Source organism: Pantoea sp. At-9b (assembly GCF_000175935.2).
Lineage (GTDB): Bacteria > Pseudomonadota > Gammaproteobacteria > Enterobacterales > Enterobacteriaceae > Pantoea.
On the sequence record NC_014838.1, the window covers coordinates 114205 to 170332 of the forward strand.

The 56128-nt window shown below is 56.2% G+C and carries 56 protein-coding genes (2 of these 56 running past the window's edge); 21 read left to right on the forward strand and 35 right to left on the reverse strand.

Annotation, left to right across the window (positions count from 1 at the left end):
- Nucleotides 1–591: the 3' portion of a D-2-hydroxyacid dehydrogenase gene (locus tag PAT9B_RS20725; protein ID WP_013511226.1), read on the forward strand. It extends 351 nt beyond the left edge of the window; the window shows 591 of its 942 coding nt (coding positions 352–942); the start codon falls outside the window, past its left edge; it ends in the stop codon at nt 589–591.
- A gap of 9 nt (nt 592–600) precedes the next feature.
- On the opposite strand, the gene glsB is transcribed toward PAT9B_RS20725, so the two are convergent.
- Complete coding sequence (gene glsB, locus PAT9B_RS20730) at nt 601–1524, reverse strand: glutaminase B (RefSeq protein WP_041526081.1); 924 nt, start codon at nt 1522–1524, stop codon at nt 601–603.
- 145 nt (nt 1525–1669) lie between these two features.
- Here glsB and PAT9B_RS20735 point away from each other — a divergent pair, with 145 nt between their 5' ends.
- Both PAT9B_RS20735 and clcA read left to right on the forward strand, forming a co-directional pair.
- On the forward strand, nt 1670–2020 hold the full coding sequence (locus tag PAT9B_RS20735; RefSeq protein ID WP_013511228.1) for a cupin domain-containing protein: 351 nt from the start codon (nt 1670–1672) through the stop codon (nt 2018–2020).
- Between the two features lie 17 nt (nt 2021–2037).
- The gene (gene clcA, locus PAT9B_RS20740) at nt 2038–3423 is read left to right on the forward strand and encodes a H(+)/Cl(-) exchange transporter ClcA (RefSeq protein ID WP_013511229.1); all 1386 of its coding nucleotides are present in this window, start codon (nt 2038–2040) and stop codon (nt 3421–3423) included.
- A 6-nt stretch (nt 3424–3429) separates the two neighbouring features.
- Here the strand turns inward: clcA and PAT9B_RS20745 are convergent, their stop codons facing one another.
- Nucleotides 3430–4623, reverse strand: coding sequence for an L-talarate/galactarate dehydratase (locus tag PAT9B_RS20745; protein WP_013511230.1), 1194 nt, complete (start codon nt 4621–4623; stop codon nt 3430–3432).
- 191 nt (nt 4624–4814) lie between these two features.
- Between PAT9B_RS20745 and PAT9B_RS20750 the strand changes: the two genes are divergently transcribed.
- Nucleotides 4815–5828: a LacI family DNA-binding transcriptional regulator gene (locus PAT9B_RS20750; protein WP_013511231.1), complete on the forward strand. Its 1014-nt coding sequence runs from the start codon at nt 4815–4817 to the stop codon at nt 5826–5828.
- A gap of 84 nt (nt 5829–5912) precedes the next feature.
- The gene (locus PAT9B_RS20755; protein ID WP_013511232.1) at nt 5913–6377 is read left to right on the forward strand and encodes a heme-degrading domain-containing protein; all 465 of its coding nucleotides are present in this window, start codon (nt 5913–5915) and stop codon (nt 6375–6377) included.
- A 37-nt stretch (nt 6378–6414) separates the two neighbouring features.
- On the opposite strand, the gene PAT9B_RS20760 is transcribed toward PAT9B_RS20755, so the two are convergent.
- The 5 genes from PAT9B_RS20760 to PAT9B_RS20780 all read right to left on the reverse strand — a co-directional run bounded on the left by PAT9B_RS20760 (nt 6415) and on the right by PAT9B_RS20780 (nt 12390).
- The gene (locus PAT9B_RS20760) at nt 6415–7728 is read right to left on the reverse strand and encodes a cytochrome c (protein ID WP_013511233.1); all 1314 of its coding nucleotides are present in this window, start codon (nt 7726–7728) and stop codon (nt 6415–6417) included.
- Nucleotides 7729–7730: 2 nt separating this feature from the next.
- Nucleotides 7731–9500: a GMC family oxidoreductase gene (locus PAT9B_RS20765; RefSeq protein ID WP_013511234.1), complete on the reverse strand. Its 1770-nt coding sequence runs from the start codon at nt 9498–9500 to the stop codon at nt 7731–7733.
- Nucleotides 9501–9518: 18 nt separating this feature from the next.
- The gene (locus PAT9B_RS20770) at nt 9519–10247 is read right to left on the reverse strand and encodes a gluconate 2-dehydrogenase subunit 3 family protein (RefSeq protein ID WP_013511235.1); all 729 of its coding nucleotides are present in this window, start codon (nt 10245–10247) and stop codon (nt 9519–9521) included.
- Between the two features lie 289 nt (nt 10248–10536).
- A complete protein-coding gene (locus PAT9B_RS20775; RefSeq protein WP_013511236.1) occupies nt 10537–11361 on the reverse strand; it encodes a sugar phosphate isomerase/epimerase in 825 nt (274 codons plus the stop codon).
- A 15-nt stretch (nt 11362–11376) separates the two neighbouring features.
- Nucleotides 11377–12390, reverse strand: a complete 1014-nt coding sequence (locus tag PAT9B_RS20780) for a LacI family DNA-binding transcriptional regulator (RefSeq protein ID WP_041526033.1) — start codon at nt 12388–12390, stop codon at nt 11377–11379.
- Between the two features lie 390 nt (nt 12391–12780).
- On the opposite strand from PAT9B_RS20780, the gene PAT9B_RS20785 reads away from it, so the two are divergent.
- The 4 genes from PAT9B_RS20785 (at nt 12781) to sfnG (ending at nt 17260) form a co-directional block, all read left to right on the forward strand.
- Nucleotides 12781–13704 (forward strand): substrate-binding domain-containing protein, encoded by a 924-nt coding sequence (locus PAT9B_RS20785; RefSeq protein ID WP_013511238.1) that lies wholly within the window; start codon nt 12781–12783, stop codon nt 13702–13704.
- Nucleotides 13705–13751: 47 nt separating this feature from the next.
- The gene (locus PAT9B_RS20790; RefSeq protein WP_013511239.1) at nt 13752–14930 is read left to right on the forward strand and encodes a Gfo/Idh/MocA family protein; all 1179 of its coding nucleotides are present in this window, start codon (nt 13752–13754) and stop codon (nt 14928–14930) included.
- 9 nt (nt 14931–14939) lie between these two features.
- On the forward strand, nt 14940–15881 hold the full coding sequence (locus PAT9B_RS20795; RefSeq protein WP_013511240.1) for a sugar phosphate isomerase/epimerase: 942 nt from the start codon (nt 14940–14942) through the stop codon (nt 15879–15881).
- A gap of 272 nt (nt 15882–16153) precedes the next feature.
- Entirely contained in the window at nt 16154–17260 is a 1107-nt protein-coding gene (sfnG, locus tag PAT9B_RS20800) for a dimethylsulfone monooxygenase SfnG (protein WP_013511241.1), read from the forward strand.
- Here sfnG and PAT9B_RS20805 read toward each other — a convergent pair whose 3' ends face one another.
- Nucleotides 17261–18451, reverse strand: coding sequence for an MFS transporter (locus PAT9B_RS20805; protein ID WP_013511242.1), 1191 nt, complete (start codon nt 18449–18451; stop codon nt 17261–17263). It abuts the gene before it with no gap.
- A gap of 222 nt (nt 18452–18673) precedes the next feature.
- The gene (locus PAT9B_RS20810; RefSeq protein ID WP_013511243.1) at nt 18674–18862 is read right to left on the reverse strand and encodes a YjfB family protein; all 189 of its coding nucleotides are present in this window, start codon (nt 18860–18862) and stop codon (nt 18674–18676) included.
- Between the two features lie 257 nt (nt 18863–19119).
- Here PAT9B_RS20810 and PAT9B_RS20815 point away from each other — a divergent pair, with 257 nt between their 5' ends.
- Nucleotides 19120–19602, forward strand: a complete 483-nt coding sequence (locus tag PAT9B_RS20815; RefSeq protein ID WP_013511244.1) for a cold-shock protein — start codon at nt 19120–19122, stop codon at nt 19600–19602.
- A 42-nt stretch (nt 19603–19644) separates the two neighbouring features.
- Here PAT9B_RS20815 and blc read toward each other — a convergent pair whose 3' ends face one another.
- The 5 genes from blc to PAT9B_RS20835 all read right to left on the reverse strand — a co-directional run bounded on the left by blc (nt 19645) and on the right by PAT9B_RS20835 (nt 23229).
- Entirely contained in the window at nt 19645–20169 is a 525-nt protein-coding gene (gene blc, locus PAT9B_RS20820) for an outer membrane lipoprotein Blc (RefSeq protein WP_013511245.1), read from the reverse strand.
- A gap of 208 nt (nt 20170–20377) precedes the next feature.
- Complete coding sequence (locus PAT9B_RS29850) at nt 20378–20749, reverse strand: DUF4440 domain-containing protein (protein WP_369700786.1); 372 nt, start codon at nt 20747–20749, stop codon at nt 20378–20380.
- 209 nt (nt 20750–20958) lie between these two features.
- Entirely contained in the window at nt 20959–21186 is a 228-nt protein-coding gene (locus PAT9B_RS20825; protein WP_013511247.1) for a non-oxidative hydroxyarylic acid decarboxylases subunit D, read from the reverse strand.
- A gap of 10 nt (nt 21187–21196) precedes the next feature.
- The gene (locus PAT9B_RS20830; protein WP_013511248.1) at nt 21197–22624 is read right to left on the reverse strand and encodes a non-oxidative hydroxyarylic acid decarboxylases subunit C; all 1428 of its coding nucleotides are present in this window, start codon (nt 22622–22624) and stop codon (nt 21197–21199) included.
- 2 nt (nt 22625–22626) lie between these two features.
- Nucleotides 22627–23229 (reverse strand): non-oxidative hydroxyarylic acid decarboxylases subunit B, encoded by a 603-nt coding sequence (locus PAT9B_RS20835; RefSeq protein ID WP_013511249.1) that lies wholly within the window; start codon nt 23227–23229, stop codon nt 22627–22629.
- A 206-nt stretch (nt 23230–23435) separates the two neighbouring features.
- Between PAT9B_RS20835 and PAT9B_RS20840 the strand changes: the two genes are divergently transcribed.
- Genes PAT9B_RS20840 through PAT9B_RS20850 form a run of 3 tightly spaced genes read left to right on the forward strand, consistent with a single transcriptional unit; the run spans nt 23436 to nt 25048 of the window.
- Nucleotides 23436–23864: a MarR family winged helix-turn-helix transcriptional regulator gene (locus PAT9B_RS20840; protein WP_013511250.1), complete on the forward strand. Its 429-nt coding sequence runs from the start codon at nt 23436–23438 to the stop codon at nt 23862–23864.
- On the forward strand, nt 23861–24550 hold the full coding sequence (locus PAT9B_RS20845) for an alpha/beta fold hydrolase (RefSeq protein WP_013511251.1): 690 nt from the start codon (nt 23861–23863) through the stop codon (nt 24548–24550). The genes PAT9B_RS20840 and PAT9B_RS20845 overlap by 4 nt, the downstream gene beginning before the upstream one ends.
- Nucleotides 24551–24562: 12 nt before the next feature.
- Entirely contained in the window at nt 24563–25048 is a 486-nt protein-coding gene (locus PAT9B_RS20850; RefSeq protein ID WP_013511252.1) for a sterol desaturase family protein, read from the forward strand.
- Here PAT9B_RS20850 and crtB read toward each other — a convergent pair.
- Genes crtB through PAT9B_RS20870 form a run of 4 tightly spaced genes read right to left on the reverse strand, consistent with a single transcriptional unit; the run spans nt 25039 to nt 29527 of the window.
- A complete protein-coding gene (gene crtB / locus PAT9B_RS20855) occupies nt 25039–25977 on the reverse strand; it encodes a 15-cis-phytoene synthase CrtB (protein ID WP_013511253.1) in 939 nt (312 codons plus the stop codon). The two genes, PAT9B_RS20850 and crtB, sit on opposite strands and share 10 nt — an antisense overlap.
- Entirely contained in the window at nt 25974–27455 is a 1482-nt protein-coding gene (locus tag PAT9B_RS20860; RefSeq protein WP_013511254.1) for a phytoene desaturase, read from the reverse strand. The genes crtB and PAT9B_RS20860 overlap by 4 nt, the downstream gene beginning before the upstream one ends.
- Complete coding sequence (gene crtY, locus PAT9B_RS20865) at nt 27452–28621, reverse strand: lycopene beta-cyclase CrtY (RefSeq protein ID WP_013511255.1); 1170 nt, start codon at nt 28619–28621, stop codon at nt 27452–27454. The genes PAT9B_RS20860 and crtY overlap by 4 nt, the downstream gene beginning before the upstream one ends.
- On the reverse strand, nt 28622–29527 hold the full coding sequence (locus tag PAT9B_RS20870; RefSeq protein WP_013511256.1) for a polyprenyl synthetase family protein: 906 nt from the start codon (nt 29525–29527) through the stop codon (nt 28622–28624). It lies immediately after the preceding gene.
- 240 nt (nt 29528–29767) lie between these two features.
- On the opposite strand from PAT9B_RS20870, the gene PAT9B_RS20875 reads away from it, so the two are divergent.
- The 3 genes from PAT9B_RS20875 (at nt 29768) to PAT9B_RS20885 (ending at nt 33133) form a co-directional block, all read left to right on the forward strand.
- Nucleotides 29768–30709 carry a 2-hydroxyacid dehydrogenase gene (locus tag PAT9B_RS20875; protein ID WP_013511258.1) on the forward strand — a complete coding sequence of 314 codons (942 nt, stop codon included), beginning with the start codon at nt 29768–29770 and terminating at the stop codon, nt 30707–30709.
- Nucleotides 30710–30828: 119 nt separating this feature from the next.
- Nucleotides 30829–32007: an FAD-binding oxidoreductase gene (locus tag PAT9B_RS20880; protein WP_013511259.1), complete on the forward strand. Its 1179-nt coding sequence runs from the start codon at nt 30829–30831 to the stop codon at nt 32005–32007.
- A gap of 103 nt (nt 32008–32110) precedes the next feature.
- A complete protein-coding gene (locus PAT9B_RS20885; protein WP_013511260.1) occupies nt 32111–33133 on the forward strand; it encodes a Gfo/Idh/MocA family protein in 1023 nt (340 codons plus the stop codon).
- Between the two features lie 83 nt (nt 33134–33216).
- Here the strand turns inward: PAT9B_RS20885 and PAT9B_RS20890 are convergent, their stop codons facing one another.
- The 7 genes from PAT9B_RS20890 to PAT9B_RS20920 are packed head-to-tail and all read right to left on the reverse strand — an operon-like array spanning nt 33217 to nt 40103.
- On the reverse strand, nt 33217–34146 hold the full coding sequence (locus tag PAT9B_RS20890) for an ABC transporter ATP-binding protein (protein WP_013511261.1): 930 nt from the start codon (nt 34144–34146) through the stop codon (nt 33217–33219).
- The gene (locus PAT9B_RS20895) at nt 34139–35119 is read right to left on the reverse strand and encodes an ABC transporter ATP-binding protein (protein WP_013511262.1); all 981 of its coding nucleotides are present in this window, start codon (nt 35117–35119) and stop codon (nt 34139–34141) included. The genes PAT9B_RS20890 and PAT9B_RS20895 overlap by 8 nt, the downstream gene beginning before the upstream one ends.
- Nucleotides 35119–36012, reverse strand: coding sequence for a D,D-dipeptide ABC transporter permease (gene ddpC / locus PAT9B_RS20900; protein ID WP_013511263.1), 894 nt, complete (start codon nt 36010–36012; stop codon nt 35119–35121). Before ddpC ends, PAT9B_RS20895 begins: the two co-directional genes overlap by 1 nt.
- A complete protein-coding gene (locus tag PAT9B_RS20905) occupies nt 36009–37031 on the reverse strand; it encodes an ABC transporter permease (protein ID WP_013511264.1) in 1023 nt (340 codons plus the stop codon). The genes ddpC and PAT9B_RS20905 overlap by 4 nt, the downstream gene beginning before the upstream one ends.
- A gap of 45 nt (nt 37032–37076) precedes the next feature.
- Nucleotides 37077–38639, reverse strand: a complete 1563-nt coding sequence (locus tag PAT9B_RS20910) for an ABC transporter substrate-binding protein (RefSeq protein ID WP_013511265.1) — start codon at nt 38637–38639, stop codon at nt 37077–37079.
- Nucleotides 38640–38652: 13 nt separating this feature from the next.
- Entirely contained in the window at nt 38653–39228 is a 576-nt protein-coding gene (gene ddpX, locus PAT9B_RS20915; RefSeq protein WP_013511266.1) for a D-alanyl-D-alanine dipeptidase, read from the reverse strand.
- Between the two features lie 8 nt (nt 39229–39236).
- Complete coding sequence (locus PAT9B_RS20920; protein WP_013511267.1) at nt 39237–40103, reverse strand: MurR/RpiR family transcriptional regulator; 867 nt, start codon at nt 40101–40103, stop codon at nt 39237–39239.
- 341 nt (nt 40104–40444) lie between these two features.
- On the opposite strand from PAT9B_RS20920, the gene PAT9B_RS20925 reads away from it, so the two are divergent.
- Complete coding sequence (locus PAT9B_RS20925) at nt 40445–40663, forward strand: hypothetical protein (protein WP_369700787.1); 219 nt, start codon at nt 40445–40447, stop codon at nt 40661–40663.
- Nucleotides 40664–40707: 44 nt separating this feature from the next.
- On the opposite strand, the gene PAT9B_RS20930 is transcribed toward PAT9B_RS20925, so the two are convergent.
- On the reverse strand, nt 40708–41712 hold the full coding sequence (locus tag PAT9B_RS20930; RefSeq protein ID WP_013511269.1) for an NAD(P)-dependent alcohol dehydrogenase: 1005 nt from the start codon (nt 41710–41712) through the stop codon (nt 40708–40710).
- A 98-nt stretch (nt 41713–41810) separates the two neighbouring features.
- Between PAT9B_RS20930 and PAT9B_RS20935 the strand changes: the two genes are divergently transcribed.
- Nucleotides 41811–42713, forward strand: coding sequence for a LysR family transcriptional regulator (locus PAT9B_RS20935; protein ID WP_013511270.1), 903 nt, complete (start codon nt 41811–41813; stop codon nt 42711–42713).
- Here the strand turns inward: PAT9B_RS20935 and PAT9B_RS20940 are convergent.
- Complete coding sequence (locus PAT9B_RS20940; RefSeq protein ID WP_013511271.1) at nt 42700–43557, reverse strand: helix-turn-helix transcriptional regulator; 858 nt, start codon at nt 43555–43557, stop codon at nt 42700–42702. The two genes, PAT9B_RS20935 and PAT9B_RS20940, sit on opposite strands and share 14 nt — an antisense overlap.
- 115 nt (nt 43558–43672) lie before the next feature.
- Between PAT9B_RS20940 and PAT9B_RS20945 the strand changes: the two genes are divergently transcribed.
- Both PAT9B_RS20945 and bamA read left to right on the forward strand, forming a co-directional pair.
- Entirely contained in the window at nt 43673–45082 is a 1410-nt protein-coding gene (locus PAT9B_RS20945; RefSeq protein ID WP_013511272.1) for an MFS transporter, read from the forward strand.
- Nucleotides 45083–45313: 231 nt separating this feature from the next.
- Complete coding sequence (bamA, locus tag PAT9B_RS20950; RefSeq protein ID WP_013511273.1) at nt 45314–47752, forward strand: outer membrane protein assembly factor BamA; 2439 nt, start codon at nt 45314–45316, stop codon at nt 47750–47752.
- A gap of 200 nt (nt 47753–47952) precedes the next feature.
- On the opposite strand, the gene PAT9B_RS20955 is transcribed toward bamA, so the two are convergent.
- Genes PAT9B_RS20955 through PAT9B_RS20975 form a run of 5 tightly spaced genes read right to left on the reverse strand, consistent with a single transcriptional unit; the run spans nt 47953 to nt 52982 of the window.
- On the reverse strand, nt 47953–49041 hold the full coding sequence (locus tag PAT9B_RS20955) for an ABC transporter ATP-binding protein (RefSeq protein ID WP_013511274.1): 1089 nt from the start codon (nt 49039–49041) through the stop codon (nt 47953–47955).
- A gap of 2 nt (nt 49042–49043) precedes the next feature.
- Nucleotides 49044–49991 (reverse strand): carbohydrate kinase family protein, encoded by a 948-nt coding sequence (locus PAT9B_RS20960; protein WP_013511275.1) that lies wholly within the window; start codon nt 49989–49991, stop codon nt 49044–49046.
- Nucleotides 49988–50827: a carbohydrate ABC transporter permease gene (locus tag PAT9B_RS20965; protein ID WP_013511276.1), complete on the reverse strand. Its 840-nt coding sequence runs from the start codon at nt 50825–50827 to the stop codon at nt 49988–49990. The genes PAT9B_RS20960 and PAT9B_RS20965 overlap by 4 nt, the downstream gene beginning before the upstream one ends.
- The gene (locus PAT9B_RS20970; protein WP_013511277.1) at nt 50817–51725 is read right to left on the reverse strand and encodes a carbohydrate ABC transporter permease; all 909 of its coding nucleotides are present in this window, start codon (nt 51723–51725) and stop codon (nt 50817–50819) included. The genes PAT9B_RS20965 and PAT9B_RS20970 overlap by 11 nt, the downstream gene beginning before the upstream one ends.
- 9 nt (nt 51726–51734) lie before the next feature.
- A complete protein-coding gene (locus PAT9B_RS20975) occupies nt 51735–52982 on the reverse strand; it encodes an extracellular solute-binding protein (RefSeq protein WP_013511278.1) in 1248 nt (415 codons plus the stop codon).
- A gap of 253 nt (nt 52983–53235) precedes the next feature.
- On the opposite strand from PAT9B_RS20975, the gene PAT9B_RS20980 reads away from it, so the two are divergent.
- Nucleotides 53236–54405, forward strand: a complete 1170-nt coding sequence (locus PAT9B_RS20980) for an ROK family protein (RefSeq protein ID WP_013511279.1) — start codon at nt 53236–53238, stop codon at nt 54403–54405.
- Nucleotides 54406–54408: 3 nt separating this feature from the next.
- Here the strand turns inward: PAT9B_RS20980 and PAT9B_RS20985 are convergent, their stop codons facing one another.
- The 3 genes from PAT9B_RS20985 to PAT9B_RS20995 form a co-directional block, all read right to left on the reverse strand.
- A complete protein-coding gene (locus tag PAT9B_RS20985; protein WP_013511280.1) occupies nt 54409–55128 on the reverse strand; it encodes a dienelactone hydrolase family protein in 720 nt (239 codons plus the stop codon).
- Between the two features lie 149 nt (nt 55129–55277).
- Nucleotides 55278–55805 carry a GNAT family N-acetyltransferase gene (locus PAT9B_RS20990; protein WP_013511281.1) on the reverse strand — a complete coding sequence of 176 codons (528 nt, stop codon included), beginning with the start codon at nt 55803–55805 and terminating at the stop codon, nt 55278–55280.
- Nucleotides 55806–55854: 49 nt separating this feature from the next.
- Nucleotides 55855–56128 carry the end of a metallophosphoesterase gene (locus tag PAT9B_RS20995; RefSeq protein ID WP_013511282.1) on the reverse strand. It continues 464 nt past the right edge of the window, so only the last 274 of its 738 coding nucleotides appear in the window; the start codon falls outside the window, past its right edge; it ends in the stop codon at nt 55855–55857.

Genomic DNA, 56128 nt, shown 5'->3' on the forward strand with positions numbered 1-56128 from the left:
GTCAACAGCACGCGCAGCGCCTGGCCTGCCGCTAAGCATTTCTGTGTGCATCGTCAGCCGATACAGGATATCTATGGCGCGACGCTGGGCATTATTGGCAGGGGAGATATTGGCCGTGCGGTGGGGGAGATGGCACAAGCGTTGGGGATGAAGGTGCTGTACGCCGACCGTCAGGGCGCGGATGAAGTCCGTCCTGGCTATACCCCTTTCGAACAGGTGTTGGCGCAGAGCGATGTGCTGACGTTGCACTGCCCGCTGACACCGGAAACAAAGCAACTCATCAATCTGGCGGCACTGGCGCAGATGAAGCCGTCAGCCTGGCTGATCAACACCGCGCGCGGCGCGCTGATTAACGAAAGCGAACTGGCCCATGCGTTGCGGCAGGGGGTGATTGCCGGGGCGGCGCTGGATGTACTGAGCAGCGAACCTCCCGCGCCTGACCATCCCTTGTTGCAGGCGGATGTGCCGAATCTACTGCTGACCCCGCATGTTGCCTGGGCCAGCCAACAGGGCGTTGCTAACCTGCTGCGCGGCATTGAAAGCAACCTGGAGGCCTTTTGGCAGGGAACGGCGCGGAATGTGGTGAGTTAAGGGCCGAATCTAAAAAATCGACCGCCCCAGTCGCTCCGTCAATTTCTCCAGCATTACCGTGCCGGCCAGTGAGTTGCCCGAGCTATCCAGCGCGGGTGACCACACCGCGATACTCATTGCGCCGGGGATCACCGCCACGATACCGCCGCCGACACCCGATTTAGCTGGCATCCCAACGCGCCAGGCAAATTCCCCGGCACCGTCGTACATGCCACTGGTCATCATCAGCGCATTCACCTGACGGGCATGGCGCGGAGAAATCAGCGTGATGTCATCGTCGAGGCTGCGCCCGTGATTGGCAAGATAGAAGAAGGTACGCGCCAGCTCGTTACAACTCATCGCCAGCGCGCAGTAATGGAAATAGGTTTCCATCACTTTACTGACGTCATTGTGGAAATTACCGAAGGATTTCATCAGCCAGGCAATCGCCGCGTTACGTGCCGAATGTTCATACTCGGAACGTGCCACCACCCGGTCATAGTTGATGTCATTTTGCTGCGCCAGACGCCGCACAATCTCCAGCATACGCAGGCGCGGTGCCGTCAGACGACTCTCCAGCAGGTCACACATCACCAACGCCCCGGCATTAATAAACGGGTTACGCGGCTTGCCCTGTTCCAGCTCCAGCTGTACCAGCGAGTTGAACGCCTGGCCGGAGGGTTCTTTGCCAACACGCTGCCAGATTTCCGGCTCGTCATATAACGTCAGCGCCACCGTCAGTGACAGCACTTTCGAGATCGACTGAATAGAAAAACGTGTATCGGCATCCCCGGCCTGATAGTGGCTGCCGTCTGCGGCATAAATTGCCATGCCGAGCTGATCGGGCGAGATACCGGCCAGCGCAGGGATGTAGTCCGCCACTTTTCCCTGGCGGGTCAGTGGCCGGACTTCTTCAATAATTTCTTCCAGCAATGCGTTACTGAGTTCTGACACTGTAATGCTCCGTGCATAGCCATTCTGGGCGGGGATGATCGGGATTTGTGTGTTGAACGTCAATTGGTGCAACAAAAAACTGTGAGCAATCAGGGTGAAGCCTGCGTTACAGTGCAGCATATTTTCAGCCATGATGGGACCCCGCATGTTAACTAATCTGTTGCAGGCATTTCCTGCCGCTGCGCAGGCAGGCAGTGCTGAAACCTTTGAATCCCTCCTTTCCAGACCCAATTTGCTGATCGAACGTATTGTCTCTACTGGCCAGGCCAGCCCGCCGGATTTCTGGTATTGCCAGACGCAAGGTGAGTGGGTGTTGATCATCCAGGGTGAAGCCGGATTACAGCTGGAAGGTGAGTTGCAGGAGCGACACCTGCGGGTGGGGGATTTCGTTGATATTCCCCCGGGCTGCCGTCATCGCGTTAACTGGACGTCAGCAGCACAGCCAACCGTATGGCTGGCCGTGCATTACGGAGACATCGCCGACACGGCGGCGTAAAAAAACTGAGGATGGGTATGTCTGTTACAGAGAATTCGGCACAACCGATAATGCGTGAAGGACGCTTTTTGTTGCTGCAACGTTTATTGCGGCGCGATAAAACACCGGTGGCGTTGTTATTGTTGGCGGCGCTGGTCGGTGTGCTGACCGGGTTGGTGGCGGTGGCATTCGATAAAGCAGTGAACTTTATTTTTGCTACACGTGTGAACTGGCTGGCGGATCAGGCGGATCATCCGCTGGTGAAGGTGTTGTGTGCGTTTTTCGCTGCCGCTCTGCTTGGGGCGCTGGGCTACTGGCTGGTGCGGCGCTTTGCGCCAGAAGCGGGAGGCTCGGGTATCCCTGAAATTGAAGGGGCGCTGGAGGAGTTAAGACCGGTGCGTTGGTGGCGCGTGCTGCCGGTGAAATTTATCGGCGGTATGGGCGCGCTGGGCTCCGGCATGGTATTGGGACGTGAGGGGCCGACGGTGCAACTGGGCGGCAATATTGGCCGCATGTGCCTGGATATGTTCCGGGTGAAATCTTCTGAATCACGTCACACCTTACTGGCAACCGGCGCGGCAGCAGGCCTCTCGGCGGCGTTTAACGCACCGTTGGCAGGTATTCTGTTTATCATTGAAGAGATGCGCCCGCAGTTTCGCTACAGCCTGATTTCGATTAAAGCGGTGTTTGTCGGTGTGATCATGTCGAGCATCGTGTTTCGGCTATTTAACGGTAATGAAGCGATTATCAATATCGGCCAGTTGCAGGATGCGCCGACGCAAACACTGTGGCTGTATTTGCTGCTGGGCGTGCTGTTTGGCGGCTGCGGCGTGGCATTTAATCGCCTGATTTTTTGGACGCAGGACCAGTTTCAGCGTCTCCATCAGGGACGCACGTCCCGCTGGGTACTGTGGGGAAGTGTGCTGGCGGGCATTTGTGGGGTGCTGGGTCTGGTGCTGCCGGAGGCGATCAGTGGCGGCATCACGCTGATACCCGATTTCTCCGGTGGTCACTTTACCACCTCTGGTTTGTTTGCGTTGTTCGCCCTGCGCGTGGTGATCACCATCTGCTGTTTTGCTTCTGGTGCTCCCGGTGGGATTTTCGCGCCGATGCTGACGCTGGGCACGTTGCTGGGCACCTGTTTTGGTCAGCTGTGCGCCCACTGGTTCCCCGGTTATCAGCTGGAAGCGGCGACCTTTGCGGTCGCCGGGATGGGGGCGTTGTTTGCCGCGTCAGTACGTGCGCCACTGACCGGAATCGTGCTGGTGCTGGAGATGACCAATAACTATCAACTGATTTTACCGATGATCATTACCTGCCTGGGCGCAACCTTAGCGGCACAATTCTTCGGTGGCAAACCCCTGTATTCCTCGCTGCTGGCCCGCACACTGGCAAAAGCGCAACGCAGCGAGAATATGGCCTGACCGGGGTTAAGGTCGTTTCCCCACGCTATGGGTCAGGGTGGTCCAACGGCGCGCCTGTTCGCTCAGGCTAAAACCGAGGCCGTGGCGGTCCGAGATCCACATCCGACCGTCACGCAGCTCCAGCTGTTCATTAAACAGCGGATTCAGCCACTCAAAATGTTCCAGCCAGGGTTCGATCGGATAGGTGGCGGCCAGATGGATATGGATCTCCATGGCGAAATGCGGTGCCAGTTTGCGCCCGTGGCGGGCCGCGAGGTCCATAATCTTCAGGAAGGGCGTGATGCCGCCGACCCGTGGTGCATCCGGCTGAACAAAGTCGCTGGCGTTGCCGAGAATCAGCTGTTCATGTTCGCGGAAGCTGGTGAGCATTTCTCCGGTAGCGATCGGGGTATCCAGCGCGGCAGTCAGAGCAGCGTGGCCTTCCACATCGTAAGCGTCCAGCGGTTCTTCAATCCATACCAGATTGAATTGTTCCATTTTACGCCCCATACGAATCGCGGTTTCCCGATCCCACTGCTGGTTGGCGTCGACCATCAGCGGGAAATCGTCGCCCAGCGTCTGGCGCACTGCCGTCAGGCGGCGCAAATCTTCTGCGGTATTGGGTTGCCCGACTTTGATCTTGATGCCGCCGATGCCGTTTTCACGTGAAATCGCCACGTTCTTGATCACCTGATCCAGTGGGGTATGCAGGAAACCGCCGGAGGTGTTGTAGCACTGTACTGAATCGCGATGTGCACCAAGGAGTTTCGCCAATGGCAGTTTGGCGCGGCGGGCTTTCATATCCCACAGTGCGATATCGAACGGCGAAATCGCCTGCACCGCCATACCACTGCGGCCAACGGAGGCTCCTGCCCACAGCAATTTAGTGTAGATTTTGTCGATATCGTTGGGATCTTCTCCCAGCAGGGCATCGGCAATTTCACAGGCGTGGGCATAGATACCCTGACCGCCGGCACGTTTGGAATAACTAAAGCCGATCCCCTCGAAACCATCGCGCGTGACGATCTCCGCCACGATGATCGCCACTTCGGTCAGCGGTTTTTGCCGCCCGGTCAGCACCTTGGCATCGCTCACTGGGGTTGCCAGTGGCAGGAAGGCCAGCGACAAATTGACCCAGACAATGCGATCGCCACTTTCAGCGGCCGTGCCTGTACCCTGAACTTTTGCGTAACTCACGGCGGTGGAATTGACACCTGACATACGATTCTCCCATTAAATGATTGCGCTAACATTTATTCAATGGCAGGACTATGCGCCATAAATAGCGTGCATTAATGCTGCGATGATCACACTTTCGGCATTGAAGGGATTTAAATGATAGCCCTAACATTAGCCGGGTTACCCTGTTTTGCAGTATGATGGACACCTTTCCTGATTCGATCTGAGCTGCCATGAAACAACGCAACCCGGCGCGCAAAGGTGCGCCTACGCTGGAAGATGTGGCGCGTGTCGCCGGGATTTCGCCGATGACCGTCAGCCGGGCGTTGAATTCGCCCCAGCAGGTGCGGCCTGCCACCGTGGAGAAAGTACTGGCGGCGGTGAGTGCCACGGGGTACATCCCCAATGCACAGGCGGGCAGCCTCGCCAGCAATCGCAGTCGTCTGATTGCCGTGGTGGTACCACAAATCAACAACAACATGTTTGTCGATACCATCCAGAGCCTGAACGATACATTGAGCGCCAGCGGCTACCATATGCTGTTGTGCGTCACCGGTTATGAAACGGAAACCGAGGCGGAAACCGTAGCCACGTTGCTGTCGCGGCGGCCAGATGGCATCGTGCTGACCGGCATCCATCACAGCAGCCAGTTGAAGAAAGTGTTGCTTCAGGCTGATGTGCCGGTGGTGGAGATTTGGGACATGACGCCAACACCGATTGATATGCTGGTGGGTTTTTCGCATGAGAAAGTCGGTGCGCGTGTCGCGGATTATCTCGCCGAGCGGGGTTATCAACGTCCGGCATTGATCTGGACCGATGACCGGCGTGCGCTGCAACGTAAACAAGGTTTACTGGAAGCACTTCAGGCGCAGCGAATGACCGTGCTGGCCGATGCCGCGGTTGCGCTTCCGGCGCTGATGGCGCGTGGGCGTGAGGCCTGTGCCGAGCTGCTGGGCGTGCAACCCACGGTGGATGTGCTGGTGTGCAGTTCCGATACCCTGGCGCAGGGCGCATTGATGGAGGCACAGGCGCGTGGTCTGGCGGTGCCGCAGCAACTGGCGGTGATTGGATTTGGCGATCTCGATTTTGCTGCCGCCAATTTTCCGGCCATCTCGACGGTGCGCATTGACCGGCAGGCAATGGGGCGACTGGCGGCACAGCAGCTTCTGACGCGTTTGCAAGGTGCAACGGTAGCGTCACCGATTATTGATATGGGCTTCGAGATGATTTCCCGCACCTCCGGTTGAGGCCTGTGATCCTTCTCACGCATGAAAAATATCTTCCATGTTATAAAATGTGGAAATTTTATTTCATATGGAGAGGAAGTCGCTATGTCATCATCGCCAAGTCTGGAAACCCTGTTACAGCAGGAAGCGGAACATCGTCTGCCGCAGTTTGATTTCGATCTCGCCTGGCAAATCGGTCAGAGTATTCAGCAACGTGCGCGCGAAGCGCAGGCACCGGTGTCCATTGAAGTGTATGGCTTTGGTCAGGTGTTGTTTCTGGCGGCTTTGCCGGGTTCCTGTGCGGAAAATCTGGAGTGGATGCGCCGTAAACGTAATACCGTGCTGCGTAGCGGCCACGCGTCGCTGTACGTGGGGCTGCTGAATGAGCAGAAGGGGGAACGGATGGATAAACACGCGTTTATCAATCAGGCGGATTACACCGATCACGGCGGCTCTTTCCCGTTGCTCAATCCCCAGGGCGCGGTTTTCGGTGCGGTGAGCGTCAGCGGGTTGCCGTCGGAAGAGGATCACGCATTAGCGCTGTGGGGCATCGCTCAGCTGCTGCGCTAATCGCTGATGACCGCGCGTCGCGCGGTCATCCTATCGATTACTTCATGGCCGGGGTGTGGAGTTTGTCTCCCGCAGCTGTCGTCTGGCGCAATGCCGCGACATCGCTGGCCTTCACTTCATTGGCCTGATTGCCCCAGGAGTTGCGCACGTAATTCAGCACATCCGCCATCTCCTGATCGTTTAACTTCCAGGCAAACGCGGGCATGCCGGCAGCGGTCGGGCGGCCTTCGGTATGCGGTGCACGTGCGCCATCCAGTAGCGCATGGATCATATTGGTGGGATCATTCAGCATCGCGTTGTTACCGGCAAAGGCAGGCACCATGCCGTGAATCCCTTCGCCTGCCAGGCCGTGACAGGCCGAGCAATCCACTTCATAACGCAAAGCCGCCCGGTCATGACGGGGTTTGTCCATCACGAAGCCGGTCGGTTGCGGCGTTGCTGAAGCAGGCAGACTACGCAGATAGGTTGCGATGGCTTGCAGGTCCTGATCGTTGAAATATTGCGTCGAATGCTCAACCGCTTCGGCCATCGGTCCGGCTGCTACGCTGGTGCCGTTGCTGCCGGTTTTCAGGTAATCCATGATCTCTGCATCCGTCCACGCGCCGATCCCGGCATGCGGATTTTGTGAGATATCCGGTGCGTACCAACTGCCAAGATTGCCCCCTTGCAGATACTGGCTGCTGATCTCGCCACCGAGGGCATTGCGTGCGGTATGGCAGACGCTACAGTGCGCCGGACCGTCAACAATGTATTTGCCGCGATTCCACGCGTCATTCTGGGCGCGTTGCGCTTGAAACGCGCTATTGTCAAAAAACAACAGGTTCCAGCCCGCCATCGCCAGACGAATGTTATACGGGAAATGCATCCCGGCATTTTCGTCGATAGCGTTTTTCACCGGTTGCTGGGCGGAGAAATATGCCCAGAGATCGTGCATATCCTGATCGCTCATCTGGGTGTACGCGGTGTAAGGCATGGCCGGATAGAGGAAGCCGTGCTCGCCGCGTCCCTGACGTACCGCGTTGAAGAAATCGCGTTCGGTCATTTTACCAATCCCGGTGTCGCGATCCGGAGAGATATTAGAGGTAAGCAACGCACCGAACGGAGTATCGATTTTATAGCCGCCAGAGAAATCCGCGTTATGGCAGGCGGCGCAGTCGGCGAGACGCATCACGTATTCACCGCGTTTGATGGCGGTATCGTCATTGCTGTGGAAATCCGCCAGTTGCACCTGATTGTCGGCGACAGCCGAGCGCGCGCTATCCAGCACGACCCACATTCTGCCGGTGACACCGATAGCGGCCACCACCGCCAGCGCGGCGAGGGTATAAGTTATCTTTTTTGCCTTTGCCATGATTACGCTCCCACCAACGGTGCCGGGTTTTTCATGTAGGTTTGGTGGATGGCCTGTGCCGCACGCACCGCCAGTGCACCTACGGTGACCGTGGGGTTGTAACCGCCGTTATTCGGGAACGCGGAAGCCCCGACCACAAACAGGTTGTGCGCATCCCAGCTTTGCAGGTAAGGGTTAAGCGCGGACGTGGTGGGATCGGCCCCCATCACCGCACCGCCAATGGTATGGGAACTGTGCTGCATATACGGGTTCCAGCTTTTCTCTGTCTGGTTGTCCACCACCAGATGCTGCCCGCCAACCTCGCGCATGATGTTGATGGCGCGATCGGTAACATATTTCGCCATCCGCACATCGTTCTGATTCCAGTCAAAGGTCATGCGCAGCAGCGGTTGACCGTGACGGTCTTTGTAATTGGCATCAAGATCGAGGTACGCCTCACGCATCGGCATGGAAGTGCCCTGGCAGAAAATGGTGCCTGCCGTCTGGTAATCGCGCGCATAGCCCGCTTTCCATTCACTGCCCCAACGTTTGGTGCCAGGACGTAAGCCATTCATATTTTGAATCGGTCGGCCATTGGTGGAGAAGCCCATAATCCCGGCACCGCCGATAAAATCGAGGCCGCTATGGTCGAAGTTGTCGCCGTTGAAATCATCGATTTGCACTGCCAGCGCGCCTCCGCCGATAAACGGGTTCATATACTCGTTATCGAAAAAGCCGGTGACGCTGGAACAGGTTTGATAGTTGTAGTTACGGCCAATGGTGCCGCGCCCGGTACGCGGATCGTACTGTTCGCCCACTTTCGACAACAACATCAGGCGGACATTGTCCATCTGGTAGGCGGTGATGCAGACGATATCGGCGGGCTGAAAACCTTCCACCCCTTCTTTGGTGATAAATTTCACGCCTTTCACCGTTTTGCCGTCATCGTGCTTCACCGCGTGCAGCACTTCTGTCTCCGTCAACAGCGTAAAATTGGGGCGGCGCATCAGGACCGGTAAAATACAGGCTTGGGGTGAGGATTTGGAAAAGTTGCCGCAGCCGTGAAAGTCACAGAAGCCGCAATAGGTACAGGGGCCCATGCTGACGCCGAGCGGATTGACATAAGCCTGTGACAGGTTGCCAGCCGGAACGGTAAACGGGTGATAACCCATGTTTTCCGTGGTCTGACGGAACTTGCTCATCCAGTGAGTATCCTGCAACGGCGGGGTAGGGTAGTCGCGGCTACGCGGACCTTCGAACACGTTACCGCCTTTGCGTCGTTCGCCGTTGAGGTTTCCGGCATAGCCGGACGTGCCCGCGATACGTTCGAAACGATCGTAGAAAGGGGCCATCTCATCATAGGTGACGCCCCAGTCCTGCAACTGCAATCCCTGCATTTTGCCTGCGCCGTAGCGTTGGCGTGTCTGTGTAGCGACTTCAAAATCCCACGGGGTAAAGCGCCACGACATGCCTGCCCAGTGCGTACCGGCACCGCCCACGTTCCAGCCGTACTGGAAGGCCGACCAGTTACGCACCGGGGCTGCCAGTTGATCGCTGCGATTGCGAAAGGTGGTGGTTTCCACGCTCATCGGTTGCAGGATTTTACGCCGGGTGTGAAAGCGCAGTTCATCGGCATCAATCGACACCGGGAAATCCGTTGAGGTATCACGCCAGGCACCACGCTCAATGGCAACGACATGTAATCCAGCGCGGGTCAGTTCTTCAGCCATCACCGAACCGGCCCAACCCAGACCGACGATAACCACGTCAGCCTTATTTCTCATTTGTGACATTGACTCAGCTCCGGCGGATTAATCGTTAGGGATCAGACTGACGGGAATAAGCGCCAGATTTTCATTGCGACGTGCAATATAAGGGCGGTAGTCATAGCGTGCGCCGGGGAAACCAATCATATTCCAGCCCACCATGTTTTTATTACCGCCATAAATCGGATCCGCCAGATAACTTTCGCGCGCGTTCTGTAGCATGAGTTCAAAAAACGCCTGACTGTTCACGTCATGGCCTAAATCAATTTTTCCGTCTTCCATCTTGGTCAGGAAGTCGTCAATTTGAGCGGCTGTTAAGGTATGAAATGAGGCCTGATGCTTTTTCTGCGCCCAATTCTCTAATGCGGTCAGGCCGGTTAAATAGCGCTCTTTGGGCGTGGCGAGAAATTGTGGGCTGCCCATGATTTTCTCTTCATTTTCCGGGTGCAACGGCGCGGCTAAATACAGCGCCGCGCCCGAGCCATAATCCCCGGCCAGTTGGTTATCAAGAAATTCGATGCCACCCGCTTCACTGGCCGCAGGACCAAGGTTGTCGGCGGGGATTAAGCGATCAAAAATCGCCGCCAGATTCTGGCGATCGAGTGGATTGGTTAATACCTGATACCCTTGCTGCCACGCGGGTTGCGGCAGATGGTCGGGACTCATTTGGGTGCTCAGCGGGACATTATGCAGTTCTTTCGCGCGCAGTTGTGGGGCGACAGCCAGTGACGCCACAATCGAACTGAGCGAAAAGAGCGCTTCTCTTCGGTTCATACCACTTTCCTTTCATCATTCCGTCTGTTGACGGATACGGCAGATAATTTCTACAGAGCACGACGTTCAGCATATTCAGACGTAATAACGCCACGCGAATATTCACGTAGAGGCGTTCAGTAAATATTTGTTCTGTAGCGGCGCGTTTTTATCGGCACGTTGCACGGAATTGCGCGATAAATCGCGCCGCTACAATCTTTGCAGAGAGTATTTAAATATGGGGGCGTGTTTTACCTTGCCAGTCAACAAAATATTCTTCGGGCGATCCGTCATGCGGATGCCCTTTATATTAATTAATGTATTTTTTCATGCTGTCTAAACAGCCACGGGAAATATCCCATAAATCATGTTCCCAATGGCGCGGACTTAATAATTCCGGTGACCACACGCCGTCATAGCCGGTGGCTTTAACCGCCGTCACCCAGGCCGCAATATCAACATCGCCTTCGCCTGGCGCATAATTACGTTGCACCCATTCATCCCAGGCTTCGTTAGGATATGCTGCGCGACCATCACAAAAGTGGACGCCATAGATCAGGTTTTTATCCATCTGCGCCACCTCGGCCGGTGTGGTGCCACCGCCCGCGTGCAGATGCCAGAAATCGACCACCACGCCAACATTGTCCTTGCCACTGCGGGCGATGAGGTCCAGCGCTTGTTGCAGGCGATTAAACGCGGTGAAGGCCACCACTTCGATTTGAAATTTGATGCCAAGCGGTTTGCCGATATCGGCAATGGCGGAGATATTGTTGAGCAGAATAGCATCACGTTCAGCCGTGGGCAGGTGATCCAGCTCGGTGAGCGCCATAATTTGTACCACCGGGCAGCGTAGCTCTACCGCAGCCTGACAGACTTTCTCTGCTTCGCGCAGCAGCTCAGCACGGGCTTCTGGTTGGTAGCGACCAATCCGTTTTAACGCGTTGATGCAGGTAACGTCGATGCGATGCTGCGCCATTAACTGGCGGAAAGCGGCGTAGCTGCCGCCGTTGTCCAGGTAGCGATACAGATGTTCTGGCAGAATTTCTACACCGCTGAAGCCGGTTTCCGCAGCGATACGTAACTGGGTGACGGCATTGCTGTACCAGACAGAAACGCCATGCAATGACAACTTCATCTCTCCTCCTGTAGCTTACGGCTTCAGGTGAGAGCGTCGAACACGCAATTCTCCCTGAGACCAGGCACCCGCCGGTGTGGCACGTTCATCAATCAGCCGGTTTAGGGCTTCTTCAATCAATAGATCAATACGCTGGCTCCAGGTGGTCAGTTGCCAGCCGGGCAGGGCAGCTTCATCGATGCCGTCGAAGCCCACCACCGCCATATGTTTGTTGCCCGCGCCTTCGCGCAAAGCCTCCAACGCACCCAGCGCCAGCGCATCATTTTCGCAAAACAGCGCGTCGATGCGATCGGCTGGTGCATGCGCGTTGAGATACTCCGTCAGGACCGCATAGCTGCGTTCCTGGGCATAGCCACCGGCCGTCAACATCACTTCCAGCGCCAGGCCTGCCTCGGCCAGTGCCTGCTGCAAACCGTCCAGGCGCTGTAAATGGTTGCTACTGGTTTCCGGTCCGCGCATGTAGCCGAAGCGCGTGTACCCCTGCGCCAACAGCAATTCGCCCAGCTGTTTCCCGGCGTGCTGATCATCGATCTTCACCACATCGATACCCGGCACATCGTTGTTACGACACAACTGCACCAGCGGGATGTGGTGCAGATCCTGCGCGATATCCACCAGCTCCTCGGTCAGCACCGTCCCGAGGAACAGCAAGCCATCAATCTGCAATTGATCGGCCAGCAACATCACCGATTTGTGGTTCTCGCTGTTGGTGATGTTGAGCAACAGCGCCATATAGCCGCGTTTCTGTAGCTGGTTGGTCACCGTGTCGATCAGCAGCAGCGAGTGCGGATTGCGCATCTCATCGATCACCACGCCAATGATGTGCGTCTTTTTCTGCGACAAACTGCGTGCCAGCAGATTCGGGCGATAACCCAACTCGCTGGCGACGGCCAACACGCGTTCGCGTGCTTTATCGGAGATCGATGCTCCGGGCGTAAAGGCACGTGAGACCGTCCATTTCGACACACCAGCCTGACGTGCGACGTCGCTGGCGGTGGCTTTGTGGGATTTTGCGCTGGGTTTGCTCATAGCACCTGCATATCGGAGTTGGCGAAAGACCCCTGCATTGAACGTTAATCCCCGGCGAAAATAAACACCCAAAGCGCAAGTGCGTCGAAACCTTATGCGAAATAACCCTGTTTTTATGATGTTGCGATTATGTTTGATCTTTGCACCCGATTGCAACGTTTTTTGCAATCGGGTGCAATACATCAACATTTTGTGATCATCTCCGCTGATTTGTGTTTTGCTGGATTGACTAAAATTTCGTCTTCGCCGACATTTTCGCCAGTACCTCCCCGAAGATTTGACTGTTCGTCTCTTTTTTTTACTTATTTTGCACCCGGGTGCAAAAAGTAAAAATCAGCAGTGTCTCTCTTCCGGTCGGATCATCACAACATGACCCTACAGGAAACGACCATGAAGACTTTGAAAACGATTGTACTGACATTGGGTGTGCTGACTCTCGGCAGCGCGCAGGCAAAAACCTGGCAAGTGGGCGTCGCACTGGCCAATTTTGATCTCAATTTTGTCTCGATACTGCGCACCCAGATGTCGCATGAACTGGATGCCTCCGGCCTCAAAGGGCAGTTTTCTGATGCCAAAGGCGATGTGGCATTACAGGTGCAGCAGGTGGATGATTTTATCAACCAGGGGGTAGACGCGATCATCCTCAATCCGGTTGATACCCAGGGGGTGCGACCGATGATGGAGGCAGCGAAACGCGCCAATATCCCGTTGATTTTCGTCAACCGCAAGCCGGAGGTGAAACTGGACGGGCAGATGGCGTATGTCGGCTCCGATTCCGCGTTGAGTGGCAAGATGGAGATGGAAGCGCTGGCGAAACGCATGAACTACAAGGGCAATGTCGCCATCATTATGGGGGCGCTGTCGAATGAAGAAGCACGCGAACGCACCCGGGCAACGGAAGAGGTGATTGCCGCGCACAAAGAGATGAAAGTGGTGGAAAAACAGACCGCTAAATGGCAACGCAATGAGGCGGTAGATGTGGTTTCCAGTTGGTTGCTGAATGGCACATCGATAGACGCCATCGCCGCCAACAATGATGAAATGGCGATTGGTGCCATCATGGCGCTGAAGCAGGCGAAGAAAAGCAATGTGCTGGTGGCGGGGATTGATGGCACTCCAGACGGTCTGCAATTTATTAAAAGCGGCGACATGGCGGTGACCATCTTCCAGGATGCGAAAGGGCAGGCCACCGGCGCAGTTCAGGTCACCAAAGCGATGCTGGATAAGCAGAAAACGGCCGCCTATAACTGGATTCCCTACGCCACGGTGACACAGGCAAATTATCAACAGTTCGAACAGAAGAACCAGAAATAACCCCTTACCTCTGACCTGATTTGCACCCGGGTGCAAAAGGAGTAACTATGCTCAATGGTGAAAAGAAAATCCCCCGCCCATTACGCTGGGCGATGATTGGTGGCGGCCGTTTAAGCCAGGTAGGTTATAAACATCGCTCTGGCGCACTGCGTGATAACACCGCTTATCAGCTGGTCGCCAGTGCCTTCGATATTGACGCCGAACGCGGGCGTGACTTTGGCGTCAATCTGGGGCTGGCGGCAGATCGCTGCTACGACAACTATCAACAATTGCTGGCAGAGGAGGCGAAGCGGGCAGATGGAGTCGAAGTCGTGACCATCGCCACCCCGAATGGCACTCATTACGAAATCACCAAAGCAGCACTGAATGCGGGGATTCACGTGATCTGTGAAAAACCGTTGTTTTTCACCACCGCTGAAGCGCAGGAAATTAAAACGCTGGCCGAGGCGAAAGGGCTAATCATCGGCGTCACCTATGGTTTTTCCGGGCACCCGCTGTTGATGCAGATGCGCGCGATGATCGCCAAAGGCGAGATCGGCGAGGTGCGCATGGTTGAGCTGCAATATACCCATGGCTTTAGCGCCAATGACAGTGCCGACAAGTTTAGCGATGCGCAGAAGTGGCGCGTTGATCCCAACATTGCCGGACCCTCTTTTGTACTGGGGGATATCTCCACCCATACCTTTTACATCTCACAACTGGTGCTGCCGCAGTTGCAGATTCAATCGTTGTTGTGCGATCGCCAGAGCTTTATCCCGTCGCGTGCACCGCTGGAAGACAACGCCATGGTGTTGATGCATTACGACAACGGCGCTGTCGGGCGCATGTGGGCTTCCTCAATCAATGCCGGTTCGATGGACAGCCAAAGCATCCGGGTGATTGGTTCGCGTGCCAGCCTGGAGTGGAGCGATTACAACCCCGGTGAGCTGAAATATGAAGTGCAGGGACAGCCCAATCAGGTGATGCATCACGGTATGCCGTATCTCGATGACAGCGCACTGGCTGAGGAGCGCCTCGGGGCGTTACACACCGAAGGTCTGGCGGAGTCCTGGGCCAATATCTACCTCAAATTTGCCATTGCCATCAGCGCTGCACAGCGTGGCGATCAGCAGACGCTGGCGAACCTGATCTACCCCGATATCAACGCCGGGCTGGAAGGGGTGCGCTGGATTGAAAACTGTGTGCGCTCGGCAGATAACGGCGCGATCTGGGTTAATTATCAATAAGGACACTTCATGAGACTCTCATTCTGTACCGACAGCCTCGGGCATCTGCCCTTTGAAGCGATGCTGGATAAATTACTGGAACTTGGTGTGTATGGCGTGGAGATGACCACCGGTGGCTGGTCTTCAGCCCCACATCTGCGCACGGAGGCATTGCTCGCCAGCGCCAGTCAGCGTCAGCAACTGTTGCAGGCGCTGGAGAGTCGCGGCATGTCGATTGCCGCGCTGAATGTCTCCGGCAATCCGCTTGACGTGGGAGAACTCGGTCAACGTCATCAGCGTGATACCGAACAGGCGCTGGCATTGGCCGGTGAGCTGGGCGTGAAGAAAATCGTGATGATGAGCGGCCTACCACCGGCCAGCCCGCATGACACGATCCCCAACTGGATTACCTACACCGTTAGTTGGCCGCCAACGCTGAAAAATTGCCTGGATTATCAGTGGAATGAGGTGGCGATTCCTTACTGGCTGGGATTGGTGGAACGCGCCAAAACCAGTGGTGTAGAGCGCTTTGCGCTGGAAAACTTCAGCTCGATGCTGGTGTGGAACCCGGAAACCTTGTTCCGCCTGCGGGATGCGGTAGGGCCGATGGTGGGGTTGAACCTTGATCCCAGCCATCTGCTCTGGATGGGAGGAGACCCGATAGCGGCGGCGCGGGCACTGGGTTCGGCGATCCACCATGTACACGGTAAAGATGTGCGGCTGGAACGCGGGCTGGTGAATATCAATGGCTTGCTGGAAACCAAACCGGTGGAGGATGTGGCGAACCGCGCGTGGAACTATGTCGCGGTGGGTTGCGGCCAGGATCTGCAATGGTGGAAGGAGTTCTTCTCGGTGGTGCGCATGATGGGCTACAACGATTGGGTGTCACTGGAAATGGAAGATCTCACCATGTCGGTTGAGGCGGGGGTAACATCCTCGATTGCCGCCCTTCAGCAAACTATCAGCCAGTAATTGCTCTGATCCGTAGCGGCGCGATTTATCGCGCGGGTTTTGATTATCGCGCCGCGACAGAAGGGTTGTGATTGCAACAGCCACACAACAGTGGCTGTTGCAAATACCACAATGTTACCGACGAGGTATGGTGATCAAACCTGATAAATCAATGAGTTGTCCGCACCACAAAACTGGCACAGCCACTGCATAGCGTTATATATCCAAAAGATTTAAGTGGTAATAAATCTTTTGTTTTTCGATATAAGCCACGCATCGCATGAGGACTCGCTATGTCTGTACTCCAACCTGCCAGTAAACCCCTGCAATTTGCCTATTGGGTGCCGAACGTCTCCGGCGGCCTGGTAATCAGCCAGATTGAGCAACGCACACGCTGGGACGCCGATTACAACCGCCAACTGGCGAAAATCGCCGAAAACGCCGGTTTTGATTATGCACTGACGCAAATTCGCTTTACCGCCGGATACGGAGCGGATAATCAGCATGAGTCGGTGACGTTTTCGCAGGACCTGCTGAGTCACACCTCGCGGTTGAAGGTGATCGCCGCGTTGCTGCCAGGACCGTGGAATCCGGTGCTGGCCGCCAAACAGATTGCCACCATCAGCCACCTTTACGGACCGCGTATCGCGGTCAATATTGTCAGTGGCTGGTTCCGTGGCGAATTTAAAGCGATTGGTGAACCTTGGCTCGACCATGAAGAGCGTTATCTGCGCTCGGAAGAATTTATTCGTTGCCTGCGCGGTATCTGGGGAGAGGAGAGCTTCACCTTCGCCGGGGATTTCTATCGCTTCCGTGACTATGCGTTGAAACCGAAACCCCTGTCGCCGCAACCGGAAATTTTCCAGGGCGGCAGCTCGCGTGCCGCACGCGATATGGCGGCTCGCGTGTCCGACTGGTATTTCACCAACGGCAACACACCGGAAGGCGTGCGCCAGCAGGTTGCGGATATTCAGGCGAAAGCGCGCGCCAGCCAACATAACGTGAAGATCGGCCTGAATGGTTTTGTTATCGCCAGAGAAACTGAACAGGAAGCGCAGGCGGTGTTGCAGGAAATCATCGCTAAAGCGAATCCGGATGCGGTGAAAGGCTTCCAGCATGAAGTGAAAAATGCCGGTAGCGCCTCGCCGGAAGGGGAAGGTAACTGGGCTAAATCTTCCTTTGAGGATTTGGTGCAGTACAACGATGGATTTAAAACCAACCTGATCGGCACACCGCAGCAGATCGCGGAGCGCATTATCGCGCTCAAACGCGCCGGGGTGGATTTGCTGCTGCTGGCGTTCCTGCATTTTCATGAAGAGGTCGAGTTCTTTGGCCGCGAAATTATTCCGCGGGTGCGTGAACTGGAACGTCAGGAAGCCGCAGCGACGGCGTTGGTGTGATCAAATATGGCGGTTGCGGCCAGCAAGGGTCGCCACCGCCATTTGTAGCAGGGCAATCACCAGCAGCAATACCAGCGGCAGCGTCCAACTGCCGCTGGCATCATGCAGCATGCCAAAGCACAGCGGCCCCAGAGCCGCAACGCCATAGCCGACACATTGCGCCATCCCCGATAATTTTGATGCCTGACGATGATCATGGGTGCGTAAATTAAACAGCGCCAGGCAAGTCACCATTGACGCACCTGCTCCCAATCCTGCCAGTAGCAACCAGATCAGCGCCCAGCCGGGTGCCAGCAGCAACCCCATCACGCCAGAGAAAATCGCCAGCGAAGCCAAAAAACCGATGGCACGTTGATCATGTAGGCGTTTCAGGGCGCTCATGCAGGCCAGGTTGGCGACAATCGCCACGATTTGATAGACGAACAGAAGCCAGCCGGCAGCCAGTTGGCTGATCCCCTCATCCTGAGCGAACGGGGTAAACCAGCCGATCAGGGTATAAAACACCAACGACTGGCAGGCCATAAAGAGAGAAACTTGCCAGCCAAGCGCTGAACGCCACGGTGAACGTTGCAGCGGCTGTGACGCGGTGGGCTGCGTATGCACCGCCACGTGTTGGAGTTGCGGCAGCCAGGCCAGCAACGCGACCATGCCCGGCACCAGCCAGATCCCCAGTGACAAATGCCAGCCCACGCCAGTGAGTTGCGCCAGCGGCACCGCAACACCGGAGGCGATGCTGGCGGTGATCGCCATGGTGGTGGCATATAACCCGATATAGCGAGCGGTATGCGCCGTGAAATCGCGCTTAATCAGCGGCGGCAACAACACGTTGGCAGCGGCGATACCGGCGCTGAGCAGCAGTGTTCCCGCCCATAACGCCTTTTCGCTGCCGGTGATGCGCAGCAGTGAGCCGAGGGTAATGAGCAGCAATGCACCCCACAGGCTGCGTTCAAGCCCAAAGCGGTTGCCCAGCCAGGCCGCCGGAGGGGCAAGGGTGGCGAACATCAGCAGCGGCAGGAAATTCAGTATGCCAGCCGCGCTGGCGCTCAGCCCGAACGTCTGGCGAATGTTTTCCAGCACCGGGCCGGTGGCGGTGATCGGTGTGCGCAAGTTGGCGGCGGTCAGCAACAGTAAAAACAGAAAAAAGCCGGAGCGGCGCAGGGCAGGATTTGCAGATAAAACGGTATGGGTCATCTTTTCGCACCATTGAAAAAAAGCAGAATGATCCTGCACATGGTGCGTTGGTTAACGTTAACGCTTACGCAGCGACAGAGTGGCGCTGGGAGTCGGCCATACTAGCGAGGGATGATCGCGATGTAAAGTCGAGCTGTAGCGGCGCGATTTATCGCGCGCCTTTGACCTTGATGCCGCGGGCAAAAGCAGCGCGATAAATAGCGCCGCTACCCAGATTACGACTCAGGCGGTGGTATTGATATTGCGCCCGATCGCCGGATTAGCCGGTAATTGCGGAATTGATGAGAGGATACTGCTGGCCGCAGCTTGCTGGTTATCCAGTGCCTTTTTCAGTACCAGGGTATTCACCTGGCTTTTCAGATCGAGGTTATCAAGGCCGGAAGCCAGCGACGTCACTTGCGATACATCCATTTTGCTCTCCTGTTCAATACAGCCCAAAAGGGAACGGATTATGGCTTGGCAGCAAGCCATGCCGGGTTATCGGCATTTGCGGCAATAACTTTAGCAAAAGCCGTTTGTGATGCCTGCATCCTGTCTTCGGCTCGCGGGTTCCTCGCATAGCTGAAAATTATCGTCCAGACTTAACGCTAAGACGTAGTGTGCGTCAGCATTGTGTTTTACACTGCGCGCTGCAAAAACTGAGTAGATTAACGATTGAATAGGCGGTAATGGCGATGAACGGTACGATCACAACCTGGTTTCAGGATAAAGGTTTTGGATTTATCAAAGATGAAAACGGCGATAACCGCTATTTTCATGTGATTAAAGTCGCCAACCCTGAGCTGATCAAAAAAGACGCGGCGGTGACTTTTGAACCCACCACCAACAATAAAGGGCTGTCAGCTTATGCGGTGAAAGTGGCACCGGAAAGCAAATACATCTTTATTGCCGGAGAGCGGATCAAGCTCACCTCCATCAAGTCGTACCTGGTTTACAGCGAAGAAGTGCCGGTTGAAACACGCATTGATAAAGACAATGCGGTGCTGTCGGTGGGCGTACTGATGAACAGCATCCGTCCGAAATCGACCGCTCAACCGGGAGCCGTGCGTTCGCTGAAAAAACTGGCGATCACCACCTTTCAGGGCACGACGTTAATCTTCTCGGAAGATGAAATCGACGTGGACAGCACGGTGAAAATGCTGAAGGTCTGAAATCATCCAGATTGAACCTGTCTCGACTGTTTTGACAAGGTCTCATGGTTTAACCCATAGCAGCTGATCAACCCGGAAGCCCAGTTCACGCGCTGTGTTAAGGTAATCTCGCTTTACGGCTTCCGGGATAGCGGGCGTTCTGGACAGGATCCACAGATAATCACGGTTTGGGCCACTGACCAGCGCGTATTGATAATTATCATCCAGCCTGATCACGTTATAGCCACCATAGAAGGGGCCGAAAAAGGAAACCTTGAGGGCGGCAGTGGTCGGTGCCCCGGTAAAATACGCTTTGCCCTCACTTTCGCGCCATTTTTGCTGCTGCGCATCGTAACCCCGGTTGAGTACGCGAATTCCGCCATCGCTACGTTTACTGTAAGTGGCCGTAACGTGCTCCAGCCCGCGTTCAAAGCGATTCTCCAGACGGGCGACCTCGTACCATTTACCCAGATAGCGACTGGCGTCAAAGCCAGTAATCGGTTCCACACCTTTTGGCGGCGTTGGGGATTTGCAGGCAACCAGACTCAGCGCGATGGCAACACCGGTTATCACAGGCCATAACTTCATGAACACTCCTTTCATCGGGACAGTTGGGATAACAGTGTAGTGCAAAGCGTCCGAAGTGAATTGGCAGGGAGTGAAGTCATTGGGTATTTGCATTCACTTTACTGCCTGTTTGCAAATAACCTGGACATATCCAACAAGTAATTGAAGGCAAATAACCGACGGTGTTGATAGGCAGCTTTGAGCGAGGAGCGGACATTGTATTTGGCACCTACACGCTCTCTGCCTCAGGTGTTCCCTGATGGAATACCAATTTCCATTGCCCGTTCTCAGAGATTTTCCAGCATGAAGAACGAAGGGATGCACGACTACCATCTGGATTAACAGTTCTATAGTGCAATATTGCGAAATTATCGCCAACGCTGATAAGCCGGAAATCACTACTAAGAATAGTTGGAACACTATCTTCACCCGAAAGCGCTTCAATAGTCTGTGCACGATCAACTAATACGCCTGAGCGTGTTATTTCGCTAAATCTTTCATGGAGTATCTGTTCAAGCCATTTCCGATCTTTCCGCCTGCTGCCATGAAGAGAGCATTCGAGTCTTTTTAACGTATCCAGGAGCATAGTGTTTGTCCTCATCACACTCGAACATTAACTCTTAAGGCAATAATCGCTGGAATGCAACGTCCGCTCCTGGCACACAGCTGACGTTCAGATAAAACCTTTTCATCTTCCAGTGCACACTCAGATTTTGTTGGGGATGATCAAGTGAATTGCAAATAGGTCGTCAAGTCAGAAGCAATGACTCAGTCAAGGTACGGCGAGTCATCACTCGCCGTTTACAGCATTTATTTTGCCAGCAATGGCGGAATACTCGGTACTTCCGGCGCATTATCGATATCGCTTTGTGTCATACGAAACGCCTCCGGATAGTGTTCCCGCTGGGTGCGGCGGGCCGGTTCAGTATCGCGCCAGGTATAGAGGCAGTGCTGGCACTGGAATACCGTCCAGACATCTTTCACCGGGGAGGTAGCCATGGTTGCAATATGTTCATCGGCACAACGTGGACAGATCATCTTTGTCTCCTTATTTGCGGTTGGCCAGTAAAGCGGTCAGTTTCTCTACCCATGCGCCGGTTTCCGGCAAATCTTTGACTGGCTGGCTGTAGTGACCACGGGTATCCGGAGCGACCGGGGTGGTGGCATCAATAATCAGTTTGTCGGTGATCCCCGCCGGGCTGGAGCCTGGGTCCAGTTCCAGCACCGACATATTGGGTAGCTGCACCAAATCACCGGCCGGGTTCACTTTTGAGGACAACGCCCACATCACCTGAGGCAAGTTAAAGGGATCGACATCTTCATCGACCATAATCACCATTTTCACGTAGCCGAGGCCGTGTGGCGTGGTCATCGCGCGCAAGCCGACCGCGCGGGCAAAACCGCCGTAGCGTTTTTTGGTGGAGATAATGGCGAGCAGACCATGGGTGTACATGGCGTTGACCGCCTGTACTTCCGGGAAATCGGCTTTCAGCTGCTGGTAAAGTGGCACACAAGTGGCGGGACCCATCAGATAATCAATTTCGGTCCATGGCATACCGAGATACAAGGATTCGAAAATCGGTTTAGTACGGTATGAAACCTTATCGATACGCACCACAGTCATATTACGACCGCCAGAGTAGTGGCCGGTAAATTCGCCAAACGGGCCTTCAATTTCGCGTTTGCGGCCTTCGATCACCCCTTCAAGAATGACCTCTGAACCCCAGGGCACATCGAATCCGGTCAGTGGTGCCGTGGCGATAGGATAGGGGCTTTCACGCAGTGCGCCTGCCATCTCATATTCGGACTGGTCGTAGCGCAGCGGCGTGGCACCCATCAGCGTGATGATCGGATCGTTACCCAGCGTAATGGCGATGGGCAGATCCTCACCGCGTTCCTCCGCTTTGTGCAGGTGCAGCGCAATGTCATGCATCGGCACTGGTTGCAAACCCAGTTTGCGTTTGCCTTTGACCTCCATACGGTAGATGCCGACGTTCTGCTTGCCAAAATGGTCAGGATCGAGCGGGTCACGTGATACGACGCAGGCTTTATCAAGATAGAATCCGCCATCGCCGTCGTTCAGCCGGAACAGGGGCAATATATCGAACAGGTTAATCGCGTCGTCCTCCACCGTGTTTTCTGCCCACGGGGCATTTTCGCGGCGTTCAGGGGCGATCGGGAAGTTATCCCAGCGGCGGATAAATTCATCAATCTGCTGTTTTACCGGCGTGTTCGCCGGAAGTCCGAGGGAAATCGCGTGGTTTTGCCATGATCCGATGGTGTTCATCACCACGTGAGCGTGGTGAAAACCTTTAATTTTAGTGAAGGAGATGGCGGGCGCGCCTTCGCCGATACGCCCGGTGGCGTTGGCGGCGGCAGCGATATCCGGCTCTGCCTGCACTTCTTCATCAATATTCAGTAGCTGACCCTGCTCATCCAGGGCGTGGAGAAAACTACGCAAGTCATCAAAAGCCATTCTTAACTCTCCTGTTGTTGCAGAACATGGGGTGAAGTTGCCTCGCTTAACCCTTGCCAGCGCCGGGCTTTAGGGGAGGCGATACCAAACTGGTCGAGTACGCGGGCAACAATGTGATTTGTGACGTCATCAATGCTGGCGGGATGGTTGTAGTACGCGGGCATTGGCGGCACCATTGCCACGCCCAGGCGGGACAGCGCCAGCATGTTTTCGAGGTGGATGGTGCTGAGCGGGGTTTCGCGTGGTACCAGCACCAGCTTGCGCCCCTCTTTCAGCACCACATCCGCTGCACGCCCAACCAGGCCCTCGGCATAGCCCGCGCGGATACCCGCGAGGGTTTTCATACTGCACGGGATGATGATCATCCCATCGGTGCGAAACGAGCCGGAGGAGATCGAGGCGGCCTGATCCGCCGGGCTGTGCACTACATCGGCCATGGCTGCAACCTCACGCACGCTGTAAGGCGTCTCCAGCTCAATGGTGGTTTTGGCCCATTTGCTCATCACCAGATGGGTTTCCACCTCTTGGATGGTTTGCAGTGTCTGGAGTAGCGCGACGCCCAGGGGGGCTCCGGTGGCACCGGTCATTCCGATAATCAGTCTCATCTCAATCCTCAAACATATTGTTCGTATACGAACTTTAAAATTAAAATAGCGCCGCCAAATCGGATGCGCAAGAGGCTAGCGCGAAAAAAGTTCGTGTACGAATTTCATGGTTGTGACTTTCGATGCAGAGGTTGTTGGCGTGAATTGTTGTTGCTGCATTACAATCAAACGCTTAGCAATCTTCTTTTTCTAATCAGGCGAACTTCATGCAAAAAGAATTGGGTAATGTCTTCTTTCACCTGATGCGGGAACTGCTTCAGGACCATACCGCGCTCTGGCAGAAGTCCCTGCCGGAACTGACCAAACAACAATACGCGGTGTTGTGTGCGGTGGCAGAGCAACCGGGGATTGAACAGCTCGATCTCACCGAAGCGGCGTTAAGTACCAAGGCAACGCTGGCGGAGTTGCTGGTGCGCATGGAGAAAAAAAACCTCATCGAACGGCAGCAGGGCACCAGCGACAGGCGGCGGCGGTTTATCTTTCTCACTGCTGAAGGAAAACAGGCACTGCAGGAAGCCCGACCTATTGCTGAACAGGTCGATACTTTTTTTCTTTCCCGCCTCGGAGAACAGCAGCAAAATGAGGTGGTGGTGTTGTTGAAAACCATGCTGGCGAAAGGGGCGGTGGGTCAATGACATTACCGGTAGTGCTGATCCCTGGATTTATGCTCGATGACACGCTGTGGGCGGATTTTGTCGACGCATTCCCCGATGATCGCGAATTTATCTATGCCAGCCTTCGCGGAGGCGACAGCATCAGCGGCCTTGCCCGCACGATTGCAGAACAGTTGCCTGAGCGTTTTGTTGTCGCCGGATTTTCTCTTGGCGGCTATGTCGCCCGTGCTATTGCCGAAGCCTTTCCGGCACGCACCGCAGGCATGATCCTGATTGCCACCTCATTGCGTGAGGACACCCCTGCACAACGCCAGGCCAAACAGGATGCGGTCGGGGCGCTCAAACAGGGAGATTTTCGTGGTATCAGTCGCGGAGCAATCCAAAAATCCCTGCATCCAGCCCGGCATGACGACACCGGGTTAATTCGTAAGATTCAGGAGATGGGCAAGCGACTGGGCGCAGAGGCTTTCATCAGACAGTCGGGTTTTATCCGCGATCGGATCACGTTGCACCCGATTGTTTGTCCGGTGGCCGTTATCGCTGCGCAACAGGATCAGCTACGTTGTTATCAGGAAGCAGTGGAGCTCGCGCAACTTACCGGTAGCCGTGTCGAGGTGATTGAGGAGAGCGGGCATATGATTCCACTGGAAAAACCGCAACAACTCGCTGCGCGGGTTGCTGCCTGGCTCAAAGCAGTCAACCTGTAATAAGGATGAACCATGATCTGGCTGGCAAATATCCTGATTCTGCTTTCCGCTGTGGTGATGATGGAGGTCGCCGCGACGCTGGCGCATAAATACATCATGCATGGCTGGGGATGGGGCTGGCATCTGTCGCATCATGAACCACACGATGGCGGTTTCGAACTCAACGATCTCTACGCGTTGATTTTTGCCGCGCTGGCGGTGCTGATGATTTACCTCGGGGTCGAGGGGCTGTGGCCGTTGCAGTGGGTCGGTGCGGGTGTAACCGTGTACGGCGTGCTGTATTTTATGGTGCATGATGGTCTGGTGCATCAGCGCTGGCCGTTTCGTTACATCCCACGCCGGGGTTATTTAAAACGTTTATATATGGCACATCGCCTGCATCACGCGGTACGCGGCAAAGAAGGTTGTGTGTCATTTGGCTTCTTGTATGCCCCGCCATTACCCCGGTTGCAGCAGGCGTTGCGTCAGCAACACGATCAATCGCGCCGTCAGAGATGACCGCTGGCCGGGCGCTGCCACAACCCCAGAGGGCGTTGCGGTGGATGCGTCAATCGGGAGGCGATCGCCAACCCAGCACCTTTAAGCAGTAAACCCAGTTTTTCTCCTTTGCTGGTGTGTTGGCGGCTATCCCATGCTTGCGCGCCTGCCTGCTGCACTTTTATGCCAATTTCACGATACACACCCTGTGCGGTGGCGATCGCCCATGCCGAGCGTAGTGGTAAACCCGGCAACCCGGCCAGCGCTGACTGATAGTAGGGTTCTGCTTCGGCCACCAGACGTGCAGCCAGGATGGCAAGGGCGGGACGATGCTGCGCTTCAGCCACATTGTCCGCACGTAACCCCAACGGGTGCAGCCATTCTTCCGGTAAATAGCAGCGGCCATGCTGTGCGTCATCCACGATATCGCGGGCGATATTGGTGAGCTGAAACGCCAGACCCAAATCGCAGGCGTGATCCAGTACACGTTCGTCACGCACCCCCATCACACGCGCCATCATTAAACCGACGACCCCGGCAACGTGGTAACAGTAGCGTAAGGTATCTTCGAAACGCAGGTAACGTTGTTGCTGCACGTCCATGTTAAAACCTTCAAGATGGTCAAAGGCCAGTTGCGGGGGAATACGGTGCATTAGCGCGACTTCCTGAAAGGCAGCAAATGCCGGTTCGTCCATGCTGGCACCGCTGTAGGCGCGTCGTGTTTCCAGTTGCAAATGTGCCATGCGCGCTTCTGCCTCCTCAGGCGTCGTCGGCGTATCGGATGCGCCGAGGGTTTGCCCATCGATCACGTCATCGCAGTGGCGACACCAGGCATATAGCATCAGCGTGCTACGACGCGTTGAGGCATCAAACAGTTTGGCCGCGGTGGCGAAACTCGTTGAGCCAACCGCCATGGTTTGCGTGGCGTGTTCCATTAACGGCATATTCATCCTGCGAGATCCTCCAGCATCAATTGCGCGGTGGCTTTGGCGGAGCCAATCACTCCCGGCACGCCCGCACCGGGATGGGTGCCTGCGCCGACCAGATACAGATTACGAATGACGTCGTCGCGATTATGAGGTCGAAACCACGCGCTTTGCGTCAGAATCGGTTCCAGCGAAAAAGCCGAGCCGTGATGAGCATGCAGCCTGTCGCGAAAATCCCAGGGGGTGAACATCCGTTCGGTCACCAACTGGGAACGTAAACCGGGCATGTAATGCGCCTCCAGCGTGGCAAAAATACGATCGCGCAGCCGCGGCCCCTCCTGCCGCCAGTCAATATCGGCGGTGCCGAGATGGGGGACCGGGGCTAACACATAAAAACTGCCGCACCCGGGAGGCGCGAGGCTCGGATCGCTGGCGCACGGCGCATGCAGATAGAGCGAAAAATCTTCCGCCAGTTGGTCGCTGTTGAAAATTTCATTAATCAACGCACGATAGCGCGGACCGAAACAGACCGTATGATGCGCCAGTTGCCGATGAGGTTGATTCAGGCCGAAATAAATCACAAATAACGAGTTGCTCATCCGTTTGCGTTTCAGTGATGCAGCGCGTTTGGCCGCTGCGGGATGATGCGCCAGTAAACGATCATAGGTGTGGACCACATCGGCATTCGAGGCGACGGCGGCTGCCGCAAAACAGCGCCCATCGGTCAGTTGAACGCCGCTGATGCGATTTCCGGTGGTGTTTAATCGTTGCACTTCCGCCTTCAACAGCACTTCGCCACCCAGATCCTGCAACAATCTCACCATGCCATTTACCAGCGCCCCGGTGCCGCCCCGCGGAAACCATACGCCCCATTCGCGCTCCAGCGCATGGATTAAGGTATAGATCGAAGATGTGGCAAAGGGATTACCGCCGACCAGTAACGAATGAAACGAGAAGGCCTGGCGCAGGTGATCGTCCTGAATAAACTGCGCCACCATGCTCCAGACGCTGCGCCAAGCCTGTAAACGTCCCAGTTGCGGTCCGGCACGCAGCATGTCGCGCCACGAGAGAAAAGGCACGCTACCAAGCTTCAGATAACCCTCGTTAAACACCTGACGTGAATAAGCAAGAAACCGGCGATAACCGGCGACATCTTGCGGGTTAAAGGTGGCGATTTGCTGCTCCAGTCGCGCCTGCTGGTTGTCGTAATCCAGCCTGCGCCCATCTTCCCAGCACAGGCGATAAAAGGGGGTGACAGGCATCAGTTCGACATAATCGTGCAGGGATTTCCCGGCCAGGGTAAACAGTGCCTCGATGGCACTCGGATCGGTAATCACCGTGGGTCCGGCATCAAAGGTAAAGCCCTGATCCTGCCAGACATAAGCCCGACCACCCGGTTTATCGTGCTGTTCCAGCACGGTGGTGGCAATCCCCGCCGCCTGCAAGCGGATGGCGAGGGCGAGGCCGCCAAATCCTGCGCCAATCACAAAAGTACGCTTCATGGGTGCTTCCCGGTTTGCGTTGTCAGGAGCGCGCGCAGTGCCGCGCCAGGTGGCACGGGCGGCTTACCGCACAGGATACGCGCTTTATCGGCCAGGGTGAGTTGACCGGCGTAAAAGCGGGCAATCAATGCCGCATCAAGCTGGTAAAACCGCTGCATCACCTGCCAGCGTTGCTCGGGCTGCGCGGCAAGAAACAGCATACGGTTCAGTAGCCGAAAAAAACGCTGCTGATGCCAGTGGCGACGGGCATGCGCCTCGATATGCTGGCTTAGCACGGCAGCATCGCAGGGCAGGCGTTCGGCGATCAGCTCCGCCAGGGTGACCGCCATCGGCAAAGAGTAGCCGGTGGTGGCGTGAAACAAACCGGCGCGCAGGCCACTACATGGTTGGCCGCGCTGCTGTTGCCAGAAGGCGTTAATATCGCCGCTCAGAGGAATGGGCAACGCCCCCCGTTCTTCACGCATCAACAGGCTCGGTTGCCAGCCCTGTTGCCGGGCATAATCGCTGATACGCTTGCGCGTTTCGTTATCATCCAACAGCGGGGTATCCATGTAGTGCGTATCTTCAATCAGCAACCGGTCGGCGCTGAGGGGCAAGGTATACACAAAGCGGTAGCCCTGTTGTTGTGGCACCGTGGCGTCCATCAGCAGGGGCTGTGTCAGGCCGTGAGGTTTGGCCAACTGCCACTCCTGACCGACAAACACCTGATAAGCGAGACGTAAATGCGGTGAGTAGCGCATGCCGCGCCCGTCAATGACCACCTGCGCCTGAAACTGGCGGCCATCCGTCAGGGTTACGCTGGTCGGTGTAATGAGGTGTACCGCGCAGCCGGTACGTAAATCGTCACCCAGCGTGGCGTACAACTGGCGGGCAAAGTTGGCCGAGGAGATGGAAAAGTAGGCATCTGGCAGGTTGCGCTGCAACGCCGGAAATCGCACCTGATACCCAGGCCAGTGCGCGGTGACCAGCGGCGCAAGCCAGCGATGCTGTTCCGCACGTAAATCCCCCTGATGAAATGACCAGGTATGATTGCTGTCTGCCTGCGCGCTGCTCTCCAGCAGCAGGCATCGCAGCGAGGGATGTTGCTGACGTAAACGCAGGGCAATCAGACCGTTTGCCAGTCCGGCACCCACCAGAATCACGTCATAGTGGCTGTTTGCTGGCAATCAGGTGCGCCTCGCCAACTGCTGGTTAAACAGGGCATGCATATATTGACGGGTGGCGACGCCGCGATGGCAGGCGCAGGCCAGATGGGCATCCGCACTGCGTAGATGGTCGCGCAGGCGGCGCTCGGCACCCTCCGTGCCTAACATCGTCACCAGCGTGGATTTGCCCTGATCCTGGTGACGATCTTTACCGGTGTGTGTGTCGCCATCGGTAAGATCGTCGAGTAATTGAAACGCCAGCCCCAAATCCTGTGCAAAAGCGCTAAGATTTTGTCGCACCGTCGGCGAGGCATTGGCGGCGATGGCGGCCATTTGCAAGGTCGCGCGGAACAGCACGCTGGTTTTGAGTTCATTGGTCAGTTCAATCGCTTCCGCGCTGCGTGCGTGTGCCCCATCATGCAAATCCTGAAATTGCCCTTGCACCAGTCCCTGTAAACCCACGGCCGCCGACAGCTCGGCGATAGCGTCTGATTTACGCTGTGCGGCCAGACCCGGTGCCAGCGCAATCACTTCGAAGGCGCGGCTGAGCAGCGCGATTGCGGCAAGAATGGCGACGTTGGCACCAAATTCACGGTGCACCGTCGGACGCCCGCGTCGCATCTGTGCGTTATCCATGGAGGGAATATCATCCAATATCAGGGAAGCAGCGTGGACCATTTCCACCGCGCAAGCCAGGTCCAGCAGGCCCGGCTGCTGGCTGTCACACCCCATATCGTGTGCGGCCAGCAGCAGTAGCAGGGGGCGTATACGTTTACCTGGTGCCAGCGTGCCCGCGCGCATGGCGGCCCGCACCTGGTCCGCCTGCTGTCCACAAGGCAGTAATTGCTCAAGGTGGCTTTGCAGCCGCTGATGCAGCAGCGGTAACTCGCTGTGTGACTGCGCGGGGGTTTTGACACGGGCGATCATAACGTCTTCCAAAGGTAGTGAAGTCTTTGTGGTTTTTTTAACCGTAGTCTGCCGGGGGGGAGTTCGCCAGATAAGCGAAGCGATTTGTCCCGTGACTCTGGGTTGGGGTGGCACGATAAATCGCGCCGCTACGGGGCAGGGCCAACGTGATCGCGGCGACGAAATAAGTAACCATTCGCCGTAACATTAAATTTATCCGTTAGTCTCAGGTTAAATCCATTATTTAGAGCGGAAAGAAACATGCCCACTTCGCAACCTGAAATTCTGATTATTCAACCATTGATGCCCCAGCTGGATGCAAAATTAACGCAACATTTTCACTGTCATCGTTTATATGACTATGCCGATCCGGCGCTATTTCTCCAGCGACAGGGGAAATCGATTGAGGCGATTGTTACACGTGGTGATGTCGGGGTGGAAAATACCCTGCTGGAACAATTACCGGCCTGTAAAGCGATTGCAGTTTTTGGTGTTGGCACCGACCGGATTGATCTGACCACCACCACAGCGCGGCAGATTCAGGTCAGCATCACCAAAAATATTCTTACCGATGACGTGGCCGATCTGGCGCTGGGCCTGACGCTGGCATTCTCGCGGAAACTGCTGCAATACGATCAGTTTGCCCGTTCGGGACAGTGGGAAACGCAGGGACCAGTACTCTCCAGCAAGGTGAGTGGGAAAAAATTGGGGATTGCCGGTTTGGGGGCGATTGGCCTGGCGATTGCCCGCCGCGCAGAGGCCTTTGGTATGGAGGTGGCCTATACCGCGCGCAGTGCCAAAGCCACGCCTTATCGCCGCTGCGACAACATCGAACAATTGGCGACATTCAGTGATTTTCTGGTGCTGGCACTGCCCGGCAGTGCGGAGAATCAGCACATCGTTGATGGCCGCGTGCTCAAGGCGCTCGGCGCGGATGGCGTATTGATTAACGTGGCGCGCGGTAATGTCGTTAATGAAGCAGATCTGATTACGGCATTGCAACAGGGCGTGATTAAAGGTGCTGCGCTGGATGTGTATCCACAGGAACCGGTAATTAACCCCGCGCTGCGTAGCCTGGAAAACGTTATTTTGATGCCGCATATTGCCAGCGCAACCTTTGAGACGCGTGAACAGATGGCAAATAATGTGCTGGAGAATTTGTTGTCTTATTTCTCCACCGGCAAGATCATCAGTCCGGCATAATTTTTCACTCTGGCCTCAGAGGAAAAACTTATATCCTTTGCATAGTCGAGGCGGCGGGGCTTTTATTTCCGCCGCCAGCGGTTGATTATGCTAAGGTGAGTTTTTTCAGGGAGCCAGATATGACAGCACAAAAAATCGCAATTATTGGCGGCGGCGTCATCGGTATGGCAGTGGCGCGATCGCTGGCTTTACAGGGGGCGCAGGTCACCCTTTTTGAGCAGCAACACGTGGGAGCGGGCACCAGCAGTACCTCCTTTGCCTGGCTTAACTCCAACGGTAAGCAACCCGACAGCTATCACCAGCTCAATGCGTTGGCGATGGAAGAACACGTCAGGCTGCAACTGTCCCAACCTAACGGGCTGCGCTGGCTGGAAACCTGCGGGACCTGGGAATGGGCGTCGGACAGCGGCCAGCAGGAGCTAAAACAGCGTGCCGCGCGGTTACAGGCGCTGGGATATCCGGCGCGAGAAGTCACGATCGACGCGTTACAGCATGAGCTCCCGGAATTACGCCGTACCGCCGTCAGTGGCAGCTTGTGGCATTTCCCCTCAGAATCGATTCTCTATCCTTCTCTGTACCTCGCGCGGTTGTGGGCGGATGCGCGGGGTGCTGGCGCGCTGCTGCATCAGCACTGCCGCGTAACAGCGGTGCAGGAAAGCGCGACGCAAGTCAGCCTTCGGCTGGCTAATGGTGAGGCGTGGCAGGGCGATCGGCTGGTGGTGGCAAGCGGCCGCTGGTCGGCTGAGGTACTCAATTATCTCGGGCTGCAACTGGCGCTGACCGATGCCAGTCAGCCGAATAAAGTCGCCTGTAGTTTTCTGGCACGCACCGCGCCACAGCCGCTTTCACTGGCGACCAACCTGATTTCACCCCAGTTGAATGTGCGCCCGGACGGCGGCGGGCGTCTGCTGTTGCAGGCGTTAGATCTCGACGACCAGGCGGACCCAGCCGCACCGCCCGCTGTTGATGGCGCGATCGCCCAGCAGATGCAGGCGCGCTACCGCGAATTGTTTGACGACGCCGGAACGCTGCAAATTGAACGAATTGTCGTGGGGCAACGTGCGCGTCCGGCCGATGGCTTGCCCGCTCTGGGCTTCGTTACGCCGCATCAACGCGTGTATCTGGCGGTGATGCACAGCGGGATGACGCTGTCGCCGCTGATTGGCCGTCTGGTGGCCGAGGAGCTGACTCACGACGCCCCCAGCGACCTGTTGCAAGACTTTAGGCCGCACCGGTTGTTGGGCAAAAGCGCGGCGGATTTCCCTCCGCCAGTGCATTATTTCCCGGCGGCGCAGTAAAAATATTCCGAAATCACACTTTGTGGAATTTCTGTGTTGTTTGCGCGGGAATCTTTGCTATCGTTGGCAAAGGTAATATCACCCGTCATTACACGGAGAGAGTATGAAAGTCGGATTAGTGGGTTATGGCACCGGCGGGCAGCATTTTCACGCCCCTTTTATTACCGCAGCCGAGGGGCTGGAACTGGCCGGGATTGTGGCGCGTGCTCCTGCCACCAAGGCAAAGGCGCAAGCCGATTTTCCTGATGTACCGATTTATGCCAGCCTGACCGAACTGCTGGCGGCGGGGGTGGATATGGTCACTATCACCACCCCACCACAAACGCGGCGAGAGCTGGTGCTGGAGGCGATTGCGGCCGGTGTTGCGGTGGTGGCGGACAAGCCTTTTGCTCCGGACGCCAAAACCGGACGCGAGCTGGCTGCGGCGGCGCAGGCGAAAGGCGTGGTGTTGGGCGTTTACCATAACCGCCGTTTTGATTCCGATATGCAGACCCTGCATCAGCTGATTGAACAGCAGCGGCTGGGCAAACTTTGGCGACTGCATAATCGCATGGATCTTGACGAGCCTCAGACATTAGAAGGGGGCGCAACCGGCGGCCTGCTGCGTGATATGGGGAGCCACCTGGTGGACCAGGCGATGTGGCTGATGGGACCGGTCACCTCGGTGCTGGCGCATCTGGATATTGTTGAACGTCCGGAAGGGCCAACGGATGCCAGTTTTGTGCTGACGTTGACCCACCAAAGCGGCGCACACTCGTATATCTCCTCCAGTAAGATCAACCATCTTTCCTGCCGTGAACTGCGGCTGTATGGCGAGGCCGGTAGCTACGTGGCACAAGGTTCAGACGTGCAGGCGCGCGATATTTTTGCCGGGAAACGCCCGGTCAACGATCCCGCAGGCTGGGGTTTTGAACCGCCGGAACACTGGGGCACACTGCATACCGCCGCGGGCTATGAACGTATCCCGGCGGCGCAGGGGGCATACCATGATTATTACCAGACCTTTGCGGCAGCGGTGCGCCACGGTAGCGAACCGCCGGTAACCACCGAGCAGGCCATCCGTGTGCTGGAAGTGCTGGACGCGGCGTTTATCAGTGCACGCGAAGGGCGCATTGTTCAGATCTGACACCCTCCGTAGCGGCGCGATTTATCGCGCATGTTTTTCGCGATGCCAGGGCAACGGCGCGCGATAAATCGCGCCGCTACGGGTTATTCCACCTGCCAGCAGCGCACCGCGCGTTCTTCTGCCACTACCCGCAATGGCTGAGGGGTGCCACAAGCCTGCTGTGCCAGCGGGCAGCGATCGCGAAAATAGCAGCCGTCGGGTAACACACGGTTACCCGGCAAATCCGTTTTGCGTAACGCGATATGTTCCGCCAGCGGTTGATGGATGTCAGGCACTGAGGCCAGCAACAGCTGCGTATAGGGATGCTGTGGGCGCGTCAGGACCTGGTCTGCTTTGCCCAGTTCAACAATCTGCCCGAGATACATCACCGCCACGCGATCGCTCATATGACGCACCACTGAGACGTTATGCGAAATCAGTACGTAAGTCAGATTGCGCTGCTGCTGGAGCGTGACCAACAGATTGAGGATCTGCGCCTGTACCGAGATATCCAGCGCGGAGGTCGGTTCATCCAACACGATAATCTGCGGATTGGAGGAGAGGGCGCGGGCAATGGCGATTCGCTGGCGCTGCCCCCCGGAGAAGGCGTGCGGCAGGCGATCAAGGTATTCCGGGCGAATCCCCACCCGTTGCGCTAGCTCTGCTGCCAGCTGGCGGCGCGCCGCCGCTTTCATGCGCTGCTGAATCCACACTGGTTCGGTGATGATACGCCACACCGGTAAGCGCGGATCGAGTGATGACAGCGGGTCCTGAAACACCATTTGCATGGTGCCCGATGCGGGGGCGGCGCGCTGGCACTGGCCCTGCTGCGGTTGCAACATCCCCATCAATAGCTGGGCGAGGGTACTTTTGCCGCAACCCGATTCGCCGACAATACCCAGCGTTTCACCGCGTTTTAGCTGCAAATCGAGGCCATTCAGGGCATGGGCCTGTTCGGTGATACGCCCCAGCCAGTTGCGGCGCAGCGGGAAATTCACGTGCACATCGCGCAGTTCCAGCAGCATCTCAGACATAAGCGTTCTCCTGTTGCGGATACCAGCAGGCAGCGAACTGGCTGCCGCAGGGTTGCAGCGTGGGGGTTTCGCTACAACGCGGTCCGGCGGCGAAACAGCGTTCGCGAAACGCGCATCCGCTGGGGAGATGTGCCAGATTCGGCACAGTGCCTGGGATTGCGGGCAGCGTTGAGCGGGGTGCGCGTTGTTCCGGCGCACACTGCAACAATCCCTGGGTATAGGGGTGCACCGGATGGCGAATCAAATCCTGCGTGGCACCCTGTTCAATCACGCTGCCGGCGTACATCACATATAACCGGTCACACAACTGCGACACCACCGCCATATCGTGACTGATAAACAGCACCGAGGTGCCACTGGTGCGTGCCTTCTGTTTCAGCAGACGCAGCACCTGAAGTTGTACCGTGACATCCAGCGCGGTCGTGGGTTCATCGGCGATAATCAGCGTGGGATCACAGGAAAAGGCCAGCGCGATCATCACGCGCTGGCGCATGCCGCCCGACAGTTCGAACGGATAGCGCTTCATCACCTGGGCGGCATCGGGGATTTGCATTTCCTCCAGCAGCCTGATGGCTTTTTGTTGTGCCGCTTTACGGGTTAACGCCTGGTGATGGCGGATCACCTCAACAATTTGCCGCCCGATACGGCGCGTCGGATTCAGCGCCGTCATCGGCTCCTGAAAGATCATCGCCACGCGCGAGCCACGCCACTGACGCAGCTGTTTTTCACTGGCACGCAACATGTCTTCACCGAGCAGCGTCACTTCCCCCTGCGTTACGCGATAACGTCCCTCCGGCAACAGGCGCATCGCCAGCATCGCCGTCACCGATTTGCCGGAGCCGGATTCACCCACCACACCCACAATCTCACCACGTCCGACATTCAGTGACACATGATTAAGCGCCTGCACCTCCCCTTGATAGATGGGGAAGTTCAGCTGCACGTCACGCATTGAGAGTACCTGAGTCACCATCAGTGCTGTCCTCCGGTTTTCGGATCGAGCAGGTCACGCAGACCATCACCAAACAGGTTAAACCCGACCGCAGTGATCAGAATGGCACCGCCAGGAAAGGTGCAGTACCACCACTGGTCGAGCACGTAATTACGGCCGACCGCTACCATCGCACCCCATTCGGCGGTGGGTTGTTGCGCCCCCAGGCCGATAAACCCCAGCGTTGCCGCCATCAGAATGGCGCTGCCGATATCCAGTGATGCCTGCACAATTAGCGGAGGCAGCGCATTGCGTAAGATATGCCAGCTGATGAGGTGCCAGCGTGATGCACCAAAGGTGCGGGCGGCCTGAACATAGGTGAACTGGCGTACAATCAAGGTCTGACCGCGCGCGAGGCGCACATAAAAGGGAATGCGCACAATCGCAATCGCCAGCATGGCGTTGACCAGACTTGGGCCGAGCGCCGCCGCCAGCGCCATCGTCAGCACCAGCGAAGGAATCGACAGCATAATATCCATCAGCCGCATAATCAGCGCATCACCGCGTCCGCCGATCACCCCGGAAAAGCAGCCGAGCAGGGAGCCGATGCCGCCCGCAATCACCACCACCATCAAGCCTGCCACCATAGATTGCTGACTCCCCACCAGCACGCGGCTGAACAGATCGCGGCCCACTTCATCGGTGCCAAACCAATGTAACGCCGAGGGCGCTTGTAAGCGTGCGGTGAGGTCCAACGCGTTGGGATCATAGGGAGCCAGCCACGGCGACAGAACCAGCAGCAGCAACATCAGCAGCATAATCATGCCCCCGACTAAGGTCAGTGGGCTTTGTCTGAGGAGCCAGAAGGTGCGTTTCAGGCTGGCCTGCCAGCGGCGATGCGGGCGTACCCGGGGTTCGACTTGCGTCATCATCATGCGTCACCTCCGCGACCGATGCGCGGGTCGATCCACAGGTAGATCAGATCCACCGCCAGGTTGACCAGCACATAAACAAAGGACACCACCACGGCAAACCCCATCACCGCCGGGAAATCAAGCGCCTGGATTGAAGCCACCACCCACGCCCCCATCCCCGGCCAGGCAAACACCGTTTCGGTCAGTACCGCCCCGTATAACAAGTCGCCCAGCGCCAGCCCGAGCACGGTAACGGACGGGATCAGCGCGTTCGGCAACGCGTAGCGCAAAATAATCACCCGATTCGGCAAACCACTGGCGCGCGCGGTGCGAATATAGTCTTCGCTGAGTTGCTCCAGCATCGCACCGCGTATCTGACGCGCCACAATGCCGAGATGGACAAATGCCAGCGTCAGCGACGGCAAAATCAGGTGTTGCAGCGCGTTGAAAAACACCTCGCTGTCGCCTGCCAGTAGCGCATCAATGGTGTAAAAACCGGTGATGCGCGTCGGGGGATCGAGCCAGTCATCCAGCCGTCCACCCCCGGGCAGCAGTTGCAGATGACCGTAAAACAGCACGATCACTCCCAGCCCGAGCCAGAAGGCCGGAGTAGAGATGCCGGTGATGGCCAGCAAGCGCACCAGATGGTCGAGCCAGCGATTGCGATACACCGCCGACAGCACGCCCAGCGGGATACCGATGAGCAACGCCAGCAGCAGGGCACAACAGGCCAGCTCCAGCGTGGCAGGGAAGAAGGTGCGCATCTCTTCCAGCACCGGCCGCCCGGTACGAATTGAGGTACCAAGATCGCCATGCAGCAGCGCCATCACATAGCGTCCGAACTGCACCCATAACGGTTGGTCCAGCCCAAGCTGCTGGCGAATATGTTGCACAATCGCCTCGCTGGCACGATCCCCGGCCAGCATGCGCGCCGGATCGCCCGGTATCAGATGCGAGATAATAAAGGTGATCACACAGACACCAGCCACTACGAGGAATAGTCCCCAGCAGCGCTGGCGTAAAATTTGCCAGAGTGTCATCGGCGCTCCCTGACGGCGTCGTGACCGACGCCGCGCGTTAGTGACTTACTTACTCATGTTGGCGATGTTGAACACCTGTTCCAGCATCGGGTTAAACACAAAGCCTTTGACTTGTTTGTTCATCGCCAGTTGGTAGTTCTTCTGGAACAGATAAACGTAGGCGGCTTCGTCGATCACGATTTTTTCTGCCTGCTGATAATCTTTGGTACGCGCCTGTTGATCGGTGGTCGCCAGCGCGCTTTTCAGCAACTTGTCGACCTCGGCGTTTTCATAGAAGGAACGGTTGCCCGGCAGCCCTTTTTTATCTGACTCAAACCAGTAATTCATAAACATGTAGGGATCAGCGAAATCCGGACTCCAGTTGCCGATCGCGATGTCGTAATCGCCTTTGCCGACACGTTCACGCAGGGTGGCGTTGGCGAGTTTTTCCAGCTTCACATTGACGCCGATCTTGCTCAGGCTGGCTTGGGTCGACAGGGCAATGGGTTCCCAGTTGGGATCGTTATCCGAGTAGAGGAACGTCAGGCTGGCCGGTTTCTGCGGTACTTTATCCAGCGCGGCTTTGGCTTTGGCTTCGTCCATGCTGTATTGCATGGCGGAGGCATCATAGCCCCACATTCCTTCGGGGATCGGACCGCGCATTTGTTTGCCGTAGCCACTGAGAATGCCTTTCACCATGCCCTGATAATCGGTGGCCCAGGAGATGGCACGGCGCAGGTCGACTTGATTCATCGGTGCCTTGCTGTTGTTGAGGTACAGATAGGTGACGCGCAGCGACGGGTATTCCGCCACCGCGACTTTGCCTTCCTGTTTCAGCGCGGTGAGCTGATCCACGGGCAACGAGTCAGCAATATCGATGTCGCCACGTGACAGTTGCAGGCGGCGTGAGGCGCTTTCACCGATAATTTTCACCGACACGCGTTTAAACGCGGGCTTATCCCCGGCGTAATGTGGGTTGGGCACCAGCACCAATTGTTGCCCTTTCTGCCAGCTTTTCAGCATAAAGGGGCCGGAACCGGCGGTGTGCTCTGCCAGATAACCGCGCGCATCATCGGCGGCGTGTGCCTGCAACACGGCGGGATTGATGATCGATGCACCATCGTTTGCCAGAGTGTAAAGGAAGGGGGCAAAAGGCTGGCTGAGGGTGAATTTCACGGTATGTGGGTCAACCACATCGATCTTCAGATCTGCCGGATAGGCTTCGGCCGGGCCTTGTTTGATTTTCAACAGACGTTCAAACGAGGCTTTTACCGCATCGGCGGTCACGGCGCTGCCATCGTCAAATTTTTCATTCTCTTTCAGTTTGAAGGTCCAGGTTTTCTGGTCTTCCGAAGCCTGCCAACTGGTGGCTAAATCCCCTTCCACTTCGGTAGAACCTTTGCCCTCTACCGTTTTGTAGCGCACCAGGCGCTGATAAGCCGGGTAGGTGACGGTCCAGTCGTTATTATCAATGGTGACCGCCGGGTCAAGGGTTTGCGGGTCGGCGGCTTTGCCGATCACCAGCATATCTTTCGGTACGGCCGCCTGTACGCCAGGCACAGCGAGCGCCAGCGCGCTGGTCAAAAGGGCCGGACGTAACAGCGAACGTAACAGGTGTGTCGTCTTCATCGCAAAGCTCCAGTTAACAGGAAAGGAAGGTGTTGTCGTAACAGGAAAAACGATCGTCAAGCAGCGGATAACGCAGCGCATCTGGCAGTTCGAAGTGCCACCATTCGCTGCTCATACCCACAAAGCCGCCGCCAAACATAATCGCGTTGAGCAACAGGCGATTACGCTGTGCGGCGACGGGCACGGAAGGGTGATATTGATGGGAACGTTCATGCATCTCATCGAAGCCCGCGCCCATATCGAGGATGTGCCCCGTGTGGTCCATCAGGGTGACATCAATGGCGACGCCCCGACTGTGATTGGAACCCAGCGTAAGATCGGCGACATATTGCGGGTCGGGGCAGGCTTGCCATAACAGCGCCTGCGCCTGGCGCGGGCGATACGCGTCATAGACGCGCAGTTGAAAACCGGCCAGTGCCGCAATGGCGATACTTTTTGCCAGTGCGGGCACGGCATCGGGATGCAGCAGGCAACGCGCCTCGCGGTAAATTGGACGCCCGGTGAGGTTATCAGCCGTGGCATATTTCATATCGATGGTTAATTGCGGAAAACGCGCCGTGAGATCAACCAGTTCACAATTGTCAGACATAGCAACCCTTAACGTTCAAATTGACCAAATTCCTGCTGCAATTGACGGTTTGCCGCCAGCCGGGCGGCAAGGTGGTCACCCAGTTGTTCGACGACGCCTGACAACAGCAGGTTAAACAGGCAGGTGATCGGTGCCAGCGAATCCCAGAAATGGCCGGTATCGGTTTTCACCTGTAATAAATCCAGCGGGAAGTCGCGTGCCCACGGACACCAGATATCGGTAATCAGCGCAAGCTGCACCTGCTGTTCGCAAGCCACGCGACAGTACTGGCGGGCGATGGCGGAATAGGCTCGGGTATCGGTAAGTACCACATACGGACGCTCAAAGCCGGAATTGAGGGACTCGACCCAACTCCCCGATAGCCCCTCGGCGTAGCTGACGCGCGGTCGCAGATACTCCAGATGGCTAAAAAAAGCATTCGCGATGCCGCGGGTAGACTGAATACCCAGCACAAACACCGCATCGGCGTGAGTCAGTTGTTGCACCACACGCTGAAACACCTCGCTTTGCGCCAGTTGGTAGACGTGCTGGATAGCGTCCAGCTCCAGTTCCAGTGACTGTTGCGAGCGGCGCGGCAGTCGGTGCTGCTGCTGCCAGGCATCAAGACGTTCATTCATGCCCCAGGCCTGATAAGGGCTGGAGGGAACATCCCGCAGGCTTTGCTTAACGTCGTCCAGATTGCGATAACCGAGCTTGCGCAGATAGCGTCCCACCGTAATCCCGGTGGTGCCGGTGGCTTGGGCGATACTGTCTGCCGTTTCAAACGGGATCTGAGCGCTGTGCGTCAGCAACCAACTGGCGACACGCTTGGCACTTGGCGTTTGCAGACTGAAACTGGCTTCAATGCGCGCGATCAATTCGGGTTTAGCAGTCATCACGGCCTCAATGTTATCGAGTTGTCATTGGGTGACATCCTGTTAGTGGGATAACAATGCAGAACGCGTGCCAACGCGGCAGGGCGCGTCACACCTGCGAAATCGACGGTGGGTGAATTAACAACAGATCAACATTTGTGCAGCGTAGTTCACTTTTGGTGCAACACGGCAGGGGATTAAGACGATTCTGTGCTGTGGCTCGGATATTTTTGATTTCACTGAAGTGAAAGCGCGAGTTGGTTATTTTTTGTCCCGAATTAAATTCTAAACTGACCAAAATCAATAAAACTTACTACTGGTGGCTCAAGATGGAGATCGAAACACAGGAGATATAGGAGGCTATGATGCGCACTTCAGTTATGACATTACCGGAAATGGCGCGCTATCTGGGCGTCCCCTCAGCAACCCTTGCTCGTGCAATCTGCAATCGGGGTACGCTGGAAAAACTGCCGCTGCCGGAAGCGGTGGATGAGGATGCTCCCCTGTCACGTCGCTGCTGGTACCCGCACGACGTTAGTCAGTTCCGTCATGCGTTACAGCGGGCAAGGCATGTTGGCTAGCGCTCATTCTATCCCTCTCCCGTGGATGACGGGAGAGGATGTCATTACTCAACCCTGATCACCACTTTCCCCACATGCCCGGCGGCTTGCAGATAGCGATAAGCTGCTACCGCGTCACGAAAATCAAACACCCGATCAATCACCGGCTGGATTTTGTGCGTCTCAATGGCCCGTACCGCGGCACGCAGGTCAGCAGTTGAACCGGTATTGTTGCCAATGATATGCAGCACTTTCTGCATGATGGGGAGCACCGGTAGCGCCAGCTCTGCGCCACCGATAAAGCCAATGACAAAAATCGTGGCGTTGAAAGCGGCGGCATTGATGGATTTGGCGAAGGTGGCACCACCCACGGCTTCCAGTACCAAATCCGCGCCCAGTCCGTCGGTCAGCTCACGCACCCTTTGGTCCCAGTCCGGGGTGTGGCGGTAGTTAATCCCTTCATCAGCACCCAGTGCTTTGGCGCGTTCCAGTTTGGCATCGGATGAGGAAAGTATGATGACTCGCGCCCCAGCCGCTTTGGCATATTGCAGCGCAAACAGGCTGACGCCGCCGGTACCCAGTAATAGCACGGTGCTGCCCGGGCGAACATTGCCTTTCACGATGGCATTCCACGCAGTGGTCGCGGCGATGGGTAAGGTGGCGGCTTGCTCCCAGCTCAGGAAGTCCGGCACCCGCACCAATGAATCGGCGTTGACAACCGCATATGACGATAACCCGCCATTGCTGCTGACGCCGCGATGTGAAGCGAGGTGCCAGGGCTGGATTGCACCAGCATGCCAGCTAAACATCATCCCCGGCGCCACGCGTTCTCCGGGTTGCCAGCCGCTCACGCCTTCACCCAGCGCGACAATCTCTCCTGCACTATCCGCCCCGGGGATCAGGGGATGTTCAATGTTGCCGAACTGGCCGGTTGCCAGGGCTAAATCAAGGTAGTTCAGGCTGACGGCGTGCTGGCGAATCAGCACCTCACCGTAGCCGGGTGCAGGGCACGGCAAGTCAGTGAAGCGGAGGGCGTCGAGGGAAGGGGCTGTCAGTTGTATGGCTTGCATATAGCGTTCTCCGTTATTGGCATCTGCTGCCATCCTGACGCAGAATGAGGCGCTATAATCATCGCAATTCACAAATGATCATTGCGTGGGGTGCAATAATGCAGGATGACGATTTTCGTCAACGTGAAGCATTTCTGGCGGTAGTGCGCGCGGGCAGCTTTAGTGCGGGTGCACGTGCGTTGGGGCGGGATGTCTCGGTGATTTCTCGTCGTGTTGCCGCGCTGGAAAAACGTCTGGGCATCCGGCTGATTGAACGTACCACGCGGCGTATCCGGCCAACAGAAGAGGGACAACGCTATCGGCACAAGATTGAACTGGCCGACGAACTCTTGCGTGAGGCTGAGGAAGAAGCCCGTTTGCTGGCGGCGCGCCCGGCAGGCACGATACGACTGACGGTGCCAGCGGCTTTTGGTCGTCGTTGGGTTGCGCAGGCGTTACCGGAATTTCTGCGGCACTATCCGGATATTCGTATCGTATTGCAGTGTAGCGATCGCTACGCCGATTTAATTGCCGATAACTTTGATATGGCGATGCGGATTGGTGCGCTGGCCGATAATCGCTTAACCGCGCGTAAACTGGCACCGACACGCCGGTTGTTGTGTGTTACACCGCAATATCTGCACGATCACCCTGCGTTGCAGGTGCCAGATGATTTACGTCAGCACGATTGTCTGGGGTTCACCCCGATGTCGACCTGGCCGGAGTGGCGGCTGGAACAGCAAGGCCACACCGTCTCCATACCGGTAAAAACGCGATTTGAGAGCGATGATACCGATACGCTGATTGCTGCCGGGTTGAGTGGGCATGGGGTACTGATGGTCGCCGACTGGCTGGTACATCGCGAACTGGCTGAAGGCGTACTGGTGCCGGTGCTGACGGACTGGCAGCCAGTGGGTGAAGACGGTGTCTGGTTGCTGAAACCCTCCAGCCAGTTGCAGTCGGCTAAGGTGGCGGCGTTGACTGACTGGCTGACGCGCTGGTTTGCCGTTAAGCGCTGGTAATTAACTGCTGTAATGCCGCCGCGCTCACCTCATCATCCGGCACATACACTAACAAGCGATCCCCGTTGCGCGATGCTGACCACCAGTTGTTTTGGCGCAACGTCATTTCTCCGACGCTGTCTCGCCGGAAACGCTTCACGCGGTTTTCCACCTTGCCCAGTTCATAGCGCTGCCAGGTGCGGCCAAAATCATCGGAACTGGCCAGCAACCGGGCCAGAAAACTTTCCCAGTGCGGATCGCCAAGATGTTCTCCCATCTGTCCACGAAACATCGCCACCATCTGCGGCATCACCTCTTCCCAGTCGGCCATGGCTGCACGCCAGCCGGGATGATTGAACGCCAGCCAGATGCAGTTGCGATCCTCCAGTGGGATCGCCGTCATATCGACGCCCATCAGCGCACACCAGGCGGCATTGTAGCCAAGAATATCGAAACGCGGGGTTTCAATGATGGCGGGTAACTGGATCGCGTCCAGCATCCGTTGGTTATGTTCGGCAATTTTGCAACAAGCTGCTGCTACACGCACCGATGGCAGGTTATGTCCGGCAAGGGAAAACAGGTGCTGGGTTTCGACATCATTGCACTGCAAGGCCGTGGCGATAGCGGTCAGGGTTTTCGGCGACGCTTTGATATCGCGCCCCTGTTCCAGCCAGGTGTACCAGGTCACGCCCACATCGGCTAGCTGAGCCACTTCTTCACGCCGCAGACCCGGAGTACGGCGATGGCGCATGCGTGGCAGGCCAAGGCGATTGGGGTCAAGGTTTTCGCGCCGCGTGCGCAGAAATGTCCCGAGCAATTTACGGTTGTGATTGGCGGCGTTGGTGGCGGGCTGTGCGGTAAGCATCAAGGGCACTCCTGAGGAGACAGGTAGAATTTATACCATGATAAACAAGCACTGGTACCCGTTTAATGGTTAGGAGATGCTATGCCTCACTGAAGACAAAAACAAGGGTAAACCGATGCAATCATCGCAACTTCAACGGGCAGGATTGGTGGTCCTGCTGTCCGGGCAACTGCTGCCTATGATCGATTTTTCAATTGTTAACGTCGCGCTCGACGCGATGGCGCATAGCCTGCGCGCCACGCCGATTGAGCTGGCGTTAATCGTCGCGGTTTACGGTATCGCCTTCGCCATCTGTCTGGCGATGGGGGGCCGACTGGGGGATAACTATGGTCGCCGCCGGGTATTTCTGGCGGGCGTGTGGACATTTGGCCTGGCCTCGCTGTTATGCGGCATTGCCAGTCATGTCGGCATGCTGATGTTCGCCCGCGCACTACAAGGGGTAGGTGCTGCATTTATCGTGCCACAAATCCTCGCCACACTACACGTAACGCTGAAAGGCAGGGCGCATGCGCGCGCTATTGGCCTGTATGGCGGTATCGGCGGGCTGGCGTTTATTGTTGGTCAGGTACTGGGCGGTTTTCTGATCAAAGCGGATATCGGCGGTTACGGCTGGCGTAGCGTATTCCTGATTAACCTGCCGATCTGCCTGTTTGTGCTGTTGACCGCGCGCCGCTTTGTGCCGGAAACCCACAATAGCCAGCGCGTAGCGATTGATGTCAGCGGGACATTACTGCTGGCTGGTGCGGTAGGTTGTCTGATGTTGGCGCTGGCGTTGGGGCCGGTGTTGCACTGGTCGTGGCCGTGCATCTTATTGCTGGCGCTGTTCCCGCTCTTTCTGCATCGCCTGCGTCAAAGCTCATTGCGGCTGGAGGCCTCACAAGGGGCACCGCTGTTGCCGCCGTCACTGTTGCGTCTGCCAGGGGTACGATTTGGTTTAAGCATGGCGGTGCTGTTCTTCTCCTGCTGGAGCGGCTTTATGTTTGCGGTAGCGCTGACGCTACAATCCGGCTTGGGGTTGAGTGCCTTTGAGTCGGGTAATGCGTTTATTGCGCTTGGTGTTGCCTATTTTATTGGCTCGATGCAAAGCACCCGGATGGTGGAACGCTTTGGTAAGCGCGTCACGCTGTTGACCGGCTGCGCTATTCAGATGCTGGGGTTGTTGCTGCTGATCGCCACGCTGCAATTTGCCTGGCCGCAGGTGGGCATTGTCACCCTGATCCCGTCGACGGTACTGATCGGTTTTGGTCAGTCGTTTATTGTCAGCACCTTCTATCGCATTGGCATGACCGGTGTGCCACATCATCAGGCGGGCGCAGGCAGCGCGATGCTGTCAACCGTGCAGCAGTCAGCGCTCGGTTTGGGGCCAATGTTGTTGGGCGGTGTATTTACGCAAATCTGGTCACATGGCACGCATCTGACGGCGATTACCGGCACGCTGATTGTCGAATGGATGTTAATGGCGGTGCTGGTGGTGTTAACCAGTCTGAGTCGTCGCTCGTTTCAACCGGTCGCAACTGAATGCTAATTGTTTCTGGGGCGTAATTCTTGTGAGGTCATTTCAGCAGTAGATTTTCAGCTTATTGTAAAATAACCGAAAATACGCCTGCCGCACTGAATTTACCTTTGGCTAAGCGGTCTTTTTTCCGGAACATAACGCCACTACCAATGGGCTGAACCCTGTGTTCAGCCCGTTTTTTGTGGTGCGGGAATCAAGGCAATCGCCACAGGCACAGGAATAGCGGCAGGCTCATAGCAGATGAAAAAGATGTTAACCGGGTTACTCTTTATGGTGACCACCACTGCCTTCGGTGCAGATGATTTCACCCTCAGGGATATTCATTTTGATGGATTACAGCGTGTCGCACCGGGTGCGGCGATGCTGAGTATGCCAGTGCGTGTCGGTGATCGTGTTAACGATGACGATATCAAAAATACCATTCGTGCCCTGTTTGCCACCGGCAACTTTGAAGATGTGCAGGTGCTACGTGATGGCGATACGCTGTTGATTAAAGTGAGGGAACGTCCGTCGATTGCCAGCATCTCGTTCTCCGGCAACAAAGCCATCAAAGAAGATCAACTGAAACAAAATCTGGAAGCGTCCGGCGTCAGTGTCGGTAATGCGCTGGACCGCACCACACTTTCTTCGATTGAAAAAGGGCTGGAAGATTTTTACTACAGCGTGGGTAAATATACCGCCAGCGTCAAAGCAGTGGTTACCCCGTTGCCACGTAACCGTGTCGACCTGAAATTTATCTTTACCGAAGGCGTCTCGGCAAAAATCCAGCAGATCAATATTGTTGGCAACCACGCTTTTTCTGATGATGAACTGATCACGCAATTCCAATTACGTGACAGCGTGCCGTGGTGGAATTTCATCGCCGATCAAAAATACCAGAAACAGAAACTGGCTGGCGACCTGGAAACGCTGCGCAGTTATTATCTCGACCGTGGCTATGCCCGCTTTAATATCGACTCGACCCAGGTCAGCCTGACGCCGGACCGTAAAGGTATTTACATCACCGTCAATATTCACGAAGGCGATGTGTATCATGTCAGCGGCGTGGAGGTGAATGGTAATTTAGCCGGTCACTCGGCGGAGATCGAAAAACTGGCGCAGATCCCGCAAGGCGGTCTGTATAGCGGTGCGAAGATTACCCAGAATGAAAATGCGATCAAAGATCTGTTAGGTCGCTATGGTTATGCCTTCCCGCAGGTCAGCACCCAGCCGGAAATTAACGATGCGGATAAGACGGTGAAACTGCATGTCAATGTTGATGCTGGCAACCGTTTCTATGTGCGGAAGGTGCGTTTTGAAGGCAACGATACCTCGAAGGACTCGGTGTTGCGCCGCGAAATGCGCCAAATGGAAGGGGCATGGCTGGCGAATAACCTGGTCGATAAGGGTAAAGAGCGTCTGAACCGTACCGGTTATTTTGAAAGCGTGGATGTCGACACCCAGCGTGTGCCTGGCAGCCCGGATCAGGTCGATGTGGTCTACAAAGTGAAAGAACGTAACACCGGTTCCTTCAACATCGGCGTGGGTTACGGCACTGACAGCGGGGTCAGTTTCCAGCTTGGCGTGAGCCAGGATAACTGGATGGGCACCGGTAATACCGTTGGTTTTAGCGGCACCAAAAACGATTATCAGACCTATGTCGAAATCTCTGCCACCAATCCGTACTTCACGGTGGATGGTGTCAGTCTCGGCGGCAAGTTGTTCTACAACGACTATAAAGCGGATGATGACGATCTGTCTGAATATACGCTGAAAAGTTTAGGCGCGGGCACCACCTTAAGTTTCCCGATCAGCGAAAACAACAGCATCAATACCGGGTTTGATTACGTATACAACCGTGTCAGCAATATGGCACCGCAGGTGGCGATGTGGCGTTATCTGGATTCAGTGGGCGTGCATCCCAAAGTGATCGAAACCGATGACGATGATGACGATGATTACGCCACCAGTTCCAACACCTTCAGCGCCAATGACGTGTTCTGGAATGTGGGCTGGGGTTATAACTCACTGGACCGTGGTTTCTTCCCGACCTCGGGTGTGACGGCAGGGTTTAACACCAAAGTCACCGTTCCGGGATCAACCAACAGCTATTACAAAAGCACGCTCAGTGCCAACGCTTATCTCCCGCTCAGCAGCGATCACCGCTGGGTGCTGATGGGACGTACCAAAGCAGGTTATGCCGATGGTCTGGGTGGTAAAGAAGTGCCGTTCTACGATAACTTCTACGCCGGTGGTTCCAGTTCGGTGCGTGGTTTCTCCTCGAACACCATTGGTCCGAAAGCGGCGTATTACAGCTGTACCGGCAGTGAAAGCAGCTACAGTAATTGTGCCGTAACCAAATCCGATGATGCGGTGGGCGGTAACGCTATGGCGGTCGCCAGTGCCGAGCTGATTGTGCCGACGCCGTTTGTCAGCGAACGTTATGAAAGTTCACTGCGCACGTCGGTGTTTGTTGATGCCGGTACGGTATGGGATACCAAGTGGGAAAATACCGCCGCGACGCGCGCTGCCGGTATTCCTGATTACGGTGACCCGAACAATATCCGTGTTTCCAGCGGTCTGGCGCTGCAATGGCAGTCGCCACTGGGACCATTGGTGTTCTCTTATGCGGTGCCAATCAAGAAATATGAAGGCGATAAGTCTGAACAGTTCCAGTTTAATATTGGTAAAACGTGGTAACTGTCGTCAGTCTGTTAAATAGTGAAAAGGCTTTTACAGTTTCTTTAAACAGAGAAGACAGACGAAAGCGGATTAAAAGGTAAAATAGTAAATCGTGCAATGCTTAGGGAAAGAGGGTTCGCGAAAACATCGTTGTTATGCGTTTTTAATTAACTGAATTTTATTTCGCCACCCTCATTTTGAGGGTGGCTTTTTTATTTTCAGTGCCCGGACTCGGTTAAGCGATAACCGGTCTCGGCATCAAACAGATGTATTTTCTCGCTATTAAAACCGAGCATCAATTCATCACCGCTGTTGGCGGCATGGCGTCCGGCGATCTGCATATGCAACGCATGGCCGTGCCAGTCGAGATGCAGCAGGGTGGATTCGCCGGTAATTTCCACGACATTCACCCGCGCTGCTGCGCCATTGCTCACTTCACGCAGATCGTGCGGACGTAAGCCGATGGTGATCCGCTCCCCGTCGCGTGCGTGCGCCACGGCATGCCAGCGTGCCGGTAAGGGTTGCCATAGATCCTGGCACTGCACGCCAGGAACGCCATCATGCGTGATCAACTGCGCAGGCAACAAATTCATCGGTGGTGAGCCGATAAAACGGGCCACAAAGGTGTTGGCGGGGCGATCGTAAATCTCCAACGGCGCACCTTGCTGCACGATGTGCCCGGCCTGCATCACCACAATCTGATCTGCCAGCGTCATCGCCTCGACCTGATCGTGCGTGACGTACACCATGGTGGTTTTGAAGCGCTGATGTAGCGATTTAATCTCTGCGCGTAACTCCATGCGTAACTGCGCATCAAGGTTGGAGAGCGGTTCATCAAACAGGAACACCTGCGGATTGCGCACCATCGCGCGGCCCATGGCCACACGTTGCCGTTGCCCGCCGGAGAGCGCCCGTGGATAGCGTTGCAGCAGCTGGTCGATGCCGAGAATAGCGGCGATGCGCTGAATTTTGCTCTGCTGCTCCTCGCGTTTGACCTTTTTCACCTGCATGTGAAACGCCAGGTTTTCGGCGACCGTCAGATGCGGGTAAAGCGCATAGCTTTGAAACACCATCGCGATATCACGGTCAGCCGGGTCGCGATCATTGATTTGTACCTGATCCATCAGGATGGCACCTTCGGTCAGGCTTTCCAGCCCGGCCAGCAAGCGTAGCAGTGTGGATTTCCCACAGCCGGACGGCCCGACCAGCACGGTAAAGCTGCCATCGGGAATGGTCAGATCGAGCGGATGCAGCACCGACTGTTTGCCGTAGCGTTTGGCGACTTTGATCAGTTCAACACTGGCCATGGTTATTGTTCCTTTGCCGAAAGTTGGAGTTGTTGCCAGTTAGGGTAGCGACGTGGTGCGGTGCTGATCGCCAGTGCGGCTACCGCAATACCCCATTGCAGCGCCTGGGCGGCGCTCTGTTGATGTAGCAGGGCGGTGAGAAACCCGGCGTTAAAGCTATCACCTGCGCCGATGGTATCGACCACCGTTACCGGTCGGGCCGGTTGACTAAACTGTTGATCGCGTTGCCAGCAACGCGCACCCTGTTCCCCGCATTTCACGACGCAACCGCCGTGGCCGCTTAATTGCTGCGCCAACTGTGCCGCGCTAGTGGCAAGATCTTCCTGTGCCGCCAGACCGAGGGTTTCGACTTCGTTAAGCAACAACCAGTCGCACAGCGGCAACCAGCGGGCAATCTCTTGCCGGACTTGCTCTGTCCAGTTCTGCGGCGGCCAGCCGGTATCGACGGCGATCAGATAACCGCGCTGGCGCAGCTCGGTGAGTAACGCCGGGTAGTCGTGATACAGATGCAGGCAGAGAAAGGTGCCGCACAGCAAGACAATATCGCCGCAGGTCGCCTGTTCTGGCAGTTGATCCAGCACCTGCTGCGCGGTGAGCTGCACGATATGGCCGTAGTTACTGATAAACGAGCGCTCGTGATCGGAGTGGGTAACACCCACCGTCAGCGAGGTTTCGCACTGACTGCGCGGCCAGTGGGCGGCGCTGTGGGGAAAATGGCTGGCCAGCCACTGACTGAGGCCATCATCGCCCTGATTGGCGATGGCGCGATGGCGTACCTGCATTGCTTCCAGTGCCAGCGCACAATTGCCTGCCGAGCCGCCGGGCCGTAACTCGCTGTGTTTGACCATCACCTCAGTGCCACGTTGTGGCCACTGATCAAGCGTGCCCATAATTAAATCGACATTGATATTGCCCACCACGTAAAGGGTGGCGGTGGTTGTGTTGATCATCCCTTACTCCCCCCGCTGGCAAGGCCGCTTACCAGGGTTTTTTGTAGCCAGATAGCAATAAACAGGGGTGGCACTGAAGCCAGAATCCCGACCGCCGCAATCAAACCGTCATCCGTGGCGCGTCCGGCGGTGAAACCGGCAATGGTTACCGGTAGGGTTTGCGCAGCGATATTGCTGGTGAACAGCAGGGCATAGAAAAATTCATCCCACGCCAGCAGCCAGCCAAACAGCGCCGCAGCGCCCAGTACCGGTTTTGCCAGCGGGAGAGTGATACGCAGCAGTACCTGCCACACGCGTAAACCATCCAGACGCGCGGCCTGCTCGATGTCCTGGGGCAGGGTGTCGAACTGGTTTTTCAGCATCCAGGTGAGGAAGGGCAAAATCAGCGAACAATAAACGATGATCAAGCCGGGCCGGGTGTTGAGCAGATCAAACTGCTGCAACAGAAAGTAAAGCGGCAGCACAAACGCCACCGGTGGCACCATATAGATGGCGAGTGAGGCAAACAACCAGCCGTCGCGCCCGCGATAGCGCGAGAAGCTGAACGCGGCCGGAATCGCCAATAACAGGCAAATCACGGTAGCGCCAGTGGCAACGATCAGGCTGTTGCCCAACGCATGCAGAAACAACGTGCCGGGCTGCCCGGGTGCCAGCGACAGCAGTCGGCCATAACGGGTGAAATCCCACTGGCGCGGTAGCCACTCCAGCGGGATGCGCGTCAGATCGCTGGTGGCGCTGACGCTCATCAAAAACAGCCAACCCATCGGTGCCAGTACCGATACGGCGACCAGCAGCGCGGCGAAGTATTTCGCCACCGTGCGTATTTTAGCCTTCATCGGCACTCCCGCGACGGCGCTGCCGCCACAATAACAACATGTAAAGGGTGATCAACACGGCGCACAGCAGGGTCATCAGCATGGCGTAAGCGGCACCGCTGCCAGCTCGCAGATAGCTGAATGACTCCTGATAGACGTAAAAACTGAGGGTTTTGGTGCTATCGACCGGACCACCCCGCGTCATGACGTAAATGATGTCGAAGATCTTGAACGCATCGATGGTTCGCAGCACCAGGGCGACGCTGAGCGGACCGACAATCGCCGGAAAGGTAATGGCGCGAAAACGTCGCCATGCCGATGCGCCATCCAGCCGTGCCGCTTCATAGAGATCGTCAGGAATGGATTGCAGCGCTGCCAGCACCAGTAACGTTACCAGCGGATAGTTTTTCCAGATATCCGCCAGCATTACCGCGTTGAGGGCGGAATCGGGGGAACCCAGCCAGCTGCGGTAGCCATCAATGATCCCCAACTGGGTCAACAAGGCGTTAATGCTGCCGTAGTCCGGGTTGAAGTTGAGTCGCCACATCATCGCGTTGACGATGGTGGGTAGCGCCCACGGCAGAATCACCAGTACGCGCAGGATATTACGCCCGACAAATTTCTGGTTCAGCAACAGCGCGACCAGCACGCCAATCACCCCTTCGATCGCCACCGACACCACGGTGAAGTACAGGGTGCGCCATAGCGAAGTCTGAAAATCCGCATCGGTTATGGCATACAGGTAGTTTTCCAGCCCAACCCAGCCGGGGGCTTCACCGCTGCCAATCAAGGCGGCATCAGTGAAGCTCAGCCAGATGGTGCGCAGCAGAGGCCAGGCGGTGAGCAACAGCATCACCAGTAACATGGGTGCCAGTAGCACCCATGCCTGCCGCTGTTCGCGTTGACGCAAACTCAGCATACTGACCCCTTAATGCAAACGTGCCGCGCTTTTATCCACCGTCTGCATCGCAGCTTCCGGTGTCACACTGCCAAGCAGCACCTGTTGCAGTTGCTGTTGCAGGGTATTCGAGAGGCGCGAATAGTCGGCGGTTTCCGGGCGTGACAGCATCACGTTGAGTGATTTATCCGCCGCCGCGATCAGGCTCTCCTGGTTTTTCAGTACCGCAGGATCCTGATACGAGCTTTTCCAGATTGGCAGGCTCAGCGTGGCGTATTTATTCTGCACCGGCTGTGACGTCATATAGCTGATGTACTGCCATGCCTGTTCCGGATGGCTGCTGCCTTTGGCGATGCCTAAGCCCATTGAACCGTTGACCGCACCCACTTTACCCGGTGCATCGCCCGGTGCCGGCATGATGCCGACCTGACCAGCAACTTTGCTCTGTTTCGGATCGTTCGCCATGTTGTACATATAGGTCCAGTTCAGGGCGAATGCGGCATCGCCGTTGGAGAAGGATTTACGCACATCTTCTTCCAGGTATTCACGCGAAGCCGGATTGCTCAAACCTTCATCCAGTGAGCTTTTCATCAACTTCACCGCCTGCAATGACGCCGGGCTGGAGAAATCGAGTTTGCCATTCTGGTAGAACTTGCCGCCAAAGCCAGAAACCAGTGTGGTGTAGTCACACACCAGCGCTTCCGCTTGTGACCAGCTCCAGACCAACGGATATTTCACGATGTTTTTTTGTTTAATGGTGCGTGCGTCATCCATCACCTGTTGCCAGGTTTCAGGTAGGGTGGTGATACCGGCTTTTTCCAGCATCGCTTTGTTGTAGTACAGATATTTGGTGTCGAGGATCCACGGCATCCCCAGCGTTTTCCCCTTGAACACCACGGTATTCATCGCGCCGGGGAAGATCTGTGATTTTTCTTCCGGGGTGATACGGCTGCTCACGTCCTGCAACAGGTCAAAACGGGTGAATTCCGCAGGCCAGATGGCATCGAACAACACCACATCGTAGCCATTACCACCGGCACCGCGTGCGGCGACGATTTTATCGTGCAGCGCTTCGTAAGGAACAAACTCCAGATTGATCTGTACGTCCGGGTGCGCTTTTTCAAATTCCTGCGTCATGGCGCGGATATCGTTTTCGCTATACGCGGCCTGGGTCATAAACAACGCATTAAGCGTGGTGGCCGCTGAGGCGCTTCCCGCGCTCGCTAACAGCAGGGCTGCAAAACATCCTTTCAGCGTGGGGGTGAATCGGGTTTTCATGGTTTTCTCCGCCTTAATGCAAAAAGAGGGTGTTTAATTAAATCAATTTGATTGATTTAATAACGCGCACAGGTTGTCAGATTGCTGCGGCTGACATCGATTAGCTTAAGCAAGTGACGTGCCAGGGCATACATCTCGCTTGCCACTGCGCTTAACTCTGCACAGATTTTTGCGTCTGTCAGGTGAACAGCGTGGAAAATGTGTAGCCGATCATAGATATTGATGCGATTGCGTCGGGAGCTAAGGGAGCACGATGAAAACCTCGGGAACTAATCTGGAACACGCGCGTGCGCATAATCGCCGTGTCATCATCGAAGCCATTCGCCTGCATGGTGAATTGACGCGGGCAGAACTGGCACGGTTGACGGCGTTAACGCCGCAAACGGTATCCAATATCGTGGCGGAACTGGAAGAAGCGGAGCTACTCGCCAGCCGCCAACCGCGCAAGCAGGGACGGGGACAACCGGCGATTCCGGTGACGTTAAACCCCGCCAGCGCCTGGTCGATCGGTATCCACCTTGATCATCAAACGCTGTTAATTGTGCTGGTGGATTTGACCGGTGAAATCCATTTTCGTCGCCTTATTCTGGTGCAAAAGCCCCAACCCGATGCCACTTTAGCGCGCATCGCCGAGGTACTGGCAGAGATCAAAACGCAACTTGGCGCGCGCTGGAATAAGGTGCTGGGGATTGGCGTGGTGATGCCCGGACCTTTCGGGGTAGAGGGGATCTCTTCGGTCGGTCCGACCACCCTGAACGGTTGGGAAAACGTCAATATCGAAACCGAACTGGCCGCGATGAGCGGTTTACCGGTGACGCTGGAAAACGATGCGACGGTGGCGGCGATTGGTGAACGTTTCCATGGTGTGGCGCGTCAGCTTAACTCCTTTATTTATCTCTATATCGGCACCGGGCTGGGAGCGGGTATCTTTACCGACGGCCATATTTATACCGGCCATGCGCACAATGCCGGTGAGGTGGGGCATATTGTTATCGATCCGCAGGGGCGTGAGTGTTACTGCGGCAACAAGGGTTGTCTGGAGCGCTATGTTTCGTTGCAGGCCGCTTATGAATTTTGTGGACTGGACCCGATGAGTGCGCTGCCGGACGATTTGCTCGAAGTGGACCCGGCATTGTTTGATCGCTGGATCGACAGCGTGCTGGCACCACTGCGCCAGGCGATCAATATGCTGGAGTGCGTTTTTGATGCCGAAAGTGTGATTATCGGCGGCATGATGCCTGCCACGCTGCTGGATAAAATCGTCCAGCGTTTGCCACCGCTGTACCAGTCCGTGCGTGGGCGCTATCTCACCGGTTCACGCCTGAAAACCGGGATGACCGGCAGCGATACCGCCGCGCTGGGGGCCGCGGCACTGCCGATCTTTGATGAATTCAATCCACAGTTTCAGGTACTGATGAAGTGAGGATTAAAAGATCTCGGCAAACAACGCGAACATGCGGTTGAACGCACGCTCTGCAACCTGCGGGTGATACTGGGACACACCGGGGTTATTGGCGTCAGGATCGGTGAAGGAGTGCGCTGCGCCAGCGTAGCTCACCAGCTGCCAGTCGATCTGACGGGCGGTCATCTCGCGAACGAATTCGTTTAACTGCTCACGTGGCGCCAGCGGATCGGCTGCGCCGTCCAGTACCAGCACGCTGCCTTTGATTGTATCCAGCGCATAGTGACCTTTGGTATCCAGCGAGCCGTGGAACGACACGGCGGCTTTAATCTCAGCACCGCTGCGCGCCAGTTCCAGTGCGCAATGACCACCGAAACAGAAACCAACAGCAGCCAATTGGTCTGGTGCTACCGGGGCCTGCTGCTGTGCCAGCAACGCGGCCAGCGCCGCCTGCATGCGCGCCACTTCTGCTGGCGTATCTTTAACCGCCATCATCATGCTGCCCGCTTCCTCACCGGAGGTCGGTCGCTGGCCGGCACCGTACAGGTCCGCGACCAGCACCACAAATCCCTGTGCGGCGATTTTTCCCGCGACCTCTTCGGCCATACGGGTGACGCCCATCCAGTTGGGGGCCAACACGATGCCAGGACGGGGGCTGCTGACATCACTTTGATAAACCAGAGAACCGGTTAAGTGGGTGCCGTTTGCCTGATAAGAGAGGGGAGAAGTGGTGATGGCTGCCATAAATAAATCCCTGATAAATAAGTAGGTTAAGAGCGAATACGGTGCAGGGAATTGGCAGGCAATGCAATGATTTCAGCGCGTGACAGCAAGAAATGTTAACGGCGTCGCTGCGCTGAGGCTTGGGCCGTCGCGTCACGGTTTCGCGCGGCTTATCGTCGCCATTCTTGCCGCGTGAGCGAATAAAGCAGGCTGGGAGGCGCACCTGCAACATCGTCGATATCCCTCGCATATTGCAGTCCGATTTTTTGCAGCACCTTTTGTGAGGCCAGATGGTCTCCTCTTACCACGGCACAAATCTCGCTCAGTTTAATCACTTCAAAGCCATGCCTGACGGCGTATGCCGCAAATTCGGTTGCCAGCCCTTTACCCCATGCTGTTGTAGCAAAGCGATATCCGAGATTATTGATCGAGATATCGGCGTAGCGCAGAATACTCAGTCCGCCAAAGCCAATGATGGCGTCAGGATGGTCGCAAAGCGAGATCGCCCAATTGCCAAACCCGTGGTTTTCCCAATGATCAATCCAGCGGCTCAGCACCGTTTTGGCATGGTGAATGTCCGGATAGGGGCCTGCCGGGTTGAAAAGGTTGGTGGCGGGGTCACCATAAATGTTGAACAGGTCGGCCGCATCGGATGCGATAACGGGCCGCAGACACAGGCGCTGTGTTTCAAGACGCAAATTTACCTCCTGATGGTTGGTCGTGTTTAACGTGCTGCACGTAAATCCTTTATGACATTCGCCCTGTTTTGAGCGCGTTAACCCAATCCGGGCGATGATGCGCCATGGCAACGCGGGCTGCCTCGTCCCAGTTATAGCTGACCTTGCGGAACTCCACGCGCCATTTGTTGTTGTTCTTTTGCACAATGGCATAGCGGGCATGTGGTGAGCCGCTTTCCATGTGATGAAAAAAGGGATGATCGTCCTCATAAGCCTGTAATCCGACACTGCCCGGATTCACGATCAGGCATTCTGCACTCAGTGCAAAACTGCGGGGAATATGG

Bases quoted from the DNA above. Each gene is read 5' to 3' on its own strand.
- PAT9B_RS20825 (WP_013511247.1), bottom strand. From the start codon at position 21,186: ATGATCTGTCCACGTTGTGCCGATGAACATATTGCAACCATGGCTACC.
- PAT9B_RS20875 (WP_013511258.1), top strand. From the start codon at position 29,768: ATGCCCACTTCGCAACCTGAAATTCTGATTATTCAACCATTGATGCCC.
- ddpC (WP_013511263.1), bottom strand. From the start codon at position 36,012: ATGATGATGACGCAAGTCGAACCCCGGGTACGCCCGCATCGCCGCTGG.
- PAT9B_RS20930 (WP_013511269.1), bottom strand. From the start codon at position 41,712: ATGCAAGCCATACAACTGACAGCCCCTTCCCTCGACGCCCTCCGCTTC.
- crtB (WP_013511253.1), bottom strand. From the start codon at position 25,977: ATGAATATGCCGTTAATGGAACACGCCACGCAAACCATGGCGGTTGGC.
- clcA (WP_013511229.1), top strand. From the start codon at position 2,038: ATGTCTGTTACAGAGAATTCGGCACAACCGATAATGCGTGAAGGACGC.
- PAT9B_RS20975 (WP_013511278.1), bottom strand. From the start codon at position 52,982: ATGAAAACCCGATTCACCCCCACGCTGAAAGGATGTTTTGCAGCCCTG.
- blc (WP_013511245.1), bottom strand. From the start codon at position 20,169: ATGAAGTTATGGCCTGTGATAACCGGTGTTGCCATCGCGCTGAGTCTG.
- PAT9B_RS20815 (WP_013511244.1), top strand. From the start codon at position 19,120: ATGGCGATGAACGGTACGATCACAACCTGGTTTCAGGATAAAGGTTTT.
- PAT9B_RS20745 (WP_013511230.1), bottom strand. From the start codon at position 4,623: ATGTCAGGTGTCAATTCCACCGCCGTGAGTTACGCAAAAGTTCAGGGT.
- PAT9B_RS20895 (WP_013511262.1), bottom strand. From the start codon at position 35,119: ATGGTGACTCAGGTACTCTCAATGCGTGACGTGCAGCTGAACTTCCCC.
- ddpX (WP_013511266.1), bottom strand. From the start codon at position 39,228: ATGTCTGACAATTGTGAACTGGTTGATCTCACGGCGCGTTTTCCGCAA.
- PAT9B_RS20850 (WP_013511252.1), top strand. From the start codon at position 24,563: ATGATCTGGCTGGCAAATATCCTGATTCTGCTTTCCGCTGTGGTGATG.
- PAT9B_RS20920 (WP_013511267.1), bottom strand. From the start codon at position 40,103: ATGACTGCTAAACCCGAATTGATCGCGCGCATTGAAGCCAGTTTCAGT.
- PAT9B_RS20830 (WP_013511248.1), bottom strand. From the start codon at position 22,624: ATGGCTTTTGATGACTTGCGTAGTTTTCTCCACGCCCTGGATGAGCAG.
- PAT9B_RS20955 (WP_013511274.1), bottom strand. From the start codon at position 49,041: ATGGCCAGTGTTGAACTGATCAAAGTCGCCAAACGCTACGGCAAACAG.
- PAT9B_RS20860 (WP_013511254.1), bottom strand. From the start codon at position 27,455: ATGAAGCGTACTTTTGTGATTGGCGCAGGATTTGGCGGCCTCGCCCTC.
- PAT9B_RS20750 (WP_013511231.1), top strand. From the start codon at position 4,815: ATGAAACAACGCAACCCGGCGCGCAAAGGTGCGCCTACGCTGGAAGAT.
- PAT9B_RS20880 (WP_013511259.1), top strand. From the start codon at position 30,829: ATGACAGCACAAAAAATCGCAATTATTGGCGGCGGCGTCATCGGTATG.
- PAT9B_RS20980 (WP_013511279.1), top strand. From the start codon at position 53,236: ATGAAAACCTCGGGAACTAATCTGGAACACGCGCGTGCGCATAATCGC.
- PAT9B_RS20910 (WP_013511265.1), bottom strand. From the start codon at position 38,639: ATGAAGACGACACACCTGTTACGTTCGCTGTTACGTCCGGCCCTTTTG.
- bamA (WP_013511273.1), top strand. From the start codon at position 45,314: ATGAAAAAGATGTTAACCGGGTTACTCTTTATGGTGACCACCACTGCC.
- PAT9B_RS20935 (WP_013511270.1), top strand. From the start codon at position 41,811: ATGCAGGATGACGATTTTCGTCAACGTGAAGCATTTCTGGCGGTAGTG.
- PAT9B_RS20760 (WP_013511233.1), bottom strand. From the start codon at position 7,728: ATGGCAAAGGCAAAAAAGATAACTTATACCCTCGCCGCGCTGGCGGTG.
- PAT9B_RS20795 (WP_013511240.1), top strand. From the start codon at position 14,940: ATGAGACTCTCATTCTGTACCGACAGCCTCGGGCATCTGCCCTTTGAA.
- PAT9B_RS20775 (WP_013511236.1), bottom strand. From the start codon at position 11,361: ATGAAGTTGTCATTGCATGGCGTTTCTGTCTGGTACAGCAATGCCGTC.
- PAT9B_RS20755 (WP_013511232.1), top strand. From the start codon at position 5,913: ATGTCATCATCGCCAAGTCTGGAAACCCTGTTACAGCAGGAAGCGGAA.
- PAT9B_RS20885 (WP_013511260.1), top strand. From the start codon at position 32,111: ATGAAAGTCGGATTAGTGGGTTATGGCACCGGCGGGCAGCATTTTCAC.
- PAT9B_RS20810 (WP_013511243.1), bottom strand. From the start codon at position 18,862: ATGGATGTATCGCAAGTGACGTCGCTGGCTTCCGGCCTTGATAACCTC.
- PAT9B_RS20905 (WP_013511264.1), bottom strand. From the start codon at position 37,031: ATGACACTCTGGCAAATTTTACGCCAGCGCTGCTGGGGACTATTCCTC.
- PAT9B_RS20965 (WP_013511276.1), bottom strand. From the start codon at position 50,827: ATGAAGGCTAAAATACGCACGGTGGCGAAATACTTCGCCGCGCTGCTG.
- PAT9B_RS20985 (WP_013511280.1), bottom strand. From the start codon at position 55,128: ATGGCAGCCATCACCACTTCTCCCCTCTCTTATCAGGCAAACGGCACC.
- sfnG (WP_013511241.1), top strand. From the start codon at position 16,154: ATGTCTGTACTCCAACCTGCCAGTAAACCCCTGCAATTTGCCTATTGG.
- PAT9B_RS20840 (WP_013511250.1), top strand. From the start codon at position 23,436: ATGCAAAAAGAATTGGGTAATGTCTTCTTTCACCTGATGCGGGAACTG.
- PAT9B_RS20845 (WP_013511251.1), top strand. From the start codon at position 23,861: ATGACATTACCGGTAGTGCTGATCCCTGGATTTATGCTCGATGACACG.
- PAT9B_RS20785 (WP_013511238.1), top strand. From the start codon at position 12,781: ATGAAGACTTTGAAAACGATTGTACTGACATTGGGTGTGCTGACTCTC.
- PAT9B_RS20780 (WP_041526033.1), bottom strand. From the start codon at position 12,390: ATGAGCAAACCCAGCGCAAAATCCCACAAAGCCACCGCCAGCGACGTC.
- PAT9B_RS20870 (WP_013511256.1), bottom strand. From the start codon at position 29,527: ATGATCGCCCGTGTCAAAACCCCCGCGCAGTCACACAGCGAGTTACCG.
- PAT9B_RS20770 (WP_013511235.1), bottom strand. From the start codon at position 10,247: ATGAACCGAAGAGAAGCGCTCTTTTCGCTCAGTTCGATTGTGGCGTCA.
- PAT9B_RS20945 (WP_013511272.1), top strand. From the start codon at position 43,673: ATGCAATCATCGCAACTTCAACGGGCAGGATTGGTGGTCCTGCTGTCC.
- PAT9B_RS20960 (WP_013511275.1), bottom strand. From the start codon at position 49,991: ATGATCAACACAACCACCGCCACCCTTTACGTGGTGGGCAATATCAAT.
- PAT9B_RS20835 (WP_013511249.1), bottom strand. From the start codon at position 23,229: ATGAGACTGATTATCGGAATGACCGGTGCCACCGGAGCCCCCCTGGGC.
- PAT9B_RS29850 (WP_369700786.1), bottom strand. From the start codon at position 20,749: ATGAGGACAAACACTATGCTCCTGGATACGTTAAAAAGACTCGAATGC.
- PAT9B_RS20890 (WP_013511261.1), bottom strand. From the start codon at position 34,146: ATGTCTGAGATGCTGCTGGAACTGCGCGATGTGCACGTGAATTTCCCG.
- PAT9B_RS20790 (WP_013511239.1), top strand. From the start codon at position 13,752: ATGCTCAATGGTGAAAAGAAAATCCCCCGCCCATTACGCTGGGCGATG.
- PAT9B_RS20805 (WP_013511242.1), bottom strand. From the start codon at position 18,451: ATGACCCATACCGTTTTATCTGCAAATCCTGCCCTGCGCCGCTCCGGC.
- PAT9B_RS20765 (WP_013511234.1), bottom strand. From the start codon at position 9,500: ATGTCACAAATGAGAAATAAGGCTGACGTGGTTATCGTCGGTCTGGGT.
- PAT9B_RS20735 (WP_013511228.1), top strand. From the start codon at position 1,670: ATGTTAACTAATCTGTTGCAGGCATTTCCTGCCGCTGCGCAGGCAGGC.
- PAT9B_RS20940 (WP_013511271.1), bottom strand. From the start codon at position 43,557: ATGCTTACCGCACAGCCCGCCACCAACGCCGCCAATCACAACCGTAAA.
- PAT9B_RS20970 (WP_013511277.1), bottom strand. From the start codon at position 51,725: ATGCTGAGTTTGCGTCAACGCGAACAGCGGCAGGCATGGGTGCTACTG.
- PAT9B_RS20925 (WP_369700787.1), top strand. From the start codon at position 40,445: ATGATGCGCACTTCAGTTATGACATTACCGGAAATGGCGCGCTATCTG.